We start from the raw sequence: 55,439 nt of genomic DNA, 5'->3' as shown, positions 1-55,439 counted from the left end.
GTTCATCTTCGGCGAGGAACAGCAGGTATTGCGCCTCGCCCTTGTCGTCGAGCTTCATGTGGATGGCGGCGAGCGCCTGACGAATGGCATTGTCGGGCGCCTCACGTCCCCGGGTGAGCAGCATTTCGGACAAGCGCGCCATCACTTTCTTGGTACGCAAGCCCAGATGCTGCGGCGCGATCAAACGGCTTTCCCGGAAAAACCGGCGTACCGGCCGCTTCTGCGCCTGCGAACTCAGGCGCGCGCGCCGGAAGCCGCCGAAGATGGCGTCTTTGGGCGCGCCTGTGTCGTCGCGGTTGAGGTTGCTGGGGGCGATGTTCTGGATGATGTGGATTTCGATGAAAGGGGGCATGGCATTCTCCTGAAAGTCGTCGGGATCAAGGTAGAGGCGTTGCGGCGGGTTCGGACGTGTCGGCTGCGGTGGAGGCGTCGGTCGCGCGGGTTTCGCTGCGGTAAAAGTCCTTGGCCCAGCGGGCACGGATACGGTTTTGCCGCTCGGTGGTGTAAGGCTTCATGAGTTCGCGTAAGTCGGTGAGCAAAGCCGCATGGTCGAACGCCTCCTCCTTCAGCAGCATGACGATCTGGCGCAAATGTTCGGACAGGCCGTCGGCATCGGCTTCGAGGAGCGCGATGAAGCGCTTTTCGAGGCTGGGGCGCTGGTCTTTCTTCCTCCACAGCGCCCCGAAGGCCTTGGCGAGCGAACGGCCTTGCTGGTGCTGGCCGTGCATCGCGTAGAGCATGGCGCACAGGTAAAAAGCACGCCGCTCGCTCTCGGGTGTGTCTTCGGGCAGGAAGGGCTCGACGAAGGGAAAGGCGGGCACATACTCGCCCGGGTCAAACGCCGCCGCGCGGCGCAGGATGGCGCGCGCGCCCCGGTCTTCGCAGACGTTCGCGAGGTGTTCGACGAACGCCTGCACCCGGGGCTGCGTCGACCCTCGCGGGGGGCTGTCTGGCGAGACGCTTTGCTCATGCGGCATCGCGGTTCTCCTTACGGTTGCGGAGGATGGTGTGGAATTCGGCTTCCGTCTGCGCCATGGCCTTCCAGGCGCGCGGCGTGTCGGAGAGCAGGATGCCTAGTTCGTGCCAGAAGGCGTGCGCGGCCTCGGTCATGGCGTTCTGCCAGAGACGATGCGCCGCTTCCCAATCGTTGGCGGCGTAGGCCGCCATCAAGGCCGGCAGGCGTTGTTCGAGGCGGGTGAAATAGACGTCTGCGAGCGGACTTTGCGCGACACGTTCGCGGGCTTTTTTGCGGGTTTCCGTGTGTTCGGGGTCGGACTGGGTGAGCGCGACGACGCGCGCGGCCAAAGCGCGCAGCTTGTCGTGCAAGGCTTCGGCGGCCGCCACGTCTTCCCGCAACTGCGCGGCCGCCTCCTCGATGGCGAGTACGGCGTGCGGCAGGCGCAGAAGCTCCATGCGGGCGCGTTCGAGTTTGGCCTGATCGCTGGCCAATCCGGCCGCAAGCACATGCAGTACTTCCTCTTCGTCCGTGATGTCGGCCGCGTGGCGCAACACGGCATGAGCCTTTTCTTTTGCGTCCGCCGTGAGGCTGGGCAAATCGCGCCACAGCGCACGGCCACCGTCGAAACGCACGCGTAAAATCGTCTTGCCGTCTTTGCTCATGCGCTGTGCCACCATTGGATCGGGCGCATGGGGGTCGTCTTGCAGGGCAAGCCCCGGGGCGAACCAGATTTCACGCACCAGCCCCCCTTCATCCACGTCGAGCAGCACGCCGCGTGAGGGCCGGGTGTAGCGGTCGTTCGGACCAGAGGCCAAGGTGGCGGGTGCGGCGAGGTCCTGGATCGAGGGAGGTGCCTTTTCCCAGGCGGGCATGTCGTCCCGGTTGGGTAGAGCCGAACCCAAGTTGAGCAACAAGGTCTCGCCGAGATTCGCACCCAGCGCCAAAAAAGCGGCGCTGTTGGCAAGCGGCCCGGCGTTGTCGGAAGTCTTGAGGATTTTGATGAGGCCGCCGGGCGTGAAACTGAATAACCCCAGCATGTCGCGCAAGGCGTCTGGCCATGGCAAGGTCGCCGTCTTGCGGTGATCGAAGAGAAAACCGTCGTTACCCAACAAAGCAAGGTGCAAGACGGATTTTTTCTTGTCTTTCGTGTCCGGATGGTGCGCGAGCGCCGCCACCTGCATGAAAGGGTGTTCGGGATGCACGAGCCAGAAACGCTCGCGCCAGTGTTCGAGATAATCGAGTACGGCGTCGGTCGGCAATCCCTCCCGTCGCCAACGTCGGCGCTCCTGCCGGGCCCATGATCCGAAACGCGCACTTGAGGCGCGGTGCAGGATGGCGAGCAGCAGGCGGTAGAGCGCCACGCGGTTGGCGGGGCTGGGTTCGTCGAGGTCTCGGATGATATGAGCATGGCGGAACAACTCGGCCAAGCCCACCGTGCGGCTTTGTCCATCCTGCCCACGTACGGGAATCCAGGCTTCGTCGATTAGGTTGTAGCGCGCCAAATGGTTCACGTCTCCTCCTTCTCATAGACCAACCCCAGACAGGGATCGAGCCGCACTTGCAGGTTTCCTACCATTGTCTTGCTTTCGTCATCGAGAATCAATGGGTAGAGGTCGCGCAGATACGGGGATTCGGCGAACGCCGGCGGCCTTGCTTGCGCTTTGAGGACTTCGATGAGCGCCTTGCGTGAGACACGCAGCTGACGTGCATAGACGGCCCGCGCGCGGTCGCGCTCGAGCGGACGCTGTGGATCGAAAGGCGGCGCATCCGGGCGCTCGCGCCAACCGGCTTCGTTGACCCACAGCGGCACCACGGCAAGGCTTTCTTCGCCCAGACGCGTGACGACTTCGAGCCCCCCTTCGCCGGCTTCGCGCGCTTGCGGGATGTCGATGAGCGCGAAAAGATCGGGCGCGTCGGCATCGAGCGCGACGTTGTGCATCCGCTGGCGCATTTCCTGCATCTCGGCGAGGTATTGGCCATAGGCCGCATCCTGATCCTGCACCGTCGCCACCTCCGCGCCCTCATCCGCTGGTGCAGCGTCATAGACCGCCTGCACCAAGGAGTCGATGTCGTCAGGCAGCCGAACGATTGGGCGCTCGCGCAATTGCCGCCAACTGCGCAGCAAAATGTAGGGCTGATAGACGTACTTCCAGCGCGTCGCGGTGAGATCGGGCGGTGACTCGCCGGCCAGACCGGCCACGTAGAGCACCGGCTCCCGATGCGCTTCGGGGCGCTGACGCGGGTGCCGATGCAGGCGCCCGGCGCGTTGCAGCACGAGGTCGACGGGCGCCAAGTCGGTGATCATGGCGTCGAAATCGACGTCGAGGCTCTGTTCCGCGACCTGTGTAGCGATGAGGATCGCGCGTTCGGGCCGCTCGCATTCTTTGCCGAAATGCGCAAGCACCTTTTGCTCGATCGCCTGCCGTTCGTCGGCGGGAAAGCGCGCGTGGTAGAGGAGCACTTCGGCCGCATCTCCGACCGTATCTTCGAGCATCGAGTACAGGGTTTGCGCGCGGTCGACGGTGTTGACGATGACGGCGATGCAGCCGCCCTCGGCCGTCAGATTCCGCGCCGTCTCGGCGATGGATTCGAGCAACTCGGAAAGCGCACAGAGCGCAATCGGCGCCTGCTCGCGGGCGATGATCGTTCGGGATGCAATCCGCCCGCCTTGGGCCAGCAGGACGCGCGGATAGGCGCTTTCCTCGTTTTCGGCGACACCCCAGGCGGCGAGGAGTTCTTGGCGTTTGGCGCGCGGCAGCGTGGCCGAGAGCAGGATCACGGCGCAGCCCATGCGCTTGAGCCAGCGCAAGAGATGCGCGATCAGGCCGCCGGTGTAGACATCGTACGCGTGCACTTCGTCGAGGATGACGACGCGCCGGGCGAGCCCCCACAGCCGCACGAAATGGTGCTTGACGTGCAGCACGGCGTAGAGCGCCTGATCGACGGTGCCGACCCCGAATGGGGAAAGGAGCGCGCGTTTGGGCTTGGCGAACCAGCTCGCCGCAGCGACGTGCTCGCCCGGTTCGCCGTACACGCCACGCAGCGCCTGATACGACTCGACCAGTTCGGCCCCGGCATGCGCGAGCTGGATGTCGAGCTGGACGTCGTGCCGGTCGGCGAAAGCCTGCAAAAAGCGTACCGCGCGCTCGAACATGGCGTTGCCGGTCGCCTGCGTCGGCAGCCCGACGTAAAACCCGCGCAGGCCGAAGCGCCGCTGCAGGCGCAAGAAGGCGAGGAAGGCCGCCTCGGTCTTGCCCTCACCCATCGGGGCTTCGATGAGCACGAGCGGCGGTTCGGCGACCTCGCACAGCAGTTCCTCGACGGCGCTCTGCAAAGGGCGCGGTGCGAGCGCTTTGCCTGTCATGCGCGTGAGCAGCGCGGCAGTGTCCTCGCGCTCGTCTGAGAGCAGGGTGACTCTCTCGTGCCAGCCCAGTTCCCGCAAGGCCCGTCGGGCGCGCTCCTGAGCATCCCGCCAGTACGCCGGGCCTGCCGGCGGGCGGCCAGCGTAAGGAAAGAAGGCGTCGTTCGAGCCGATCCAGTCGGCCACGCTCACGAGTCCGGCCAGCCACAGCGCCGCGTCGAGTCGGGTTTCCAAAAATTCCCCGTCCGGCACGGCGGATGCATCGAGCCCCTGCGCTGCGAGATAGTCGCCCAGCAAGGCACGTCGCGCCGCGCGCCATTCGGGGGATTCACGGTTCGGCGCGGCATGTTTGCGCTCACCCGATCGGACGATATAGCCGTGATGCCCGCCCAGAATGCAGGCGAGCGCCTCGGCCAACTTCGCTTCCCTCGGCAGCAGGGCGGCGCTGGCCAGATCGTGCCGGTCCTGTTTCAGCACCTGCGGCGGCCGAAAAGAAAACCCTGCCGATTCCAGCCGCGCCCGGCCTTGCGGCCACTTGGCCTGAAAGCCGGGGATCGCCTTGCCGTAATCGTGCAAGCCAACGAGCGTGGCAAGCACCTCGACCCCGAATTCCTGCAATGCAGAAGGGGGAACGAATCGTTCGAGCAGCACCCGCGCCACGGCAGCCACGTCGAGCAGGTGGGAAAGCAGGGAGTGGCCATGCACCGCCCCCGACTCCTCCGGTGCGCTCTTGCCCCAAAAGAACAGGCACTCCGGCTCCTGCAATGGGCTAGTAGTGCCGTTGGCCACTGAAATAACTCCCCCTCCCTCCCCCATCTTCAACCCCCAAGCTCCTCCACCGCCCCATCACGGCTCTGGTGCTAGGGAGAGGGAAAACGGCGGCGACGTCGCACGCCTCTGGCCACATCGGCCTTGCCCCAAGGTACCATGCCCCCGCCCCTCCCATGTCCATGGCAATATCGTCATGGGAAACGACGAGCATGTCAAGATATTTTGACTATCATTGCATGGGAATAAGGGGAAAGCATCGTTCGACGTAAAAGAGCCGGCCCTCAGGCCGGCTCTTTCATCCAACGGCACCGCCTTGCCCGCAGCGCGGAATTCAGTCTTCGTCCGTGCCGCCGACGAGCTGGGCTTCCAGCAGCCCAACGCGCCGTTCGAGCTCGGCGAGTTCTTGCCGCAGCTTGACGACCAGCTCGCGCTGCGCTTCGAATTCTTCGCGGGTGACGAGATCCATGCGCTCGAACATGGAGGCGAGCAGCGCCTTGGCATTCTTCTCGAAATCCTTGAGCGGACTCGTCTCGGCGAGGTGCTTGAGTTTCTGCGCGAGTTCGTCGAACATGGGGGGAGGATTCATGATGTCATCCTTGGAAGTGGCAGGGGATCGCGCCGCAGTGTATCACGCGGTCCCCCGATCGCGCCAACCGCCGCTCTTGCCGCCCAGCAATTTGTGCGCCAGCCGCACGCCCTCGACTACGCCCAACCCCCGCCCCCACCATTTCAACGCCGCCTGCGCCGTGCCGCGCCGCCCCAGGCGCCACAGGAGTGCACCGCCGGCGAGCGCGAGCGGCACTTTCCAGCGCACGAGGGTGTGCCAGGCGTTATCGACGGGGCGCACCGCCTCGCGCCACTCGCGCGCATCCTGCATCATGCGCCGCCGGTGGGCGGCGATGCGCGCTTCCAGCTCGGCCTTGCGGGCGGCGAGTTCGTCGCGGCGCATCAGGCCCCCTCGCCCGGCTCGGCGAGCAGCTGCCGGTCGGTGGCGAGCTGCTCGAGCGTGGCACGCAGCAGGCTGCGTCGGCGCGCCAGGCGGCGCAGGCGCCAGGCGGCGAATGCGGCCCCCAGCAGAAAAACGGCAGCCACCGCCGCGATGGCGGCGAGGCGATGGGTTTCCCAGAAGGCGGCAACCACGAATACGCCGACGAAGGCCAGCCCCAAGGCAGCCAGCGCCAGGCTCAGGCCGGCAAGGAGCAAAAGATCGAAGAGCCGGGCGCGTTCTTCCTCCAGTTCGAGCACCGCCAGCCGCAGGCGCATCTCGCCGCCTTCGAGCAGATGCTCCAGGAGGCGCTTGGAGGCGCCGAAGACGCGCTCCATTGGGCCGGCGGGACGATCCATCAGCGGCGGCCCATCAGCAGGCCGATCAGCATGCCCACGGCAGCCCCCAGGCCGATGCTGGTCCAGGGATGCTCGCGCACGTAACCTTCGGTTTGCTGGGCGGTGCTGCGCAGCGTTTCACTGGCCTGCTGATAGAGCTCAGAGCCGCGATCGGTCAGACGCGACCGCGTCTCTTCCAGGCGGGCACGGGCACGCTCGCGCAGCTCGCGGATCTCGCTGCTCGTCTCACCGGCGGTTGCGGCCACCAACTCTTCGAGCGTCTGCGCCAGATGGCGCAGGTCTTCCTTGAGCTTCTCTGCGCTCGCCTGTGGCGTCATAGTAGACGACCGGCTCTGCACGTTTTGCTCGTTCATCGTAATCTCCCAAAAAAGAAAGTCGAACCGCTTTCATTCTAGACGATGGGGACGACAAAGGCAAAGAACGTGCGGCTGGCGAAATGCGACCTTCAAAGGGGAGTAGGGCCAAGCCCAATGGGCGGAGGCGCCCTCATGACCAATTCGCGAAATGCCTTCTCCCAATCCTCGGTGAAAGTCGCCCCCGCGAGCGGATCGGGGCGGGTACGCCAGCCCTCGTCGATCGCCGCCCAGTCTTCGGCGCTGAACACCCGCCGCGCCAAGGGGAGGATCTCCCGCTCTTCGGTGATCATGTGCTGACGGTAGAAGTCGGCGTAGCGCCGAAACGCTTGCTTGAACGATTCGAATCCCCCTCCTTCACCCGCAGTCCATGCGCGCAGAGCCTCTTGGAGTTCGGCCACGCGCTTCTCGTTGGCGGCATGTTCCTGCTCCAGTCGAGCAATCACCGCATCGGCCTCGTGCGTCTTCTCCTTGAGTCGAGCAAAGAGGTAACGATCTTCCTTGGGATGATGGGAGCGCTCGGGATACTCGGCCACGTAGTGCACCATTGCGCGCAGCAATTCGAAGTCGGGCTGCTGCCTGCCCTCTTCGATCGCCTCGATGAGGTAGCGCAACCCGTGGATGATCGCGGCGTGGGCCTGGTGTTCGTCTTCGATGCGTCGCCATGCGGTCATGGAAAAGGCTCCTTGGCGCTCAAGGCGCGAGTCGTTCTTGGTGTTTGCCCAGGCCGAGATAGGCCTCGATCACGCGCGGGTCGGTGGCGAGCTCATGGGCCGGCCCGTGCATGGTGATCTCGCCCATCTCGAGCACGTAGCCGTAGTCGGCCACCTGCAGCGCGGCACGGGCGTTCTGCTCCACCAGCAGGATGGAGACGCCGCGCTCGCGCAGGGAAGCGATGATGCGAAAAATCTCGCGCACGATGAGTGGGGCCAGCCCGAGCGAGGGTTCGTCGAGCATGAGCAGCCGCGGCTTGCCCATCAGCGCACGCCCCACGGCGAGCATCTGCCGCTCGCCGCCCGAGAGCGTGCCGGCGGCTTGGGCGCGACGCTCCTTGAGACGGGGAAAGAGGGCGTAGACTTCTTCGAGCGTGTCGCGATAGTCCCGCTCACCCCGTCGGTAGCGCTGGAAGGCGCCGAGCACGAGGTTGTCCTCGACGCTCATCTCTCCGAAAAGCTCGCGCTTCTCCGGCACCAGGGCCATGCCCCGCGTCACGAGGTATTCGACGTCGGGCCGTGGTTGCGGCTCGCCGTCGAAGACGATCTCGCCGCGCGAGGGCAGCAGCCCCATGACGGCCGAGAGCAGGGTCGTCTTGCCCGCCCCGTTGGGACCGATGACGGTGACGATCTGCCCGGCGCCCACCTCGATGCCGGCCTGGTGCAGCGCCTCGACCTTGCCGTAGGAAACGCACAGCCCACGCACCTCGAGCAGCGGCCTCGTGTCGGCGTTCATTGCACCCCTCCCAGATAGGCTTCGAGTACGGCCGGATCCTGCTGCACTTCTTCCGGCAGCCCTTCGGCGATTTTCTGCCCGAATTCCATGACGACGACCCGATCGGCCAGCCCCATGACGAAGTCCATGTCGTGCTCCACGAGCAGAATGCCCATGCCCTCGGCGCGCAGCCGGTCGAGCAGCTCGGCGAGCGCCTGCTTCTCTTTGTGGCGCAGGCCGGCGGCGGGCTCGTCGAGCAACAACAGGCAGGGGTCGGCACACAGCGCGCGGGCGATCTCGACGATGCGCTGCTGGCCGAGCGCGAGCGCGCCGGCCTCGGTGAAGCGATGCTCCCACAGCCCCACCCGCTCGATCTGGCGGGCTGCTTCGGCAAGCAGGCGTGCTTCCTCCTTGCGCTCCAGATGCAGCATGGCGGCGAACACGCCGGCATGTCCGCGCAGATGCGCCCCGAGCGCGACGTTCTCGAGCACCGAGCGATTGGACAGCAGGCGAACGTGCTGGAAGGTCCGGCTCATACCCATGCGCGCGATCTCGCGCGAGGTCTTGCCGGTGACGTCCTCGCCGAGGAAGAAGATCTTGCCTTCGGTGGGCGTATCGACCCCGGAGAGCTGGTTGAACAGGGTGCTCTTGCCCGCCCCGTTGGGGCCGATGAGGGCGAGGATTTCGCCGGCCTTGACGGTGAGGCTCATCTTGTCGTTCGCCACCAGCCCGCCGAAACGCTTGGTAATCTCGCGCGCTTCCAGGATCACCGTGCCGCGCTGCGGCTTGGGGCGCTGCGGCAGCGGCTCGAGGGTCGAATCGAGCGAGCGCGGTGAGGGCACCACCGGCGCCCAGCGCAGCACGATGGGCCATAGCCCCTGGCGGGCGCGGTGCAGCACCAGCACCATCAGCAGGCCGAAGACGATCACCTCGAAGTTGCCGCTCTGCCCCAGCAGCTGCGGCAGCCAGTCCTGCAGCCATTGCTTGGCGAGCGTGATGACGAGCGCCCCCACGATCGCGCCCCAGACGTAGCCCGATCCGCCGATCACCGCCATGAAGAGGTACTCGATGCCGATGTTGATGCCAAAAGGGGAAGGGTTGACGAAGCGCTGCAGGTGCGCATACATCCAGCCGGCCACGCAGGCGAGCACCGCGGCCACGACGAAGATCACCATCTTCTGGCGCGAGGTGTCTACCCCCATCGCCTCGGCCATCACCAGGCCGCCGCGCAAGGCGCGGATCGCCCGCCCTTCGCGCGAGTCGAGCAGGTTGCTGATCATCCAGATCGCCGCGAGCAGCACGACCCAGGCGAGGTAATAGAAGTGCGCCGGATCGATCAGTTCGAACCCGAAGAGCGAGATCGGCGGCAAACCGCCCATGCCGGTGTGCCCGCCGAGCCATTCGAGGTTGCCAAAGAGGAAGAAGAGGCTGATGCCCCAGGCGATGGTACCCAGCGGCAAGTAGTGCCCGGACAGGCGCAGAGTGATGGAACCGATCACCAGCGCCGCCACCAGGGTGAGCACGAGTCCGACGATGAGCCCGCCCCAGGGGGAGCCCTGCGCCCAGGCAAGCCATGCCGGCAGATTCTGCGACGTGGTGACCACGGCGGTAGCGTAGGCTCCCAAGCCGACGAAGGCGGCCTGGCCGAAGCTGGTGAGCCCGCCGATGCCGGTGAGCAGCACCAGGCCCAAGGCCACGAGTGCGTAGAGGGCGATGTAGTCGAGCAGGCTCACCTGGAAAGGACGCAGCACGAGCGGCGCGAGGATGACCACGGCGACGAAGGCCGCGAGCACCCCGCGAGAGGGAATGCCTCGCCGGCCGGCGAGCGGTTCGGCGGGGGAAAGCGCTTTCGTCATTCTTCCTCCTCCTCGACGTGGTGGGTGCGCAGCGAGCGCCAGAAGAGCACGGGAATGATGAGCGTGAAGACGATCACCTCCTTGTAGGCGCTCGCCCAGAAGGAGCTGAACGATTCGAGCAGCCCCACCAGGAGCGCTCCGGCCGCGGCGGCCGGATAGGCCGCGAGCCCGCCGATGATGGCGGCAACGAACCCCTTGAGCCCGATGAGGAAACCCGTATCGTAGTAGATGGTGGTGATGGGGCTGACGAGGATGCCGGAGACCGCGCCGATCGCCGCGGAAAGCATGAGCGTGAGCCGGCCGGCGAGGTTGGGCGAGATGCCCATGAGACGCGCCCCGTTGCGGTTGACGGCAGTGGCGCGCAGCGCCTTGCCGTAGATCGTGCGGCTGAAGAACTGTGCCAGCAGCACGATGAGGGCAAGCGAAGCCCCCACCACCCAGATCGCCTGACCGGGGATGCGCAAGGGTCCGACGAGGAAATTCTCGTCCCACAACGGCAGGGTACGGTAGCCCTCGGCGCCGAACATCCACAACCCCAGGCCGACGAGGGCCACGTGCACCGCCACCGCCACGATGAGCAGCACCAGCACCGGCGCGGCGGCGATCGGCTGGAAGAAGACGCGGAACATCATGGGTCCGAGCGGCACGATCAAGGCAAGCGTGAAGGCGATGCGCCCCCATTGGCCGGCCTCGCGCCAGTCGATGGTCGCCGCAAGCGCCCACAGGACCAAGGGATAGGCAAGGTTCCAGCCGAGCACCTGCAGGCGGTAGCGCCAGTCGTGGCGCGCCACGAGCGCGCCCGCCTCCATGACGCACACGGCCAGCCCTGCGGCGAGCACCAGCCACACGGTGCCGGGAAAGCGCCCGTTCTCGAGCATGGCCAGCGTGAGCGCCGCAAACGCGACGAACTCCCCTTGCGGAATGAAAATGATGCGCGTGACGGTAAAGACCAGCACCAGGGCGAGCGCGAGCAGCACGTAGACTGCCCCGTTGACGATGCCGTCCTGCGTCAGGATCAACGCGATCGATGAATCCATGGATACGATCCTCGCTGCCCGCCGCCTCGAGGGCGGCGGGTCGATGGGTGTTCTATCCTCGGATCGGGCGGCGATTCAGCCCGACCGGTTCCTCAGGGGATGTACTTCCATTGCCCGCTTTCGATGCGCAACATCACGCGGGCGCGGTGATCGAGCCCAAGGTGATCGGTCGGGCTCATGGTGTAGACCCCGTTGGCGGCCGGGACCTCTTTGAGGTGCTCGATCGCGTCGCGCAGCGCGGCGCGGAATTCGGGCGTGCCGGGTTTGGCCTTGGCGAGTGCCTCGGGCAGCGCCGCCGCGAGCAGCTTGCCGGCGTCCCAGACGTAGGAGCCGAACTGCGTCACCGAACCCTTGCCGTACTTGGACTCGTAGAGCTGGAAGTACTCCACGCCAGCGGCTTTGGCCGGGTGACTGTCAGGCAGCTGGGGGGCCACGACCACGGGGCTGGACGGCAGGAAAGTTCCTTCGCAGTCGCGCCCGCACACGCGCAGGAAGTCGGGGTTCACCACGCCGTGGGTCTGGTAGATCTTTCCGGCATAACCGCGCTCCTTGAGCGTCTTCTGCGGCAGCGCCGCCGGCGTGCCGGAGCCGGCGATGAGCACCGCGTCCGGCTTGGCGCCGACGATCTTGAGCACCTGCCCCGTCACCGAGGTGTCGGTACGGTTGTAGCGCTCGTTGACCACCAGCTGCAGCCCTTTCGCAGCGATCGCCTCGCTCAGGCTCTGGTACCAGCTCTCGCCGTAGGCGTCGGAATAACCGATGAAACCGACGGTCTTCACGCCACTGGCCACCATGTGCTCGACGATGGCCTCGGTCATCATCTTGTCACTCTGCGGTGTCTTGAAAACCCAATGCCGTTTCTCGTCGACCGGAGAGATGACCTTGTCCCCGGCAGCAAACGAGATCATCGGCACCTTGGCCTCGGCCACCACGTCGATCATCGCCAGGGCGTTGGGCGAGACCGTCGAACCCATCACCACATCGACCTGGTTTTCGGCGATGAGCTTGCGGGTGTTGTTGACGGCATTGGTGGTGTCGGATGCGTCGTCGAGCACGAGGTACTCGATTTTCTGTCCCGCCATTTCTTTCGGCAGCATCTCCACGGTGTTCTTCTCCGGGATGCCAAGCGAGGCGGCCGGCCCCGTGGCCGAGACCGTCACTCCCACCTTCACCTGCGCCTGCGCCAGCGTCCAGCCAAGGGCCAGCGCCAAACCTAGGATGATGCGTTTTTTCGTCTTCATGTTTCCCCCTCCTCCGTTTCACTACAATGAACCCTTCAGCGGACGTACTTCCACGTTCCCTGGTTGATCTGCACCATCACGCGCGCCCGCGCATCGAGCCCGAGATGATCAGTCGGGCTCATGGTGAATACCCCCATGGCCGCATGCACTTCCTTCAAGTGCTCCAGAGCGTCACGCAGCGCGACGCGGAATTCGGGCGTACCGGGCTTGGCCTTGGTGAGCGCCTCGGGCAGCGCCGCCGCGAGCAGTTTGCTCGCATCCCACACGTGCGCTCCGAAGGTAGACACCGAGCCTTTGCCGAATTTTTCTTCATAGGCGCGAACGTATTCCATCGCCGACGGTTTGACCGGATGATCGTCTGGCAGCTGTGCCGCCACCAGCACCGGCCCGGCCGGCAGGAAGGTCCCTTCGCAGTCGCGCCCGCACACGCGCAGGAAATCGTTGTTGGCCACCCCATGGGTCTGGTAGATTTTTCCGGCGTAGCCGCGCTCCTTGAGCGTCTTCTGCGGCAGCGCCGCTGGCGTGCCTGAGCCGGCGATGAGCACCGCGTCCGGTTTGGCACCGACGATCTTGAGCACCTGACCCGTCACCGAGGTGTCGGTGCGGTTGTAGCGCTCGTTGACCACGAGCGAAAGGCCCGCCGCGTCGAGCGCAGCCTTGAAGTTCTCGAACCAGCCTTCGCCGTAGGCATCGGAAAAACCGATGAAACCGACGGTCTTCACACCGTTGGCCGCCATGTGCTCGACGATGGCCTCGGCCATCATGCGGTCGTTCTGCGCCGTCTTGAACACCCAGCGGCGCTTGTCATCGACCGGGGAGACGATCTTCTCGCTGGCGGCAAAGGCGATCATCGGCACCTTGGCCTCGGCCACCACGTCGATCATCGCCAGGGCGTTGGGCGAGACCGTCGAACCCATCACCATATCGACCTGATGTTCGGTGATGAACTTGCGGGTATTACTGACGGCAGTGGTGGTGTCGGATGCGTCGTCGAGCACGAGGTACTCGATTTTCTGCCCGGCGATCTCGCGCGGCAGAAGGTCCACCGTATTCTTCTCCGGCACGCCGAGCGAGGCGGCCGACCCGGTGGCCGATACCGTCACGCCCACTTTCACCTGCGCCAGCGCCAGGGAGCAACCGAGCGCCAGGACGAGGCCCATGACTAGACTTTTCTTCTTCATCTGCGTCTCCCCCTTTTTTAGGATTTCGTATGCTTCTCCCGCCGTGGCGGGATGAGGCGAAGAAGAAATTATCACAAATCTAATCGATTTGACAATGTATAAATTTTATCGCATGCGTTCGATCACCATGGCGATGCCTTGCCCCACGCCGATGCACATCGTCGCCAGGCCGTAGCGGCCATCGCGGCGCTTGAGCTCTCGCGCGAGGGTGAGCACGAGGCGGGCACCGGAAGCCCCCAGTGGATGGCCCAACGCGATGGCGCCGCCATTGGGATTGACGTGTTCCGCGTCGTCGGGCAGCCCCAGCTGGCGCAGTACCGCCAACGCCTGGGCGGCGAAAGCCTCGTTGAGTTCGATGGCGTCGAGGCGCGCGAGGCTCAGCGCCGCGCGTTCGAGCACCTTGCGCGTGGCCGGCGCCGGACCGATGCCCATGATGCGCGGCTCCACCCCCACGGTAGCCATGGAAAGAATGCGCGCCATCGGCCGCAGGCCGTAGCGTGCCACCGCCGCTTCGCCGGCAACGAGCACCGCTACGGCGCCGTCGTTCACGCCCGAGGCATTGCCAGCGGTGACGGTGCCCCCGGGCTTGACCACGCCCTTGAGCTTGGCGAGCGCCTCCAGCGTGGTCTCGGGCCGGGGATGCTCGTCGCGCGCCACCGGCACTTTCTCGCCTTTCCTGCCTGCCGGTACTTCCACCGGCACGATCTCGCCGTCGAAGAATCCGCGCGCGGCCGCCTCGGCGTAGCGGCGCTGGCTGCGCAGGGCAAAGGCGTCCTGGTCGGCGCGCGCGATGCCAAACTGCTCGGCCACGTTCTCGGCGGTTTCGGGCATGGAGTCGATGCCATAGCGCGCCTGCATCTTCGGGTTGACGAAGCGCCAGCCGATGGTGGTATCTTCGATCTTGGCGCTGCGTGAGAAGGCGCTCTCGGCCTTGCCCAAAACGAAGGGCGCGCGCGTCATGCTCTCGACCCCGCCAGCGATCATCAAATCGGCCTCGCCGCAGGCGATCGCCCGGGCGGCGGTGCCGATCGCATCCATGCCCGAGCCGCACAGCCGGTTGATGGTCGAGCCGGGGATCGTCTGCGGCAGGCCCGCGAGCAGCGCCGCCATGCGGGCGACGTTGCGGTTGTCCTCGCCGGCCTGATTGGCGCAGCCGAAGTAGACGTCGTCGACCGCCTCCCAATCGACCTGCGGCTGGCGCGCCATGAGCGTGGCGATCACGTGGGCGGCGAGATCATCGGGGCGGACCTGGGCGAGCATGCCACCATAGCGGCCGATGGGGGTGCGGATGCCGTCACAGAGATAGACCGCGCGATCTTTCATCCTTGTTCTCCTTGTAGGGTCGGCACGGCTGCCTCGTCCGTGCCTCGTGCTCGTTCGGGCGCCATGGCGAAGCGCTGCATCAGGTCTTCGCGTTTGGCGAGCGCATGCACGCCGGCTACGAACATCGTCGTCACGATCGGGGCCATGGCTTCATAACTGAGGGGGCCATCGGGGCGCAGCCAGGTAAAGGTCCAGTTGATCATGCCGAAGAGCACCATGGTCACCGGCTTGAGGAGCGCCGTGGCGGCGAGCTCCGGCTCCAGCGCCGCGATCACGCCCGCAAAGGCCCGTACCACCTGGCGCTGCTTCTCCAGCACCGGTTCGCGCAGCGGTTCGGGCAGATGCTTGACGTCCTGCACCAGCACGATGTGCCGATACTGCGAATGGCGATATTCTTCGAGGAAGCGGGCGATGAGGCGCTCGAGCGCCACACCGGCTTGAGTAGGGGAAGCCGGCAGTTCGCTTCCGAGCGATTCCTCGACGATGGCCACCAGGCGCTCGACGTAGGACAGGGCCACGTCGAAGAGGATGTGCTCCTTGTCCTGGTAATAATGGTAGAGGAGCGCCTTCGACACGCCGCAAGCCTGGGCGAGCGAGGCCATGGATGCGGCGTGAAAGCCCGCTTCGGCAAAAAGCATCGCCGCCTTTTCCAGGATCTCGCTGCGCTGCTGTTCGAAGGATTCACTGCGTTTGCGGGCCATCGCCGCCCCCCCTTGTGCCACCATGGATCGAAGCCGTAGCATAACCGCGACGGCCACGATCCGTGCCGCACTCAGTCTTTCGGACGCCGGTCGATCACACGCCGCGCCTTGCCCACCGTCACGCGCTCGATGGAGTAAGGCTCGCCGACGATGACGTTGGCCGACACGCCGATGAAGGTCTTGATGAGGTGGGAGAGCTCCTTGGCGAGCGCCTGTTTCTGCTCCGGATGACGACCCACGCCTTCCTCGGGATTGAGTTCGACCTTGACGGTGAGTCGGTCGAGATAGCCCTCTTTCTCCACCTCGAGCACATAGTGCGGGGCAAGTTTCGGGATGCGCAGGATCAGCTCTTCGACCTGGGTGGGGAAGACGTTGACGCCGCGGATGATGAGCATGTCGTCGGTGCGGCCGGTGATCTTGGCCATACGGCGCATGGAGCGCGCCGTGGGGGGCAGCAGGCGCGTGAGGTCGCGCGTGCGATAGCGGATGACCGGCAGCCCTTCCTTGGTGAGCGTCGTGAACACGAGCTCGCCCTCGGCGCCGTCGGGCTGCACCTCGCCGGTGACCGGGTCGATGATCTCGGGATAGAAATGGTCTTCCCAGATGGTCGGTCCATCCTTGGTCTCGACGCATTCGCAGGCCACCCCCGGCCCCATCACCTCCGAGAGCCCATAGATGTCCACCGCATCCAGCCCGCCGCGCTCTTCCATCGCCCGTCGCATCGCATCGGTCCAGGGTTCGGCGCCGAAGATGCCCACTTTGAGCGAGCAGGTGCGGGGATCGATGCCCAGGCGCTCCATTTCGTCGAACACCGTCATCATGTACGAGGGCGTGACCATGATGATGTCGGGTTTGAGATCCATGATCATCTGGATCTGCTTCTCGGTCTGGCCGCCGGACATGGGGATCACGGTGCAGCCGAGACGCTCGGCACCGTAGTGCGCTCCCAGCCCGCCGGTGAAGAGTCCGTAACCGTAGGCCACGTGGACGATGTCGCCGGGGCGTCCTCCGGCGGCACGGATCGAACGGGCCACGACGTCGGCCCAGGTGTCGATGTCCTTCTTGGTGTAGCCCACCACGGTGGGCTTGCCCGTGGTGCCGCTGGATGCGTGGATGCGGACGATCTTCTCGCGCGGCACGGCAAACATGCCATAAGGATAGTTGTCGCGCAGGTCGTATTTCGTCGTGAAGGGGAACTTCGCCAGATCTTCCAGCGATTTCAGATCGTCGGGATGCACCCCGTGCTCGTCGAAGCGCTTGCGGTAGTGCGGCACGTTCTCATAAGCGTGGCGAACGCTCCATTTGAGCCGTTCGAGCTGGAGCGCACGCAGCTCGTCGAGGCTGGCGGTTTCGATCGGCTCCAGATCGCCGGGAGCGGGTTTCTTCACAGGCATGGTCATCTCCTCCTTTCCCTTTTTCGTTCGTCTGGGAGCAGCCGCGTCAGTCGAGTTCGACCACCGCCCGCCCCTTCAAGCGGTAAGACTTGCCGCGCATCACGGCCACCAGCTCGCCACGCTGGTTAGTGATGCCGACGTCGTAGACGCCGGTACGTCCGGCCAGCGCGACTTCGCGCCCCTCGGCGGTGAGCACGTCGCCTTCGCGCACCGGCGCGAGAAACTCGGTGGCCAGGCCGGAAGCGACCGTCATCTCGTTGTAACTGTTGCAGGAATACGCAAAGGCGGTATCGGCCAGCGTGGTGACGATACCGCCATGGCAGATGGCGAAGCCATTGAGCATGTCACGGCGCACGGTCATCTCCATCTTGGCGTAACCCGGCGCGATCTCCAGCAGCCGGATGCCGAGATGCTGCGCACAGTGGTCGTGCTCGTACATGCCGGCGCCGACGGCTTCGGCCACTTGCTGCGGGTCGAGCCCAGCGGTGAGATCCCGATACGAAGCTTCCGTCACTTCCCTTCTCCTTCATCGCCGCCAACGAGCGGCCGTCCGTTCCAGAGGTGCCGCCGCAAGAGCGGCGAGACCCGGTAGCGATCTTCGCCGTAGTGCTCGGCGAGCCGATCGAGCAGACCGACGATGCGCGCCACGCCCGTTGCCTCTCCCCAGGCGAGCGGCCCAAGCGGATAGTTCGTGCCGTAGCGCATGGCGGTATCGATGTCGCGCGGCGTGCCGATGCCGGCGAGCACGGCGTCGGCCGCCTCGTTGGCGAGCATGGCCACGGTGCGCGCGAGAATCAGCCCGGCGACGTCGTCGAGCGGGGTTACGGCGATTCCCGCCCGCTGCAGCAGCCCGAGCGCGCATGCCCAGGAATCCTGCGCACAACCATCGGCCCGCGCCAGCGCCGCGCGCGGCGTCTGTGCCCAATCGCGCGCCCAGTCGAGCACGACGACGTCGGCATGGCCGTACTCGTGCGCGAGGCGCGTGGCCGTGCGTCCGTCGGTGGGCACGATCCAGGTGTTTGCAGCCTCGATCCGCACGGGTCCGGCATCGGCGGGCCGTCGGTGCACCACCACGCCGGCGGCAGCGAGCCGCTCGAGCAGCGCAGAGAAGGGGCCGAACTCGCCCACGGCGGCGACGGCAGAAGGCGCCCGATCGAGACATGACGGGGCTTCGGCCGCGGCGGGACGCTGCGCTCCTGCAGCGTAGTCGTAGAACCCCCGTCCGCTCTTGCGCCCGAGCCGTCCGGCCCAGACCAGCTCCTGCTGGATGAGGCTGGGCTGGAAGCGCTTGTCGTAGAAATAGGCCGACCACACGGATGAGGTGACGGCGAAATTGACATCGTGTCCGATGAGATCCATCAGCTCGAAGGGCCCCATGGGAAAGCCCCCCGCCTCGCGTACGATCGCATCCAGCGTGGCACAGTCGGCCGCTCCCTCGGCGAGCACGCGCAAGGCCTCGGCATAGAAGGGGCGGGCCACGCGATTGACGATGAACCCCGGCGTGGAGCGCGCCATCACGGCGATCTTGCCCCAGCGCACGGCGGTGTCCCTAATGGCTTGCGCCACTTCCGGTGCCGTGGCCAGACCGCTCACCACCTCCACCAGCTTCATGCGCGTAGGCGGATTGAAGAAATGCATGCCAACCACCCGCTCGGGGCGCGCGAGCGGAGCGGCGATGGCGGTGATCGACAGCGAAGACGTGTTGGTGGCAAGGATCGCCTGAGGCGGTACCAGGGGTTCGAGCGCGGCGAAGAGCGCCCGCTTCACCTCCAGATCCTCGACGATCGCCTCGATCACCAGATGCACCTGCGAGGCGACGCTCTGCGGTTCGGCCACCGCCCGGATACGATCGCGGATCGCGCTCGCCTCTTCGGCGCTCATCCGCCCCTTGCGCACCCCGCCATCGAGCTCTTCGGCGATCGCCGTGAGCGCGCGCCGGCGGGCCTCCTCGCTCACGTCGGAAAGAAACACCAGATGGCCGGCACTCGCCGCCACCAGGGCGATCCCGCGCCCCATCGCCCCGGCGCCGACCACCAGCACGGCGTGGCCGGGCGCGAGGGCCGCGCCCCCTTCGCGTTCTTGCATCGTCTCCTCCCCCTCAGCGTCCGCGGAAGCGCGGTTGGCGTTTCTCGAGGAACGCCTGCACCCCTTCCTGATAATCCTCGCTGCGCCCACAGGCCGACATCAGGTCGCGCTCGAGATCGAGCTGCGTGGCCAGATCGTTCGTGCCACTGACGAGCAGGGCTTTCTTCGTCATGGCGTAGCCGAACGTGGGGCCTTGTGCGAGGCGTTCGGCCACTTCGCGCACCGTGGGCAAGAGTGCCTCGTCTTCCACGCATTTCCAGATGAGCCCCCAGCGCTCGGCCTCTTCGGCGGAGAGTTTCTCGCCGAGCAGCGACAGCCCCATGGCACGCGCCAGCCCCACCAGACGCGGCAGCACCCAGGTGCCGCCGGTATCGGGGATGAGCCCCAGCTTGGCGAAGGATTCGATGAAAGAAGCCGAGCGCGCGGCGAAGACGAGGTCGCAGGCCAGCGCCAGGTTGGCTCCGGCACCAGCGGCCACGCCATTGACCGCGGCGATCACCGGCAGCTCGAGCCGGCGCAGGCGCAGCACGAGCGGCTTGTAGTTCTTTTCGATCGACTCGCCCAGATCCGGCGCCTGCGCGCCCGGGGCCACTGCCCGGTCGGACAGGTCCTGCCCGGCGCAAAAGCCTCGTCCGGCACCGGTGATCACCAGCACCCGGATCGTGCCTTCGGCGCGACCCGCCTCGACGCGATCGAGCGCGGCGCGCAGCTCCTCGTGCATGCGCGTGGTAAAGCTGTTGAGGCGCTCGGGCCGGTTGAGCGTGAGCCAGGCCACCGCCTCGCGCACTTCCAGCAGGATCGTCGGCCCTTCGGCCGCCGTGGTCTCCGCCATGTCGTCTCCTCCCCCTCATCAATTTTTTTGACCGACCGTTCGATCAATAATATACTTGATCCAGGTCAAGGGATCAAGACGTTTTTCAAAAATAGCGAATCGTTTTACCTTAACATAACCCGAATCACCGAAGGAGACGCTCCATGACCCATCCGCTCTTCGAAAAACACCAGGCTCTGCTCGAACATGCGCTCGAAGCGATCGCCCGCCGTGGCTACTGGACCCCTTTCCCCGAAATGCCCAGCCCCAAAATTTACGGGGAGACGGCGCTCGAAGAGGGCAAAGCCGCCGTGCTCGGCCTCCACGGCCAGCGGTTTTCCCTTGAAGGTCAGCCGGGCACCGGCGAGTGGATCGCCCCGGAGCGCTCGCCTTATGGAGTGGAGCTGAACGTCTCCTATCCGGTGAGCGAGCCCGAGTCGCTGGTGGCCGCTGCACGCAAGGCGCAGGACGACTGGCAAAAACTTGGCCCCAAAGGACGGGTGGGCTTGCTGCTCGAAGCCCTCGTGCGTTTGAACCGGCGCAGCTTCGAACTGGCGCACGCCGTGATGTACACCACCGGCCAGGGCTGGATGATGGCTTTCCAGGCGGGCGGCCCGCATGCGCAGGATCGCGGGCTGGAAGCAGTGACTTACGCTTGGGACGAAATGCGCCGTATCCCCGAAACCGCCCTGTGGGAAAAGCCCCAAGGCAAGAATCCGCCGATCCGCATGGAAAAACGCTATGAGATCGTCGGACGCGGCCCGGCGGTGGTGATAGGCTGTGGCACTTTCCCCACCTGGAACACCTATCCGGGCCTGTTCGCGGCGCTCGCCACCGGCAACCCCGTCATCGTCAAACCGCACAGCAATGCGATCCTGCCCGCCGCGCTCACCGTACGCGTGCTGCGCGAGCTGCTCACCGAACAGGGACTCGACCCGAACGTGGTGCAGTTGGCCGTTTTCGCCCAGCGGGAGCATACGCAACGGCTCGTCACCCACCCGGAAGTGAAATCCATCGATTTCACCGGCGGCTGCGCTTTCGGCAACTGGCTGCTCGAGCACTGCCGCCAGGCCCAGGTGTATGCGGAACTGGCCGGCGTCAACACGGTGGTGATCGAATCGACCGACGACTACCAAGGCATGCTGCGCAACCTCGCCTTCACCCTGTCGCTCTACTCGGGGCAGATGTGCACCACGACGCAGGCGATCCTGGTGCCGGCAGGCGGCATCGACACCAACGAAGGGCACAAATCCCATGAGGACGTCGGCCGCGATCTCGCCCGGGCGATCGAGGCACTGCTCACCGACGTCAAGGTGGCCACGGCCGTGCTCGGCGCCATCCAGTCCGAAGAGACGCTGCGACGCATCGAAGAGGCCGCCTCCGGCGCCTTCGGTCGCGTTCTGCTGGCCCCGCGGCGCATCGAGCACCCGGAATTCCCGCGGGCGCAGGTGCGCACGCCGGTGCTCGTCGCCTGTGAGGCCAAGGACGAAGCCGCCTACATGGAAGAGCGCTTCGGCCCCATCGCCTTCGTGGTAGCGGTGCCCGACGCGGCCCAGGCGGCCTCGCTCGCCGAGCGCATCGTGCGCGAGCACGGCGCCCTCACCCTCGGTGTGTATTCGACCAAGCCCGAATACCAGCAGACGATGGTCGAAGTGAGCTGGCGCGCCGGCGTGGCCCTGTCGCTGAATCTCACCGACGGGGTCTACGTCAACCAGTCGGCCGCCTTCTCCGACTACCACGGCACCGGCATGAACCCGGCAGCCAATGCGAGCTATGCCGACTCCGCCTTCGTCGCCAACCGCTTCCGCGTGATCCAGCGTCGCTGGCACGTGTCCTGATTTTTTTCATGCCGCGGCGCCGGGTCGAAGAAGCTTCGGCGCCGCACGGAGAAAAGCCATGCCCTGCTACGAAATCGACGGCCTCAAGCCCGTCGTCCATCCCGACGCCTACGTCCATCCCGACGCCGTGCTGATCGGCGACGTGCACATCGGCCCCGGCGTCTATGTGGCGCCGCTCGCGAGCCTGCGCGGCGACTTCGGCCGGCTCATCGTGCATGCCGGCGCCAACATCCAGGACTGCTGCGTCATGCACGGCTTCCCCGGCATCGACACCGTGGTCGAGGAAAACGGCCACATCGGGCACGGGGCGATCCTGCACGGCTGCCGTATCCGGCGCAACGCGCTCGTGGGCATGAATGCGGTGATCATGGACGAGGCAGAGGTGGGGGAGTCGGCCATCGTCGCCGCGGCCGCCTTCGTCAAAGCCGGCATGACGATCCCGCCGCGCAGCCTCGCCGTGGGCGCTCCGGCCAAGGTGGTACGCGAGCTGAGCGAAGAGGAGCTAAACTGGAAAATTAGCGGCACGCAGACTTACCAGGAACTCACGCGCCGCAGCCGCGCCACCCTGCGCCCGTGCACGCCGCTGCCCGAAGCCGAGCCCGGCCGCAAACGGTTCGAGAAGGAAGGAGTGGTACCCTTGGTGGCGCTGCGCAACAAATGAACCCGGGAGCCGCATGACGCAACGCATCGATCCTCACCTCTGGCAGCGCCACGCCTGGATGAACCGCCTGCAGACGGCGGTGCTGGTGGTCGTGCTCGCCGCGCTGCTCTCCACCGTCGGCTGGCTGCTGTGGGGTGAGGACGGCATCCTCTACATGCTCGTCTTCTGCGCCGTGTCGCTCCTGCTGCAGCCGCTCGCCGGCCCCGAGCTGGTGCTGCGCCTCTACCGCGCCCAACCCATCGCCCCGGGCGAAGCTCCGGAGCTCCACGCCATCGTCGAACGGCTCGCCGCGCGTGCCGGACTGCCCCGCCGCCCCCGGCTGTACTTCGTCGACACGCCCATCGTCAATGCCTTCAGCGTGGGCAGCCGCAATGATGCCGCCATCGCCCTCACCTCGGGGCTGCTCGCCCGGCTCGATCTGCACCAGATCACCGGCGTGCTCGCGCACGAGGTGGCGCACATCGCCCACGGCGACGTGCGGGTCATGAGCCTGGCCGATTCCCTCACGCGCATGACGAGCGTGCTCTCGCTCACCGGCCAGATCCTGCTGCTGGTCAACCTGCCGCTGCTGCTCGTCGGTGCGGCGGTGGTGAATTGGCTGGCGGTGGCGCTGCTCATCTTCGCACCGCAGATCGCCATGCTCGTGCAGCTGGGCCTGTCGCGGGTGCGCGAATACGACGCGGATCTGGCGGCAGTCGCTCTCACCGACGATCCCGAAGGGCTCGCCTCCGCGCTCATGGCCATCGAGCGGGCGCAGCGCGGCTGGCTCGCCTGGCTCTTTCCCGGCTGGGGCTCGCCCGAACCCTCGTGGCTGCGCACCCATCCGGCCACGGAAGAGCGCGTGCGCCGGCTGCTCGAACTCGCACGCCGCACCCCGCCCGCGGGGCGAGACGAAGGCACTCCCCCCGCCTTTCCTCCACCCTCTTCGTCCGCGCCGCGCTACCGCCCCGGCAGCGGGCTGTGGTATTGAGCGCGCGAAACCTTACGATACGAATCGCCCGCCGAGCGAGATACGGTACCGATGATCCCCGGTGATAATGGCGGGATGTCCTCGTACTGGAGTCCGACGATGCCGTGCACCGCGCTTGCGCCGGCACCTCTTCGCCCGATGAGGCGACGCCCATGATCCCGGCGGGCTGGCGCCGCTTCCTTCTTGCGGCATTGATCCTGCTGCTCGCCGCGGGCGGCTACTTCGCCTGGCGGCATCGCCAAGGCGCAACCGAAGACTACCCCACCGCCAAGGCTGCCCGCGGCAGCATCCGCGAAACGGTCTCGGCCCTGGGCGTGCTCGCCCCCTCGGAATACGTCGACGTCGGCGCCCAGGTCTCGGGGCAGCTCATCGAGCTCAAGGTCGGGCTGGGGGACGAGGTCAAGGAAGGCCAGCTCATCGCCCAAATCGACCCAACGCAGTACGCGGCCCAGGTCGCCGTCGACCGGGCCACCATCGCCGATCTCACGGCCCAGCTCGCCAGCTGGGAAGCAAAATTCGCGCTGGCCAAGTGGACCTGGCAGCGCAACGTCCAGCTTGCCCCGCAGGGCGGCGCCACCGAGCAGGCGCTCGAGCAGAGCCGCGCCGACCTCAAAGTGGCCGAAGCCACCATCGCCTCCCTCAAGGCGCAGATCGACAAGGCCAAGGCGACGCTCAAGGTGGACGAGGCCAACCTCGACTACACCCGCATCACCGCCCCGATTTCCGGCATCGTCATGACGCCCACCAGCGCCGTCTACGGCAATACCTGGAGCAAACTGGACATCGCCCACGTCGGCCAGGTGCTCAACAACCGGCAGAACGCCCCGGTGCTGTTGCGCATCGGCAAGCTCGAACGCATGATCGTGCGCGCCCAGGTCTCGGAAGCCGACGTGCCGCGCCTCTCGCTCGGCATGCCGGCCTATTTCACCACCCTGGGGCGGCAGGAGCGGCGCATCGAGGCCACCCTGCAGAGCCTGGAGATGACGCCCGAGCTCATCAACGGCGCCATCTTCTACGACGCCGTGCTCGAAGTTCCCAATCCCGATCGCGCCCTGCTGCCGCAGATGTCGGCCCAGGTCTTCTTCATCGTGGCGCAGGCCGACGACGCGCTCACCGTGCCCCTTGCCGCGCTCTCCTCGGTCCAGCGCAGCAGCGGCATCCGGCTGCCCGGCTGCCCGCCGCGCGCGCCGGCCGGCACCGACTGCGTGTTCGTGATGGCCCAGGGCAAGATGCAACCGCGTACCGTGAAAATCGGCATCAAGGACGAGGTCAGCGCCCAGATCCTGGACGGCCTGAACGAGGGCGAAGACGTCGTCATCGGCACGCCCTCGCTCGCCCCTCGTGGAGCCGGCACCCGCAGCGGAGGCGGAAATGCCGGACGTTGAAGCCCGACCCGTCGCCCCCCTCATCGAGCTGCACGACATCGTCAAACGCTTCACTCAGGGCGAGATCACCGTGGAGGTGCTGCACGGCATCTCCCTCTCCATCTGGGCCGGCGAGTTCGTGGCCATCATGGGCGCCTCCGGCTCGGGCAAAACGACGCTCATGAACATCATCGGCTGCATGGACCGTCCCAGCGTCGGGCGTTACCTGCTCTCCGGCCGCGACGTGGCCGAACTCGACAGCGACGCGCTCGCCCAGCTGCGCCGGTCCACCTTCGGTTTCATCTTCCAGCGCTACAATCTGCTCAGCAACGCCACCGCCCTGGAAAACGTCGAAGTCCCGGCGATCTATGCCGGGCTGCCTGCTGCCGCACGCCGGGAGCGTGCCAAGGCGCTGCTCACCCGGCTCGGCCTGGGCGAGCGGCTCGACTACCCCCCTTCCCGCCTCTCGGGCGGACAGCAGCAACGCGTCTCGATTGCCCGGGCGCTCATGAACGGCGGGCGGGTCATCCTCGCCGACGAACCCACCGGGGCGCTCGATACCGCCAGCGGCAAGGAAGTGATGGCGCTCTTGCATGAACTGCACCGCGAGGGGCACACCGTGGTCGTCATCACGCACGACCCCAACGTGGCCCGCGAGGCCCAGCGCATCATCCGCATCCAGGATGGACGCATCGTGGAGGACAGTGGCCCCGCGCCCGAAGCCGTCGAGGGGCGCGTCCCGACGCTTCCCCTCACGGAACCGCCGCGCGAGGGCCACGCCGTGCTGATGCTCGACGTGGCCGCCTCGGTGCGCACGGCGCTGCGGGCGCTGCAGGCAAACCCCCTTCGCACCCTGCTCACTTTGCTGGGCGTGATGATCGGCGTAGGCTCGGTCGTGGCGATGCTCGCCTTCGGCAACGGCGCCCGGCAGAAAGTGCTCGACCAGATCCAGGCCATGGGCACGAACCTGCTCGTCGTGCGTCCCGGCGCACCGGGCGTGCGCTACATCGGCAGCACCATCACCACCCTGGTGGTGGCCGACGCCGAAGCGATCGCCCGCCTGCCCAACGTCGAACACGTCGTGCCTCAATCGACGAGCGCCGTCACGGTGCGTGCCGGCAACGTCACCTACACTACCTCCTTGACGGCGACCAGCCCCGAATACACGCTCGCGAACGCCTGGCCGGTCGCCGTAGGGACTTTCTTCACGCAGGCGCACGTCCAAGGCTATGCGCCGGTGGCCGTGCTCGGTCAGACCACCGCCCAGGCACTCTTCGGCACCGCCAGCCCCATCGGGCGCTACGTGCTCATCAACAACACACCGCTGCGCATCATCGGCGTGCTCGCGCCCAAGGGCGCCGACATGATGGGCAACGACCGCGACGACATGGTTTTCGTGCCGCTCACCACGGGACAGGCCCGCATCACCGGCCAGACCTGGCTGCGCTTCATCACGGTGGAAGTGCGCGACACGGCCCTGATGGCGGCCACGCAGGCGGCGATCGAACAGCTGCTATTGAAACGCCACCGCACGCTGGACTTCCAGGTGCGCAACATGACGGCACTGCTCGAGCAGCAAGCCGAGACGCAGCAGACGCTCACCCTCATGCTGGGGGCAGTGGCGCTCATCTCCCTGGTAGTGGGCGGAATCGGCGTGATGAACATCATGCTGGTGAGCGTCACCGAGCGCACGCGGGAGATCGGCGTGCGCATGGCCGTGGGCGCGCGGGCCTTCCACATCCTGCTGCAATTCGTCACCGAAGCGCTGGTGGTCTGTACGGTGGGCGGGCTCATCGGCGTGGCCGGCGGGCTCATCGTCACCGCCGTGGCCGCCTGGCTCGGCACCGCGGTGCTGATCACCGTGCCACCCATCCTGCTCGCCTTCACCAGTGCGCTCGCCACCGGCCTCGTCTTCGGCTACCTGCCGGCCAAGCGCGCCGCCTCGCTCGACCCGGTCGTGGCCCTGAGCACGGAGTGAGCCGCATGCGCCTGCGCCCTCTCCTGCTGCCCCTGGTCACCGCCCTCGCCGCCTGCACCGTCGGCCCCGCCTACGAACGCCCCCCCGTCGAGCTTCCTTCGGGCTGGCAGGCCGGCGCGGCCGAAGACCGCTGGCCCGCGCCACGGTGGTGGCGCGATTTCGGCGACCCGACGCTGGATGCGCTCGAAGAAACGGCGCTTTCCCAGAACCACGACCTGCGCGCCGCCATCGAACGCGTGGCCGAAGCACGCGCCTTGCTGCAAGTGGCCGCCGCCGGCCTTTATCCCTCCCTGGATGCGAGCGCCGAGTCCTCGCGCCAGAAGAGCGGCGGCAGCAACGGCAAATCATCCGCCATCGCCAACCGCCACCAGGCCCTGCTCAGCGCGAGCTACGAGCTCGACCTCTTCGGCTACAACCGCGCCCAAGCCGAAGCGGCCGCGGCACGCCTGCAGGGTAGCGAATTCGACCGGCGAACCGTCGAGCTGGGCGTCACCGCCCTCACCGCTAGCACCTGGTTCACCCTCTCCGCGCTCGAAGCACGGCTCGCGGCGGCGCACGAGTCGCTCGACACCGCCCGCGCCATGCTCGGCGTCGTGCAGGCGCAGCGCCGCGCCGGCATGGCCACCGACCTGCAAGTCGCGCAGCAGGAGCTGGAAATCGCCACGATCGAGGCTTCCATCCCGCCACTGCAGACCCAACGAGCCCAAGCAGCGAACGCCCTGGCGCTGCTGCTCGGCCGTCCGCCGGAAGACTTCGCCCCGCAGGTCACCTCCATCGCGCAACTGCGCCTGCCCAGCCCGCCCGCCGGCCTGCCTTCGGGCCTGCTCGAGCGCCGACCGGACGTGCGCAGCGCCGAAGCGGCGCTTCAGGCCGCCACCGCCGACGCACGCGCCGCCACCGCCGCCCTCTACCCCCGTCTCGATCTCACCGCCCAGGGCGGTGGTGCAAGCAGCGCCCTGCACCAGATCCTCGACCCCGGAAGCCGCCTCTTCACGCTCGCCGCCACCCTCTCGGTCACCCTCTTCGACGGCGGACGGCTGCGCGGTGAGCTCGCCTACAGCGAAGCGCGCGTGCGCGAACTCGCCCAGACTTACCAGCAGACGCTGCTCTCCGCGTTCGGCGACGTGGAAAACGCCCTCAGCGCCCAGCGCAACGGCGACGAAGCGCTCGCCGCACAGCAGCGCGCCGTGGAGCAGGCGCAAAGGGCTCTGCGCATCGCCACCTTGCAATACCAGCAAGGGATGGCGCTCTATCTCGACGTGCTCACCGCCCAGCGCAGTCTGCTCGGCGCGCGCGACGCCGAGGTACAGGCACGCCTCACCCGCCTCAACGCCGCGCTCAGCCTCTACCAGGCGCTGGGCGGCGGATGGGAAGAGGTTCCGTGATGCAAGCCCTCGGATGCCGGTAAAGCGCGCATCTATGTCCGGAATTGCTGCAACATCCTGACGATCTCTTGTACCGTCCTCTCCAGCAACCGCGCCGCATCCTCGCTTTGATGGGCCAATCGTTCGAGCTGTTCGGCCATCCGGGCGATGTGGGTGATTTCGGCAACCGCTTGCTGCGTGACCTGTGCTTGGGCTTCGACGCTTCGGGGAATCTGCGCGGCTTCGGTCCCGATCGCTTCGAGTGCATGTTCGATGCCGGCGATCTCCTCGGCCGAGGCGAGCGCCTTGTGCACCGTCGTCTCGACCGTTTCCCGCCCTGCCTGTGTCTGGGCGACGGCGTGATCCACCTGGCTTTGAACCTTGCCGATCATGGCGCCGATCTCGGTCGTGGCCTGGGCGGTGCGCTCGGCGAGTTTGCGCACCTCGTCGGCGACCACGGCGAAGCCCCGACCGGATTCGCCGGCGCGCGCGGCTTCGATGGAAGCGTTGAGTGCGAGCAGGTTCGTCTGTGCGGCGATCTCGCCGATCACGTCGATGACGCTGCGCATCGAATCCATCGACCCCTTGAACGCCTCGACTTCGTGGGCGATCGCCGTCAACTCGTCAGACAATTTGCTCGTCTGTTCGGCACTGTCGCGCACCCGCGCCGTCGCCTGGCGATTGGTCGCAATCAGCGCGTCGATCCGTTCGACCGATTGGGCCGCCGTGGCAGCGATCTCTGCCATCGCGTGGGCGAGCTGCTCGCTGGAGGCGGCAAGCGTCTGCGCCGCGGCCGTCTGTTCCTGGGCAGACGAGCGCGTCTGCCCGGCGCGCTGGAGTTCCTCGTCCACTTCGGTACGCAGCCGCTTTTGCGATTGACGCAGTGTGATCACCGTCTCATAAAACCTCGCCCGGATCACTTTCAGGACATCGAGCAAGGTGCGAATCTCGTCGTGGTGATCGTCATCGATGTCCGGGCGCAAGTCGAGGGCAGCCACCGCCTGCGCCATGGTCTTGAGTTCACCGATGCCTACACGCAAACGGCGTCGCATCCATGTGCCCAATCCGATGAAAGAGAGCAAACCGGCGGCGGAGACCCACGCCAGAGCCGTGGTCCGTCCCTCCAGAGCGAGCAGGACGGCCACGCCATAGAAGCCGGCACCGACGAAGAGCGTGATCCAGTAGCGACTCTCGAGACCGAGGCGGTTGAGCATGCGCCGCAACGGCCCGGGCCGCAGCCGACCACGCTCGAGCCGGAGAGATTCCCCCGCGCGCATGCGGGCATAGAGCGACTCGGCGGCGGCTTTTTCTTCCGCCGGGGGCTTGAGCCGGATGCTCATGTAGCCCGAGCCGTCGGGCAGCGGCGCCACCGTGGCCTTGACCCAGTAGTGATCGCCGTTTTTGCGCCGGTTCTTGACGATCCCTTGCCAGACATCCCCCGCCTTGATCGTCGCCCACAAGTCGCGGAATGCTTCCGGCGGCATGTCGGGGTGGCGGATGACGTTGTGCGGCTGCCCGAGAAGCTCTTCGCGCGTCATGCCGGCGTATTCGCAGAAGTCGTCGTTGACGAACGTGATGCGGCCCTTGCGATCAGTGTGCGAGACGATCACCACGTCGTCGCGCACAGGGTATTCGTTCTGTGTGACAGGGAGGTTGAGTCGCATGTTCGTCTCGCTCGACACCAATATTGTCAATCATAAAGTATGCAGGAAAAAATTAACAATTCCTTAAATCGTTCGATTTTTAAGAAAAATCATTCTCAATCTATTTCTGTAACCGATCATGTAATCGCGCGTTTTAACCCCCGGTTAAGGACGGCATGATTCAATGACACCGTCTGCATCACGACGACGAGGTCATCATGAAATCCCCCATCTTCCGCAAGCTGCTTGGCTGGCTCTTTCCCGCCCTGCTCTCCGGCTTTTCCCTCGCTGTCACCGCCGAAACGCCAGCGGCGATGGCCGAGCGCTACGCGCAGCGCGCCGCCCAGGAGCAGCCCGGCTTCACCCCCGACCCTGCGCGCGGCGAGGCGTTCTATCGCAAGAATCACGGCGTGTCGGCCGACATGCCCGGCTGCCATGCCTGCCATGGCGCCGATCCCCGGCAGAGCGGCAAACACGTGGTCACCGGCAAGAAGATTGCACCCATGGCCGTGAGCGTCAATCCCGAGCGCTTCACCGACGAAGCCAAGATCGAGAAGTGGTTCCGCCGCAACTGCAAGGAAGTGGTGGGACGCGAATGCACGGCGGCGGAGAAAGCCGACTTTCTCGCCTGGCTCGTGCGCCAATGACTGAAGGAGACCTGACATGAATGCGATCGGACGACTTTATCGCCGCTACGGACATCTTTTCACCGCCGCCCTGTGCGCCGCCTTCATCGCTGCGCCGATCGTGGTCTCGGCCGAGGAGCGGCACGAACGCGCCGAACAGGAGAAACACGAGACCCGCTATAAAGACAAGAGCAAAGGGGCGCCGCTCTCGCCGCTCTACCGCCAGGAGTGCGGCAGCTGCCACGTTCCCTTCCCGCCGTCCTTGCTCTCGGCCGAGGATTGGCGCAAGGTGATGGGTGATCTCGCCCATCACTACGGCGACGACGCCTCGCTGTCGCCACAGACGGCGCAGGAGCTCACCGACTTTCTCGTGCAGCACGCGGGCGATGCCCGCCGCACGCAAGGGGCGGGCGATCCGCCGCGCATCACGCAGACCCGCTGGTTCCAGAAAGAGCACGACGAGGTTCCCGCCGCGGCCTGGCGCGATCCACGGGTGAAGTCCCCGGCCAACTGCGGTGCCTGCCACAAGCGCGCCGAAGAAGGCTCGTACCGCGAGCGCGAGATCGACATCCCCGGCTATGGCCCGTACAAGGACTGAAGGAGCCCCGTCATGGAGCCGAACGAAAACAAGGTGTTGATCTGGGACGCCGTCGTGCGGCTCGGACACTGGCTGATGGCCCTCGGCTTCCTCGTCGCCTGGCTCACGGGGGAGTCCGAGCGCCTGCGTCTGGTGCACGTCGCCGCCGGCGGCACGGTGGCCGCAGTGGTGCTCTTTCGCGTGGTCTGGGGCTTCGTCGGCCCGTGGCCGGCGCGGTTTTCTTCTTTCGTGCGTCCTTGGCGCGAAGCCTGGGACTACCTCGTCGGGCTGGCACGCTTGCAGCCGCGCCATTACACCGGGCACAATCCGGCCGGTGGCATCGCGATCCTCGCCCTACTCGCGCTCGGGATCCTCACTCCGCTCTTCGGATGGTTCGCCTACGAGGAGATCGGCGGCAAGTTCGCCGAAAAGGCGCACGAAGCGCTGGCGAACTTCATGCTCGCCGTGGTGCTGGTGCACTTGGCAGGGGTGTTCGTCGGCAGCCTCGCCCATCGCGAGAATCTGGTACGCGCGATGGTGCTCGGAGTGAAGCGCGCCGCGCCGCAGGAAGCGATCGAGCAGCCCTACACCCCCATGGCCGTCGTGCTGTTCGTCTGGGTGGCGATCGTGGTCTACTGGTTGCTGCGCCAATGAAGGAGCAAAGATGCGGGTATTGCTCGTCGAGGACGATGCGCTCCTAGGCGCGGGCCTCGAACGGGGGCTGGAGGCCCTGGGGATGAACGTGGCATGGGCACGGGAGGCGGCTTCGGCCTTCCGCCTGCTGCAGTCCGAGCCGTTCGACGCCGTGGTGCTCGATCTGGGCTTGCCGCAGGAAGACGGGATGCACGCGCTCAGGCGTTGGCGCGCCGAGGGGCTCGTCCTCCCGGTGCTGATCCTGACGGCGCGCGACGCGCTCTCCGAGCGCATCGCCGGCCTCGACGAGGGAGCGGACGACTACGTGGTGAAGCCGGCCCCGCTCGAGGAGATCGCCGCCCGCCTGCGGGCGCTGGTGCGCCGCGGCGAGGGGCGGGCGCGTTCGTTCATCGACCTGGGGCGTCTGCGCCTGGACACGGCCGGACACGCCGTGTGGTTCGACGGTGCGCCGGTGGAGCTCTCGGCGATGGAATACCGCCTGCTCGAGCGTCTCGCGCGCAACCCGGGACGCGTCTTCACCAAGATCCAGCTCGAACAGGCGCTCTACGAGGCGGAGGAAGCCCCCGACAGCAACGTGCTGCAGGTGCTCATCCATCATCTTCGCCGCAAGATCGACCCGGCCATCATCGACACGATCCGCGGCCTGGGCTACCGCCTAGGCCCGGCGGCGCAAGGGGCCGCACCGTGATCCCGTGGCGCCGGCTCGGCCGCTCGCTGCGCCTGCGCCTCACGCTCTGGCTGCTCGCCGGGGTGGCCCTTTTCTGGCTCGTCTCGCTCGCCTACGTCGTGGCGGAGAGCGGCAAGGAGGCGGAGGAACTGCTGGATGCGCGGCTCGTGGCAAGCGTCGAAGCCCTCTCTGCAGCCCCTTTGGGCAGGGGTGACGCCCCGCCCTCCTCGGGCCCTCCGGGCAAAAGGCAGCGGAAAGCCGGAAAGCACGCCGGAGTGCTGGTGCTCGACCCCGAGGGCGGGGAGATCGTGCGCTTCGGTGCCCTGCCGTCGAATGCCGACCTGTCCCGCCTCGCAGACGGTTTTCACCGCATCCCCGGCAAACCGGGCTGGCGCATCTATGCCGCCACCCGCTCCGACGGGGCGCGTGTGTTCGCCGCGCATCCGCTGGAGGCGCACGACGAGCTCACCGAGGATCTGGTGGAACACTCGGTCGAGACGCTCACCCTGGGTGCGCTCGCGCTCGCGCTTTTTTCCTGGTGGGCGATCGGCCGGGGGCTGCGTCCGCTCGCAGTGCTGTCGCACGCGCTGCGGCAGCGCCGCCCCGACGCGCTCGAACCGGTGGCCTTGCCCGATGCGCCGCAGGAACTCGAACCCGTGGTAGGGGCGGTCAATGACCTGCTCGCCCGCCTGTCGCAGGCCTTCGAGCGCGAGCGGCGTTTCACCGCCGACGTCGCCCACGAACTGCGCACACCGATCGCTGCCATCGCGGCGCATCTGGATGCCGCCCTCGTCGAAGGCAACGAGACGCGCCGCCGGGAAGCGCTGCGCGCCGCCCGCGAAGGGACGACCCGCGCCGCCCAGCTCATCGAGCAACTGCTCACCCTCGCGCGCATAGGGCACGACGCGCGCCGGCCGCGCCGCACCATCGACGCCGCCGAGGTCGTTCGCCAGGAAGTGGCCCTGCTCTGGCCGCAGGCCCAGGCGCGCGGCCACGCCTTGGAAGTGGATCTGCCCGAGACGCTGCCCCTTCTGCTCCCGCCGGAACCGCTCGCGCTCATCGTGCGCAACCTCGTCGACAATGCACTGCGCCACACGCCGCCGGGCAGCACCGTACGGGTGTCGCTGCGCCGCGAAGGGAACCTCGTGCGGCTCGAAATCGAGGATGACGGCCCCGGCATCCCTCCCGAACGGCGGGAGACGCTGTTCGCACCCTTTGCGCGCGACTCCACCGCGCCGGGCACGGGCCTGGGCCTGACGTTGGTGCGCGAAGCGGCGGAACTCCTCGGTGCCCGTATCGAGCCCGGTGAGAGCCGCCTGGGCGGGGCACGCTTCACCCTCGTTTTGCCCGTACTGCACGAAGCACCGACGCGATGAGCCAGACATCCGAAGAGACGAGAAGCCTTCGAGGGCGAAAAGCCCCTGTTGTCGCAGATGCGGCGTTTAAGCTTTCCTTAAGTTCACCGCCGTATCGTATCTCCCACCCCTACGAGACGAGGAGGACGCAATGGCGACGACGGTCTGTTCCGCCCGACCGAAAAAGGAAACCTCCGCCAGGCTCACGGAAGCGACCTGGGTGGCCGAAAACGACGCGATGGGCGAGGACATCGCCCGCTTCGTACAAACTCTCTACCTGACCCGCTACGGCGCGCACATCGCCCCGCCGCGCGGCCCCTTCCTCGCGCTGCGCGATGCTTCCGGCCAGGTGCGGGCGGCGCTCGCGCTGCGCCGGGGCGAGGCGCCCTTCTTCCTCGAGCACTATCTCGACGCGCCGGTGCACACCTTCCTTCCCGGCGGCGTGCGCGACGGCATCGTCGAAGTCGGCAGCCTCGCGGCCGACGTACCGGGCGGCGCGCGGGCGCTGGTGGTGACGCTCACGGCTTTTCTCGCCGCCTGCCGCGTGCAGTGGGTGGTGTTTACCGCGCGCCGCGAGCTGCGCAACACCTTCGCGCGGCTCGGCATCGTCCTGCACCCGCTCGCGCCGGCGCACCCCGGGCGCCTGCCCGACGGCGGCGCGGGCTGGGGATCGTATTACGAGGGCGACCCGCAGGTGGTCGCCGGCGAAGTGGCCCAAGGTGCCGGCGCAGTGCGGGAAATGCTCGCCGCGAGCGGCGACGGCCTGCTCGCCCTGTGGCTGCGCGGGCTTGCCTTGGGCTGCGGTGCCGGGATGCGTTGGAAGGGGGAAAGGGCATGTACCCGACACTGAGCGAAGCGCTGCGCGGCTGGGCAGCAACGCGCCCCCAGGCACCGGCGTGGATCGGGCGCGAGCGCACGCTCGACTTTACCACCGCCGCCGTTGCGGTGGAGGTGCTCGCCGCGCTGCTCGAACCCTGGCGCGAGCGCGGCGTGGCGCTCGCCCTCGACAACGGCCCCGCCTGGGCGGTGTGCGATCTGGCCGCCTGGACGGCCGCCGTCCCGCTCGTACCGCTGCCCCCCTTCTTCTCCGCGGCGCAGACGGCGCACGTGCTCGACGACTCGGGCGTCGGGGCGGTGCTCACCGACCAGCCGCAGGCATTCTCCAACAAGGGGGAAGCTCGCCCCCTGGGCGAAGTGGCCGGCGTGCGACTGTGGCAAGTGATGCTGGAACCGAGCGCGCCGCCCCTGCCAGCGGGCATCGCCAAGGTAACCTACACCTCCGGCACCACCGGCGCGCCCAAAGGGGTCCTGCTGCGCCGCGAGGCGATGGAAGCGGTGGCCCGCTCGCTCGTATGGGCGGCGGGGGTGGAGGCAGGCGAACGGCATCTCGCGGTGCTACCGCTCTCCGTCCTGCTGGAGAACATCGCCGGACTGTACGCCCCGCTGCTCGCCGGCATGGGCACGGTGCTCTGGCCCGTGGCGGAACTCGGGTTGCGCGGCGCGGCCGGGGTCGATGCCGCTCTCCTGTGGTCGGCGCTGCAGCGCGCCGAACCGGACACGGCGGTGCTCACCCCCCAGCTCTTGCGCGCGCTGGTGACAGAAACCGAACGGCGCGGACCGCCCACGGCGCGGTTGCACTTTCTCGCCGTAGGTGGCGGCAAGGTCCCGCTGCACCTCCTACAGCGGGCGCGGGCCGCGGGACTGCCCGTCTATGAAGGTTATGGCCTGTCGGAATGCGCCTCGGTGGTGGCAGTCAATCGCCCCGGGGCAGAACGCCCCGGCAGCGTCGGTCGGCCGCTGCCTCACACCGAAGTCCGGCTCGCAGCCGACGGTGAAGTGCTGGTGCGCGGCGCGGTGTGCGCGGGCTATCTGCGACAGGAAGCGCCCCCGTCTCTCGACGGATTCTGGCCGACGGGGGACGTCGGCGCCTTCGACGAGGACGGATTCCTCTTCCTCACCGGACGCAAGAAAGACATTTACGTCACCGCTTTCGGGCGCAACGTCTCGCCGGAATGGGTCGAAGGGGAATTGACCCAGGAAGAAGGCATCGTGCAGGCAGCGGTGTTCGGCGAAGGGCGGGCGCACAACCTGGCCGTGCTCCACACGACGCTGCCCGAACCGGCGCTCGCACGGGCGGTGGCGGCAGCCAACGCGCGCCTGCCCGACTACGCCCGCATCGCCGCCTGGGTGCGGGCCGATGCGCCCTTCACCCCCGAAAACGGCCTGCTCACGCCCAACGGGCGGCTGCGCCGGGCGCACATCTTCGCGGCCTACGCCCAGGCCCTCGAACGACTGTGGTCGAAACTGGAAAACTGAACGGAGAAACACGATGGGGTTCTACCACACCTTGATGCAGGAAACGGAGCGCGAACGCGCGCAATTCCTGGCGATCCCCCTCTTCGCCGCCGCGGTGGAAGGAAAAGTGAGCCTGCAGACCTATTGCGCCTTTCTCACCCAGGCCTATCATCACGTCAGCCAGACGGTGCCTCTGCTGATGGCGGTGGGGGCTCGGCTGCCCGAGCGGCTCGAATGGCTGCGCGGCGCCGTGGCCGAATACATCCGCGAGGAATACGGCCATCACGAATGGGTGCTCGACGACTTGCGCGCCTGCGGCGTCGATGCCGAGGCGGTACGCCACGGCGAACCGGCCCCCGAGACCGACCGCATGATCGCCTACGCCTGGGACACGGTGCTGCGGCGCAACCCCGTGGGTTTCTTCGGCATGGTGCTGGTGCTCGAAGGCACAAGCGTCAACCTCGCCACGCGCGCGGCCAAGGCGATCCAGGCGGCGCTCGGCCTGCCGGATGCGGCGTTCTCCTACCTTACCAGTCACGGGGATCTCGACCAGAGCCACATCGCCTACTTCGAACGCCTGATGGACCGGCTCGAGGACGAAGACGACCAGCGCGCGGTGATCCGCTGTGCCCGCCAGATGTACCGGCTCTACGGCGACATGTTCCGCGCCCTGCCGCAATGAGGAGAGGCTCATGGACATACGAGGAAAACGCGTCCTGCTGACGGGAGCAAGCGGCGGCATCGGCACCCCGCTCGCCCAGCGGCTCGCAGCGGCTGGCGCACGGCTCGCGCTGGTAGGGCGGCGCCGTGAAGCCCTGGAAGCGCTGGCCGGGGACATCCCTTCGGCGGCACTCGTCGTCGCCGATCTCGGCAGCGCGCCGGGGTGCCGCGCTGCCGTGGACGAAGCACGCGGCGCGCTGGGCGGCATCGACCTCCTGGTGCATCTGGCCGGCGAAGGAAGCTTCCGCTGGTTCACCGAGGAAGACGACGAGACGATCGAACGGTTGTTGCGCACCAACTGCGCCTCGGCCATGTGGCTTGCCAAAGCGCTGCTGCCGGAGATGACGGCGCGCGGCAGCGGGCAACTCGTCTTTTGCGGCTCGGTGCTCGGGGCGCTCGCGCTGCCCGGCTACACCGCCTACGCAGCGAGCAAGTTCGCCCTGCGCGGCTTCACCGAAGGGCTGCGGCGCGAACTCGCCGGCAGCGGCGTGGGCGTGACGCTCGTCGCCCCGCGTGCCGTGCGCACCGCGCTCAATCCGCCTCAGGTCTACGAAATGGCCCAGGCGACGAAGATGGCGGTCGATCCGCCCGAGGTCGTGGCCGAGGCGATTTTCGAGGCGATCCGGCGCGACGCCCGCGAGGTGGTGCTCGGCGGAATGGAGCCTTGGGTCGTGCGCCTCAACGCCCTCTGGCCCGGCTTGCTCGATCGATTGCTGCGCAAGCAGACCGAAGTGGTGCGCCGCTTTGCGCGGCGCGTTCCGTGAAAACGAGGCAGCGAGGATGATCCGCAAACGGACGATGTCCGCCGTCTTGCTGGCGGCGCCCGCGGAACTCGCCCAGAAGGAAGGCGCTCGATAGACCGATGCGACTCCTTTTGATCGAAGACGACGAAATGCTGGGTGCGGCCGTGCGCACCGGCTTGGAACAGGAAGGCTATGCCGTCGATTGGGTGCGCGAAGGAAAAGCGGCGCTGACGGCCTTGTGTAGCGAACCGTTCGAGCTCGCCGTGCTAGACCTCGGCCTGCCCGGCCTCTCGGGTCTCGAGGTGCTCAAGCGCGCCCGTGCGGCGGGTGTGAAGACCCCGGTGCTGATCCTCACCGCCTGGGACGCGGTCTCCGACCGGGTCGCCGGGCTCGACGCCGGCGCCGACGACTATCTGGGCAAGCCTTTCGACCTCGAAGAACTCGCCGCCCGCCTGCGGGCGCTGTACCGGCGCGCCCACGGCCGTTCCGACAGCGCCATGCGCCACGGTCCGCTCGTGCTCGATCCAGCGGCGCGCACGGTGACGCTCAACGGCGCACCGGTCGAGCTCTCCGCCAAGGAATTCGCCCTCCTGCACCTTTTGCTGGAGCATGCCGGTAAGGTGCTGTCACGCGAGCGGCTGGAAGAAGGGATTTATGGCTGGGGCAGCGAAGTGGAGAGCAACGCGATCGAGGTCCACATCCATCACCTGCGCCGCAAGCTCGGTCGGGAATGGATCGTGACGGTGCGCGGCGTCGGCTATCTGCTGCCCAAGGAGACCGGATGATCTCGCTGCGGCGACGCCTGATCGTCCTGATGCTGGGCGTGTTCGCCCTCGCCTGGGGCGTGCTCACCGCCATCGTCTTCTGGGACGCACGGCGCGAGATCCACGCCTTCTACGACGACCGGCTGGAGAAGATCGCCGAAGTGCTGCTCGACCTCTCCTGGCACGAACTCAACGACGAGCACGAGACGACGGAAGAAGTGCTCAACGGCGTCTTCAGCGAACGCCTCATCCGCGCCTACGACGACGAGGCGGCCTTCCAGATCTGGTACCGCGGCCATTTGCTCGTGCGCACGGCAGACGCCCCCGCCGCGGAACGCTTCATTCCCGACAACGGCTTCGCCGATCGGCCATACCAGCAACAGATGTGGCGCGTCCTGCACAAGACCCACCCCGACGGCCCCCTCGAAGTCTACGTCGGCGAACCCTTCTCCGGTCGCGCCGAACTGGTCTACCACGTCATCGGCCAGCTCGTCGGGCCGCTGCTGGTGGCGCTGCCGCTGCTCGTCGTCCTCGTGCTTGCCGGCGTGCGCCGCGGCCTACAGCCGCTCGCCCGCACCGAGTGCGAGATCGCCCACCGCTCACCGGCCCAGCTCACACCCATCGCCCTTGAAGAAGTGCCGCTGGAGATCCGGGGCATCGTCGGCGAACTCAACCACCTGCTCGAGGCGCTCGCCGACGCGATGGCGCGCGAACGGCGCTTCACCTCGCACGCGGCGCACGAACTACGCACCCCGCTCGCCGTCCTCAAAACCCAGGCCCAGCTCGCCCTGCGCGCCCCCGAGGGTTCCCAGCGGGAAGAATCACTGCATCATCTGATCGCCGGGGTCGACCGGGCGAGCCGCCTCGTCTCGCAACTCCTCACCCTCACCCGGCTCGAACCCGACGTGACCCGTACCCTGCGCGGCGAACTCGATCTGCGCGAGATCGCCCGCGAAGCGGTGGCCGAACTAGCGCCGCTCGCGCTCGAGCGCGGCGTGGAACTCGGGTTGGATGCACCGGAACCCGCCCGCGTGCACGGCATCGCCCTCGCCCTGGGCATCCTCGTGCGCAACTTGATCGACAACGCCATCCGCCATTCCCCGGCTGGCGGACGCGTCGACGTCCGCCTCACCGTCGACGCCGCGACCGTGACGCTCACCGTAAGCGATCAGGGGCCGGGCATCCCCCCCGAAGAACGGGCCCGCGTGTTCGAGCCCTTCTACCGCGTCCCCGGCAGCCCCAGCGGCGGCGCCGGACTGGGACTCGCCATCGTACAGCGCATCGTAGCCTTCCATGGTGGCCGCGTCGGCGCCGAAGCAGGGCCGGATGGCCGCGGCACGACGATGCGGGTGGTCTTTCCGCGCTCGGAAGATTCCCCCCTCCACCCCCTCCCTGCCATGACCGAAACCTCATGAACGAACTCCACGACTTCGACGAGCTCGACGAAGAGTCCGATGCTCCCGAACGGGAGCGTGCAGCAAAGCGCACCACCTGGGTGAGCGTTGCCGTCAACCTCGGCCTCACCCTCACCCAGGTAATCGCTGGCCTGTGGTCCGGTTCGCAAGGTCTGGTGGCCGACGGCATTCACTCTCTCTCCGACCTCGTAGCCGATTTCGTCGTCCTGCTCGCCTTGCGCCACAGCCGCAAGGCCCCCGACGCAAACCATCCCTACGGCCACCAGCGTTTCGAAAATGCCGCCTCGTTCATCCTGGGCGCACTGCTCCTTGCCGTCAGCCTCGGCATGATCAATACCGCCGTGCACAAGCTGGAGAATCCCGCAACCATCCCGACCGTGCACGGGCTTGCGCTGGCGGTGGCGCTCGGCGCGCTCGCCGCCAAGGAACTCCTCTTCCGCTACATGCTCGCCGTCGCCGAGCGCGTGCGCTCCAGCCTGCTGGTGGCCAACGCCTGGCACGCCCGCTCGGACGCCGCCTCCTCGCTCGTCGTTGCCATCGGCATCGGTGGCAACCTTCTGGGCGTGACCCTGCTCGACCCCATCGCCGCCCTGATCGTGGGCCTGATGATCGTCAAAATGGGCTGGGGCTTTACCCGCGACGCCTTCCACGACCTCACCGACCGTGCGGTGAACGAGGAACAGGCCGCAGCAATCGCCGCCGAGATCCTCGCCATCCCCGGCGTGCGCGGCATCCACGACCTGCGCACCCGCAAGACCGGCGACATGATCGTGGCCGACGTCCACCTCGAAATCGACGGGCACCTCACGGTGGCCGAGGGGCACGAAATCGCCAAGCGCGTCGTCGCCACCGTCAAGGCACGCCACCCCGTGCTGCACCTGACCACGCACGTCGATCCGGTGTAGGGCCATCCTGCCTCTCCGCCGCCACCCAAATCCATGCTCTGAACGGACGGATGAAGACGGCCTGCCGGACCCGCAGGACCGACAGGCCATCATCGACTACCTCACGACGCTACGCTGATGCGCTCCTCACTTGAACGGATCGGGGCGCGGCGTGTTCGGACCGGAGGGCGGCAGCAGCGGCAAAGGCATCTGCGGCCGCTCGCCGGTGAGCGTGTGCAGGAAGGCGACGACTTTCTTCACTTCGTCGTCGGTGAAGGTGCGGCCAAGCTGCAAGCGTCCCATCAGGGTGACGGCCTCCTCCAGCGTCTTCGCCTGACCGTCGTGGAAGTAGGGGTAGGTGAGTTCCACGTTACGCAGCGTCGGCACCTTGAAGTACCAGCGATCCTCGTCTTTCTTGGTCACCGCCGCGCGACCTTCGGCAGGCGAAGTGGACTTGTAGGGTTCGACCACGCCTATCTTCTGGAAGGAATTGCCGCCGAGGTTGGGGCCGTTGTGGCAAGCGATACAGCCGCTGTCGTAGAAAATCCTGAAGCCTTCGCGTTCCTCGGCGGTGATCGCCTTGTCGTCGCCCTTGAGCCACTTGTCGAAACGCGAATTCGGCGTAACCAAGGTTTTCTCGAACTCGGCGATCGCATCGGTGACCTGCTCGATGGCGATCTGGTCCGTACCGTAGATTTTCTTGAACTCGTCGACGTAGCCGGGGATGGACTGCAGCACGGCCACGGCGAGCGTGTGCGGCATCCCCATTTCGATCGGATTCTGGATCGGACCGGCGGCCTGTTCCTGCAAATTGGCGGCACGCCCATCCCAGAACTGGACAAAGTTGAGCGAGGCGTTGAACACGGTCGGCGCATTCACCGGCCCCGGCTGCCATTTGTGCCCGATGGACGTCGGCAAATTGTCAACGCCACCCAATGAAAGGTTATGACAAGTGTTGCAAGAAATGATGCCGGACATCGACAGGCGCGGCTCGAAGAAGAGCTGACGGCCGAGATCGACCTTGGCCGGATGATCGATTTTCGCCGGCTGGATCGGCTGGATGATCACCTTGGCCTTTTCGCGCAGTTCGTCGGGCGCAGCCAGCACGCCGAAACACACCCCCCAAAGCGGCAAGGGCAGCCGCCAGTGGTTTGATCTTCATGAGCCTTCTCCTTGCGGTGCGAGACATCGTTGGTGCGTTCCCTGCGGGACCAGCCCACAGGGAACGCACCAACCAAGGGAACAGCCTCGCTTCCCTGCACCACTTTTGTGCAGTACGAACGTCAAGTCCGTGAACCCCGCGACACCTCCTCACAAGCACACCAAAAACGACACGTCCAACGGCTAGTCTAGCCATTTCCACGAACGATTCAAGAGCGCAACATCCGATCTTTTCTTTCATGGCATGCATCTTGCTAACATTGATGATGTCGCTTCTCGGTACGAGATCGCCATGCCGTTTTATGATGAGATGTACGACGATGCGGGGGCCGTGCGACCCGGCTACCGACGCTATGTCGAGTGGTTGCAGTCCATCGATCCGGAGCGGCTGTCCCGCAAGCGAGCCGAGGCCGACGTTGCTTTTCGGCGTGTCGGTATCACCTTCGCGGTCTATGGCGAGGAGGCGGGGAAGGAGCGGCTGATCCCCTTCGACGTCATCCCCCGTATCCTGCCAGCGAACGAGTGGCGTCTGATCGAGCGCGGTCTGCGCCAGCGTGTAGCCGCGCTCAACCGCTTCCTCCACGACATCTATCACGAGCAGGAGATCCTGCGTTTAGGGATCATTCCGTCGCATGTCGTCACGGAAAATCGCCAATATCGACCGCAGATGCAAGGTTTGGCGGTACCGGGCGGAGTCTATGCCCACATCGCCGGCATCGATCTGGTGCGCGCCGACGACGGGCTATTTTACGTGCTCGAGGACAATCTGCGCGTGCCCTCTGGCGTTTCCTACATGATCGAAGACCGTAAGATGATGATGCGGCTCTTCCCCGAGCTCTTCGTGCGCCACAGGGTGGCACCGGTGCAGCATTATCCGGACCTCCTCCTTGCCCAGTTGCGCGCGGCTGCTCCGGCGGGCGTGGATGATCCGACTTGCGTCCTTCTGACGCCGGGAGCGTTCAATAGCGCCTATTTCGAGCACACCTTCCTTGCACAACAGATGGGCATCGACCTGGTCGAAGGACGTGACCTCTTCGTCCAGGACGAAACCGTCTACATGCGCACGACCCAAGGGCCCAAGCGCGTCGACGTCATCTATCGCCGCGTGGACGACGATTTCCTCGATCCGGAAGTGTTTCGCCCGGATTCTCTGCTGGGCGTGCCAGGCTTGTTGCGCGCCTATCGGGCGGGGCGAGTGACCTTGGCCAATGCCATCGGCACCGGTGTGACCGACGACAAATCGATCTACCCCTACGTGCCGTCGATGATCCGCTTCTATCTCGGCGAAGAACCCATTCTTCACAACGTGCAAACTTGGCTGGGAAGGGATCCCCAGGATTTGCGCTACATCCTGGCCCACTTGCCCGAGCTGGTGGTCAAAGAAGTGCATGGCTCAGGCGGCAAAGGAATGTTGATTGGGCCGATGGCGAGTACGGCCGAGATCGAAGAATTCCGCGCCAAATTGCGCACCCAGCCGGAAAACTACGTGGCTCAACCGACTTTGGCCCTGTCCACCTGTCCGACCTTCGTCGAAGAAGGGATCGCGCCGCGGCACATCGACCTGCGTCCCTTCGTTCTCTCGGGCAAGGCGGTCGAGATGGTGCCGGGCGGGCTCACGCGTGTGGCCTTGAAAGCAGGGTCGCTGGTGGTCAATTCCTCGCAGGGCGGTGGGACCAAAGATACCTGGGTACTCGAATGCTGAGGGTCACATCATGCTGAGCCGAACGGCAGATCATTTGTTTTGGATGTCACGCTATCTGGAGCGGGCGGAGAACCTCGCGCGGCTCTTGGACCTGACACAAAGGATTCCGCTTTTGCACCAAATTGTCGCACCGGCCTTTCGCTCTTCACCAAAATGGTGCTCAACGGTGCTAATTGCAGTGCGGCGACGCTGTCCGTTCCTCAGCTTCCAGTTCTTTGTGTAATTGTTTGTTTTTATGAAATTTTTTGTCTAATAAGGTAAGTTGGCAATATTCCTGGTACGCCCCTTGCTGAGTCACTCGTGGAGTAATCCATTCATCATTTACCTATCACGGAGGAACTTCTCATGAAAAGAAGGGATTTTCTCAAGGCGGTGACTGCTGCCGTTGCTCTTCCGGAGGCATTCGTCTCCCTGCCCAGCTTCGCTGCTGACACGATCAAAGTCGGAATCCTACACTCCCTGTCCGGCACTATGGCCATTTCCGAAACGGCGCTAAAGGAAACCGCGCTGATGACCATCGCCGAGATCAATGCCAACGGCGGCGTGATGGGCAAGATGCTTGAGCCGGTGGTGGTGGACCCGGCCTCCAACTGGCCGCTGTTCGCGGAGAAGGCACGCCAGCTGCTGACCCAAGACAAAGTGGCCGTGGTGTTCGGCTGCTGGACTTCTGTCTCGCGCAAGTCCGTGTTGCCGGTGTTCAAGGAACTCAACGGTCTGCTGTTCTACCCAGTGCAGTATGAAGGCGAAGAACTCGAGAGAAACGTGTTCTACACCGGTGCCGCGCCAAACCAGCAGGCCATCCCCGCCGTCGAGTACCTGATGAGCAAGGACGGAGGTTCCGTCGAGCGCTTTGTGCTGCTGGGCACGGACTATGTCTACCCGCGTACTACCAACAAGATCCTACGTGCGTTCCTGAAGAGCAGGGGCGTTACGGATGCAGACATCATGGAGGAGTATACCCCCTTCGGTCATAGCGACTACCAGACCATCATCGCCAAGATCAAAAAGTTCGCCTCTGAGGGCAAGAAGACCGCCGTGATCTCCACCATCAACGGCGACTCCAACGTGCCCTTCTACAAGGAACTAGGCAACGCCGGTCTGAAGGCGACCGACGTGCCGGTGATGGCCTTCTCCGTTGGCGAGGAGGAACTGCGAGGCGTCGACACCAAGCCGCTGGTTGGCCACCTGGCAGCGTGGAACTACTTCATGTCCCTCAAGAACCCAGAAAACGACAAATTTATCAATATGTACCGTGACTGGGCCAAGAAGCGTAATCTGCCCAACGCCGACAAAGTAGTAACCAACGACCCGATGGAAGCTACTTATATCGGCATCAATATGTGGAAGCAGGCTGTGGAAAAGGCCAAGACCACCGACGTGGATAAGGTGATCGAAGCCATGGCGGGGCAGACTTTCAAGGCGCCATCCGGTTTTGTGGTGAAAATGGACGAGAAGAACCACCACCTGCACAAGCCGGTGTTCATCGGCGAAATCCGTCCTGACGGCCAGTTCAACGTCGTTTGGAAAAGCAAGGGCCTGATCAAAGCTCAGCCCTGGAGCCCCTATATCCCAGGAAACGAGAAGAAGAAGGACGAGCCGGATAGCAATTGAACTGAGAGAAAAATGAAGGGGCTAGAAGCCCCCCGATCAAGACAACAACCGGTCACTAGCCTGAATTAGGTAGCGAGCCATTGGCAAACGTGACCGAATAGGTGAGTAATCAAAGATGCACAAAGCATTTGTCCAATCACCTATTAGGGAGAGCGGTACTTTGAATTTCATAATTTCTCATTTGCTATCCCTACTTCTGCTGCTTGTGACGACCAGCGCTGCCGCGGCCCTTGACCCCGCCGTGCTCAGGGATCTTGCCTCCGACGATTCGGACAAGAAGATCGCTGCCATCGGCGAGCTGCTGGCCAGCGGCGACAAGCAGGCCGAAGCCGTGCTGCGTGCCATGAACGACAATGCATTGTTTGTGGCAAACGACAGACTCTTTTACCGAGTGGACGGCAAGGCGCTGGATGCCGCCACCGGTGCAGCCTTTCCTGACGCACCGGATTATGCTGACAGCGTCGTGGTGAACAACCGTGTGCGCGGCAAGCTGCAGAATGCGTTGGCCGCGTTCCAGCTGTTCAACCCGGACCGTGATGCGCGTCTGGCAGCGGCAAAGGAATTGCAGAGCAATATCGACTCGTCGCTGATCCCGGTGCTGAAGAAAGCGCTGACTCTGGAAATCGATCCCCAGATTAAGAAGCTTCTGGTGTTGGCTCATGCCCAGGCTAAGCTGCACAGCCCAGATCCGAAGGAGCGTCTGGTGGCAGTGCGCACCCTGAGCGAGAGCAACAGTGCGGAAGTGAAGTCGCTGCTACTGAGTCTGCTGCAAAAGAACGGCGACACCTACGCCGAGCCGGACCCGACCGTGCGGGAGGCAGCTCTGGCAGCGATAAAGAGCATTGAGTCGCACCTTGCCTGGGGCGAGGCGCTGAGCAACGTGTTCTCGGGGTTATCGCTGGGCAGCATCCTTCTGCTAGCCGCGCTGGGTCTGGCTATCACCTATGGCGTGATGGGCGTGATCAACATGGCCCACGGCGAGTTGCTGATGGTCGGCGCCTATACCACCTATGTGGTGCAGAATATTTTTCGCACACATTTTCCTGATCTGGCCGACTATTACGTGATCGCCGCGATCCCAGTGGCGTTCGTGGTTGCCGCGCTGGTGGGCATGGTCCTAGAGCGCCTCGTGATCCGCCATCTGTATGGCCGGCCGCTCGATACCCTGCTTGCCACGTGGGGCATCAGTTTGATCCTGATCCAGGCGGCACGAGTGCTCTTCGGTCCGCAGAACGTGGAAGTGAGAAACCCGGACTGGATGTCCGGCAGCATCGAGGTGCTGGCGAACGTGGTGCTGCCCTGGAACCGCGTGATCATAATCGGCTTTGCCGTAGGCGTGCTGGCGCTGGTCTGGCTGCTGCTGAGCAAGACGCGCCTCGGCTTGTACGTGCGCGCAGTGACCCAGAACCGGTCTATGGCAAGTTGCGTTGGTGTGCACACGGGACGCATCGACATGCTCGCCTTTGGTCTCGGCTCCGGCATTGCCGGTCTGGGCGGCGTGGCGCTGTCGCAGATTTCCAACGTTGGCCCCGACATGGGCCAAGGCTACATCGTCGATTCCTTCATGGTGGTGGTACTGGGCGGCGTGGGCCAGCTTGCCGGTGCGGTGTGGGCAGCGCTCGGCATGGGTATCCTGACCAAGCTCATAGAAGGCTGGACCGGGGCGGTGATCGCTAAGATTCTCATACTGGTGTTCATCATCCTGTTCATCCAGAAGCGTCCACAGGGACTGTTTGCCCTCAAAGGGAGGGCGGTTTATGGAGGTGTGTGACGTGAAGACCACGACGTTTTCCCGCACCCCGTTCGTGTTCCGCATAGCGCAGTCCCTGGACCGGCGTGCCTGGATCGCACTGGTCGTTGCTGCGCTGGTTGCCTTCGTGTTGATTCCGCTGCTGCATCTTGCCATCCCGGCGGACAGCATATTTCACTTGTCGGACTACTTCATTACGCTTGGCGGCAAAATCTTGTGCTACGCCATCGTGGCGGTAGCACTCGACCTGATCTGGGGCTTTGCCGGCATTCTGTCCCTCGGCCACGGCCTCTTCTTCGCACTGGGCGGCTACGCCTTCGGTATGTACCTGATGCGGCAGATTGGAAGGGATGGCAGCTATCAAAGCGACCTTCCTGACTTCATGGTGTTCCTCGGCTGGAAGGAGCTACCCTGGTACTGGTATGGCAGCGACTCCTTTCTGTGGTCGGTATTGCTGGTACTGGTGGTGCCGACACTGGTGGCCTTCGTGTTCGGCTTCTTCGCTTTCCGCTCGCGCATCAATGGCGTGTATTTCACCATCATTACCCAGGCTCTGACTTTCGCCGCAATGCTGCTTTTCTTCCGCAACGAGACGGGATTCGGCGGGAACAACGGCTTTACCGACTTCAAGCGCATTCTCGGCTTCTCCATCACTTCGCCAGAAACACGAGTGGTGCTGTTTGCGCTGTCGGCATTGGCGCTGATGCTCACGCTCGTTTTTGTCAACTATCTGATGAAATCAAAGTTCGGTCGCGTGTTGGTGGCGATCCGCGATGCCGAGTCGCGGGTGATGTTTCTGGGTTACAACCCGCTCTGGTACAAGCTGTCAGTATGGACGCTGTCGGCGATGTTGTGCGCCATCGCTGGCGCACTCTATGTGCCTCAGGTCGGCATCATCAACCCATCCGAGATGAGCGCAGCCAATTCCATCGAGATGGCGGTCTGGGTCGCTGTGGGCGGACGCGGCACGATTATCGGCCCAGTGATCGGCGCAGGCATCGTCAATCTTGCCAAGAGCTGGTTTACCATGAGCTTCCCGCAATACTGGCTCTTTTTCCTCGGTACGCTGTTCATCGTGATCACGCTCTTCCTGCCAGATGGTCTAGTGGGTCTCTGGAACCGGCTGCGCAGGATGCGTGGAGGGGAAAGCGCATGAGTGACACGCAACTGACATTGGATCCGGAGGTCGGTGATGGTTACGGGGGTCCAGGTGAAGTTTTCGGCCACACGCTGCGCCCCGGAGAGCTCGACTTATCGCACAAGGTCATCCTGTATCTGGAGGATATTACCGTTAGTTTCGACGGTTTCAAGGCGCTAAACAAACTGTCGCTCACTATCGACGCTGGCGAACTGCGCTGCATCATCGGGCCCAATGGTGCCGGAAAGACCACCATGATGGATGTCATTACCGGCAAGACCCGCCCCGACTCCGGTAGGGTCTTCTTCGGTCAGACGCTGGACCTGACGCAGATGACGGAACCGGAGATCGCCAACGCTGGTATCGGCCGCAAGTTCCAGACGCCAACTATCTTCGACCGGCTTTCCGTGTTCGAGAATCTGGAGCTGGCAATGAAGGCGGACAAACGCGTCAGGAGTACTCTTCGGGCCCGGATCGACAGCGAGCAGCAGGATCGCATCGCTGAGACATTGGACCTAATCCGCCTCGGAGACCAGGCGCACCGGCTGGCTGGCCTGCTGTCTCACGGGCAGAAGCAGTGGCTGGAAATCGGCATGTTGCTGATGCAGGAACCGAAGCTGCTCTTACTCGACGAGCCGGTTGCGGGCATGACCGACGATGAGACCGAACGCACTGCGGAGCTTTTTCTGTCGTTGGCAGGCAGACATTCCCTGGTGGTGGTGGAACACGACATGGCCTTCATCCGCCAGCTGGGTGGCAAGGTTACGGTGCTGCACGAAGGTAGTGTGCTGGCGGAGGGCTCGTTGGACATGCTGCAGAACGACCCGCGCGTCATCGAAGTGTACTTGGGAAGATAACCGTGCTCTCGATCGAAAACCTCAACCAGTACTATGGCGGCAGCCACATCCTGCGTAATGTCAGCTTCAGAGCCGAGGCTGGCAAAGTCACCGTTTTGCTCGGCCGTAACGGCGTGGGCAAGACTACTCTGCTCAAGTGCCTGATGGGCCTGGTGCCAGCGAAGTCCGGGCATATCCAATTCGATGGCCGCGAGCTGACGCGCCTGCCGCCCTACGAGCGCGTGCGTGCCGGCATCGGCTATGTGCCCCAAGGACGCGAGATCTTCCCACGCCTTACGGTGGCGGAGAACTTGCAGATGGGCTTGGCCAGCCGTCCGCGTGGGAGTAAGTTGCCGGACCTCGTCTTTGAGCTGTTCCCGGTCCTAAAGAGCATGCTGCACCGTCGCGGTGGCGACTTGTCCGGCGGACAGCAGCAACAACTAGCGATCGGGCGTGCTTTGGCGGGGAACCCGAGGCTACTGATCCTGGACGAGCCGACCGAAGGCATCCAACCCTCTATCATCAAGGACATTGAGCGAGCGATCCGTACCGTGGCCGAGACCGGAGAGATGGCGATCCTTCTAGTGGAACAGTATTACGACTTCGCCCACTCGCTGGCAGACCAGTATTTGGTGATGGAGCGCGGGGAAATCATCGCCCGCGGCGCTGGTGTCGACATGGAGCGAGACGGCGTGCGGCAGCTGCTGTCGGTGTGATGATGTGGGTGAGCAGCCGACACATGAATAACGTTGTCGCCATTGCCGACTGCATGCGTAGCGGATGGAAGGCGCGCTTGGAGCTGGAGTTCGCGCGTCGGGAGCAGGCGACGATCCTGGTGCGACGCAAGCATTCGGGGCCACTGTGCATCCAGCGGCCGCTGTATCCAGAGGGCAAAGCGGTGTGCCATGGCATCGTGCTGCACCCGCCCGGCGGCATTGCCGGCGGCGATGAGCTGGAGGTGGAGATTAAGATAGGTTCGGGCGCCCATGCGCTGCTCACCATGCCGAGTGCGACCAAGTGGTACCGCAGCGATGCCTATCCGGCGCGGCAGAAGCTGGTTCTGCGCGTAGACCACGGCGCGGTAATGGAATGGCTGCCGCAGGAGTCCATTGTGTTCGATGGTGCACATGCGGAGATGAGCAATCGCATTGAGCTGGCGCGCGACGCGGTGTTCGTGGGTTGGGATGTGCTGTGCCTCGGCCGCACTGCGCGGGGCGAGACATTTACGCGAGGCATGCTGCGCATGCATACCGAATTGAGGCGGGAAGGTAAGCTAGTCTGGTTGGAGCGGGCAGTGATCCCAGGCGCCTCGCCGCTTCTGCATACGGCTGCGGGGCTGGCTGGACATGGTGTTGTCGGCATATTGCTCGCGGCGAGCGACAGGCTCGATGCAGACCTGCTTGTCGCATGCCGCGAGGTTGGGTTGGCGGGCGGACGCAGTGGCGTCACCCTGCTGCCAGGACTGCTAGTGGCCCGCTACCTAGGCGACTCGGCGGAACAGGCGCGGGACTACTTCACCAAAATCTGGCATGCATTGCGTATGCCTTTGACGCAAACGGCGCCGATGGTGCCGCGGATCTGGAACACATAGGGAGGAAACGACGCCATGGAACTGACCCCCCGGGAAAAAGACAAGCTGCTCTTGTTCGTCGCCAGCCTGTTGGCTGAGCGGCGCAAGGAAAAGGGCCTCAAGCTCAACTATCCGGAAGCCGTAGCCTATATCTCGGCGGCGATTATTGAAGGCGCGCGCGAGGGTCGGACAGTGGCCGAACTGATGAGCTATGGCGCGACCTTGCTGACCCGTGCCGATGTGATGGATGGCGTGGCGGAAATGATTACGGAAGTGCAGGTGGAAGCCACTTTTCCTGATGGCACGAAGCTGGTCACTGTCCACAATCCAATTGTGTGAGGAGATGACATGATTCCTGGCGAAATTGATACCCAGCCTGGCGATATTGCCATCAACGTCGGCCGCACTACGGTGAAGCTGAAAGTGGCCAACACTGGCGACCGCCCGATTCAGATAGGCTCGCACTACCATTTTTTCGAAACCAACGCGGCACTGGTTTTCGACCGACAGGCCGCATATGGCTTTCGCCTCAACATTCCAGCTGGCACCGCGGTGCGCTTCGAGCCGGGCCAGACGCGCACGGTGGAACTGGTGGCGCTGGCTGGTGCGCGCAAAGTGTACGGCTTCGCCGGTAAGGTGATGGGGGCGCTCGAATGACGACACTCTCGCGCCGCGCTTATGCGGAAATGTTCGGTCCGACCACTGGCGATCGCGTCCGCTTGGCGGACACAGAGCTTTGGATCGAGGTGGAAAAGGACTTCACCCTGTACGGCGAGGAAGTCAAGTTCGGCGGCGGAAAGGTCATCCGCGACGGCATGGGTCAGTGTCAGCTTACGTCTGACAAGGTTGCGGACACGGTTATCACCAACGCGCTGATCGTAGACCACTGGGGCATCGTCAAGGCCGACGTGGCGATCAAGGACGGTCGCATCTGGGGCATCGGCAAGGCTGGTAATCCGGACATCCAGCCCGGCGTGACCATTCCGATCGGCGCCGGTACTGAAGTGATCGCGGGCGAGGGCTTGATCCTTACCGCCGGCGGCATCGACAGCCACATCCATTTCATCTGTCCACAGCAGATCGAGGAGGCGTTGATGTCGGGCGTGACCACCATGATCGGTGGCGGCACCGGCCCGGCCACAGGCACCTGCGCTACCACCTGCACGCCGGGTCCTTGGCATATAAAGCAAATGCTGCGGGCGGCCGATGCCTTCCCCATGAACTTGGGCTTTCTTGGCAAGGGCAACGTTAGCCTGCCCGAGCCAGCACGGGAGCAGATTCGCGCAGGGGCCATCGGTCTCAAGCTGCACGAAGACTGGGGCACTACACCTGCCGCCATCGACAATTGCCTAGCGGTGGCTGAGGAGATGGACGTTCAGGTGGCGATCCACACCGACACCCTGAACGAATCCGGGTTCGTCGAAACCACTATCGCCGCATTCAAAGGCCGCACCATCCACACCTACCATACCGAAGGCGCTGGCGGCGGCCACGCACCAGACATCATCAAGGTCTGCGGCGAGGCCAACGTGCTGCCGTCCTCCACCAACCCGACGCGGCCCTACACAGTAAACACCATCGACGAGCATCTGGATATGCTCATGGTGTGCCACCACCTGGATCCGGCTATCGAAGAGGATATCGCCTTCGCTGAGTCGCGCATACGACGTGAAACCATCGCGGCGGAGGACATCCTGCATGATCTCGGTGCTATCAGCATGATTTCCAGCGATTCTCAGGCCATGGGCCGCGTGGGCGAGGTGGTAATTCGCACCTGGCAAACAGCGCACAAGATGAAGGTGCAGCGCGGCACGCTGCCACAGGACACGGCGCGTCATGACAACTTCCGCGTGAAACGCTACGTGGCCAAGTACACCATCAATCCGGCCATCGCCCATGGTATCAGTCATTTGGTCGGCTCGGTTGAAGTGGGCAAGTTGGCTGACCTGGTGTTGTGGAAGCCGGCATTCTTCGGTGTGAAGCCCGCGCTTATCATCAAGGGAGGCATGATTGCCGCGGCGCCCATGGGCGATGCCAACGCCTCCATTCCTACGCCACAGCCGGTGCACTACCGGCCCATGTTCGGAGCCTACGGCGGGGCCTTGAACACTTCCGTGACCTTTGTCTCTCAGTTTGCGCTGGCAGCGGGCATTGGCGAAGAATTGGGTTTGAGCAAACCGCTGGTAGCAGTGAAGAACACTAGACAGATCTCGAAGCGCGACATGGTGCACAACGATGCCCTGCCGCATGTGGAGGTCGATCCTGAAACCTATGCCGTGCGGGTGGACGGCGAGCTGTTGGTGTGCGAACCAGCGCAAGTCCTGCCCATGGCGCAACGTTACTTTTTATTCTGATCATGATTGTCATCGAACAACGCTACACCGGCAACGAGCCATCCCAGGAGTATTTGATCCTGCCCTTCGAGCTGCGCTGCAAAAGCCGCTTGCGAACCAAGCTGGCGAGCGGCGAGGAGGTGGGGCTGTTCCTGGAGCGCGGCGTCATTCTGCGTGGTGGTGACCGGCTGCGCGGCAACGACGGGCGCATTGTCGAGGTGGTGGCTGCTCTAGAGCAGCTGATCGAGGTGCGCACCGACGATGCGACGTTGCTGGCTCGAGCCGCTTACCATCTCGGCAATCGCCACATACCAGTGCAAGTGGGAGCAGGTTGGCTGCGTCTCGCCGCCGATTCGGTTCTTCAGACTATGCTCGAAGGGCTGGGCTTGAGACCGACTCAATTGCAGGCCCCATTCGAGCCAGAGGCTGGCGCCTATGCTCTTGGTCATCAGCATGGGCATTCGTCGGCGCTCTCCAAGATTCATCAGTACGGGGCGCACCCATGACTGCCTTTGTTCTATCGCGTTTGCTGCAGCTGGCCAGCCCTGCCCTGCCTGTGGGCGCCTACAGTTATTCCCAGGGCCTGGAGTTGGCAGCGGAATGCGGTGTGGTACGCGACGAAGCAACGGCCGGCGAGTGGATCGGCGGGGTATTGCGAGCCAGTGTCGGCAGCTTTGAGGCGCCGCTTCTGGTTCGCGTGATGGCAGCAGCGGAAGCAGACGACTGGGGACTTCTGTCCGCGTTGAACGAGCGCTTCGTCGCCAGCCGTGAGAGCAGCGAACTGCGCAATGAGACCCTTCAGATGGGCCATTCCCTGCACCTGCTGTTGGAAGCACTGCAGGACGTGCCGGCGAAGAAACGCGCTGGGCTACGCGAGATCGACGAATTGAGCTTCCCGGTAGTGTGGGGCTGTATTGCTGCAGCCTGGTGCATTCCGCCGTGCCAGGCGCTGACCGCCTATCTTTGGGCCTGGGCCGAGAATCAGGTGATGGCGGCCGTGAAGATCGTGCCGCTAGGGCAGAGCGCAGGCCAGCGCTTGCTGCTGCATCTGGGCGCCGCGGTGGAGCAGATCGCTGCTGAGGCGGTGAATCTCGACGAAGCGGAGTGGAGCAATTTTGCGCCGGGCTTAGCTATTGCCAGTTGCCAACACGAAACTCAATACACCCGACTGTTTCGCTCATAGGAGACGATATGAAGCAGACACAACTCCTGCGTGCTGGCCCATTGCGCGTTGGCATCGGCGGCCCGGTTGGATCCGGCAAGACCGCGCTGATCCTGGCTCTGTGCCGTGCCTTGCGTGAACGATATCAGCTTGGTGTTGTGACCAACGATATTTACACGGCGGAGGATGCGCAGTTTTTGGTGCGTAATGAAGCATTGGCGCCGGAGCGAATTCTTGGCGTGGAGACTGGCGGCTGCCCGCACACGGCGATACGCGAGGATGCCTCCATCAATCTTGAAGCCGTGGCGCGGCTCAATACAGCCTTCCCCGATCTGGACCTCGTGTTCGTGGAGAGCGGTGGTGACAATCTGGCGGCTACCTTCAGCCCGGAACTATCTGACCTGACGATCTATGTGATCGACGTGGCGGCCGGCGACAAAATTCCGCGCAAGGGCGGACCGGGCATCACTAAGTCAGATCTGTTGGTGATCAATAAGATCGATTTGGCACCAATGGTGGGCGCGTCTCTGGAGGTGATGGAGCGCGACGCGAAGAAAATGCGCGGCGAACGGCCTTTCATCTTCAGCAATCTCAAGACCGGTAAAGGCCTCGACGAGATCATCGCCTTCATCGAAACCCAGGGTCTGCTCACGGGCACCGATGCCGACGTTGCGCTGCAGCGCTGATCTGATACAGGAGACTTCATCATGAACGCACGCCATTTCATATTTTCTTCCCTCGTTGCCTTCTTGTCTCTGCCGGGCGTGGCGCTCGCTCACCCTGGCCATATTGAGGCGCCGGCTTTGCTGGCGGGTCTGCTGCACCCTTTCAGCGGTGCCGATCACCTACTGTTGATGATCGGTGTCGGCATTTGGGCCTCTATGCTGTCGCGGCGTTGGATCGGGTCCGTGGCGGCTCTGACTGCTATGGTGTTGGGCGTGTTGTGGGCTGCTACAGGAGGCGCTTTGCCCGGTCTGGAACTGCTGCTAGCGGGGTCGCTGTTGGTGATGGGCGGGGTACTTGTGGGTGTCCTGCGCGCGGTGCCGGGATTGACCGGGATGCTGGTCATGGTGCTGGCGGGCCTGCATGGCTACGCCCACGGTGTTGAGATGCCGCTGGGCACGCCGCTGTCGAACTATGTACTCGGGTTGGTGCTAGCGAGCCTCGTGCTGCAGCTTTCCGGGATGACGCTTGGTTGTGTCGCGAAAAAGCGTCTGGGCGAACGGCGCGGCCTACTCGGCCTGCCGCTGCTGGCGACGGGTGTATGGTTGTTGCTGGGTAGCGCCTGAGGCGCACGGTGTAGCGACTGTATGCTGAAACCGGTGGCCCAGGTACGCATGGATCAGTTCGCCCACCATGAGTCCATGCCGGAACGCGATCAGGATCAATGCTGTGTCGCGCTCCTTGTGACGACCAAACCTGCGTGCCGCCGTGCCAGCCACCATGGCATGGCTGCGGCCTAAGAAGCTGGGAGTCTCGTCCGATAGGGCGGTGAGAGGTCACTTTGTGATGCGCAACAATCGGCTGAGTAGCGGCGAACGCGACGCGACGAACGGGTTGACCACGGTGACGCCGCGCCAGGTAAAGCCATCGTGAAAATCTTCCGAGAACAGCAATCGGCAGCGGTTCTCTGCAGCGACGGCCAGGATCAGGGCATCCCATATTGGCAGCTGATGGTCGACGATCAGATCTAGGTGTCAGGTCCCGGACGATTGCGTGGCACTTTTATGAAAAGTTCCGGTTTTTCTTTGTACCATCTTTTCATGGCCTCGATGGGCGGGACATGTCCCAGGGCTTTCTGGGGGATGTGGTGA

The 55,439-nt window shown here is 65.0% G+C and carries 54 protein-coding genes and 3 pseudogenes (1 of these 57 running past the window's edge); 33 read left to right on the top strand and 24 right to left on the bottom strand.

Annotated features, from left to right (window positions below):
• The 20 genes from cas7e to paaG all read right to left on the bottom strand — a co-directional run.
• Positions 1–352: the beginning of a type I-E CRISPR-associated protein Cas7/Cse4/CasC gene (cas7e, locus tag EPD82_RS03870; RefSeq protein ID WP_141055535.1), read on the bottom strand. 785 nt of this gene lie to the left of the window's left edge; only the first 352 of its 1,137 coding nucleotides appear in the window; it begins with the start codon at positions 350–352; its stop codon lies off the left edge, out of view.
• Between the two features lie 25 nt (positions 353–377).
• On the bottom strand, positions 378–977 hold the full coding sequence (casB, locus tag EPD82_RS03865) for a type I-E CRISPR-associated protein Cse2/CasB (protein WP_141055532.1): 600 nt from the start codon (positions 975–977) through the stop codon (positions 378–380).
• Complete coding sequence (casA, locus tag EPD82_RS03860; protein WP_141055528.1) at positions 967–2,469, bottom strand: type I-E CRISPR-associated protein Cse1/CasA; 1,503 nt, start codon at positions 2,467–2,469, stop codon at positions 967–969. Before casA ends, casB begins: the two co-directional genes overlap by 11 nt.
• Positions 2,466–5,108, bottom strand: a complete 2,643-nt coding sequence (gene cas3, locus EPD82_RS03855; RefSeq protein ID WP_206202171.1) for a CRISPR-associated helicase Cas3' — start codon at positions 5,106–5,108, stop codon at positions 2,466–2,468. Before cas3 ends, casA begins: the two co-directional genes overlap by 4 nt.
• A 313-nt stretch (positions 5,109–5,421) precedes the next feature.
• Complete coding sequence (locus EPD82_RS03850) at positions 5,422–5,676, bottom strand: accessory factor UbiK family protein (protein WP_055423115.1); 255 nt, start codon at positions 5,674–5,676, stop codon at positions 5,422–5,424.
• Between the two features lie 42 nt (positions 5,677–5,718).
• Positions 5,719–6,039, bottom strand: coding sequence for a YqjK family protein (locus EPD82_RS03845; RefSeq protein WP_141055525.1), 321 nt, complete (start codon positions 6,037–6,039; stop codon positions 5,719–5,721).
• Positions 6,039–6,434, bottom strand: a complete 396-nt coding sequence (locus tag EPD82_RS03840; RefSeq protein ID WP_141055522.1) for a phage holin family protein — start codon at positions 6,432–6,434, stop codon at positions 6,039–6,041. The genes EPD82_RS03845 and EPD82_RS03840 overlap by 1 nt, the downstream gene beginning before the upstream one ends.
• Positions 6,434–6,787: an ElaB/YgaM/YqjD family protein gene (locus tag EPD82_RS03835; protein ID WP_206202170.1), complete on the bottom strand. Its 354-nt coding sequence runs from the start codon at positions 6,785–6,787 to the stop codon at positions 6,434–6,436. The genes EPD82_RS03840 and EPD82_RS03835 overlap by 1 nt, the downstream gene beginning before the upstream one ends.
• Before the next feature lie 92 nt (positions 6,788–6,879).
• On the bottom strand, positions 6,880–7,461 hold the full coding sequence (locus EPD82_RS03830) for a hemerythrin domain-containing protein (protein WP_141055519.1): 582 nt from the start codon (positions 7,459–7,461) through the stop codon (positions 6,880–6,882).
• A 19-nt stretch (positions 7,462–7,480) separates the two neighbouring features.
• Positions 7,481–8,236 (bottom strand): ABC transporter ATP-binding protein, encoded by a 756-nt coding sequence (locus tag EPD82_RS03825; RefSeq protein ID WP_055423110.1) that lies wholly within the window; start codon positions 8,234–8,236, stop codon positions 7,481–7,483.
• Positions 8,233–10,071: a branched-chain amino acid ABC transporter ATP-binding protein/permease gene (locus tag EPD82_RS03820; RefSeq protein ID WP_055423109.1), complete on the bottom strand. Its 1,839-nt coding sequence runs from the start codon at positions 10,069–10,071 to the stop codon at positions 8,233–8,235. The genes EPD82_RS03825 and EPD82_RS03820 overlap by 4 nt, the downstream gene beginning before the upstream one ends.
• The gene (locus EPD82_RS03815; RefSeq protein WP_141055515.1) at positions 10,068–11,108 is read right to left on the bottom strand and encodes a branched-chain amino acid ABC transporter permease; all 1,041 of its coding nucleotides are present in this window, start codon (positions 11,106–11,108) and stop codon (positions 10,068–10,070) included. The genes EPD82_RS03820 and EPD82_RS03815 overlap by 4 nt, the downstream gene beginning before the upstream one ends.
• Positions 11,109–11,200: 92 nt before the next feature.
• Positions 11,201–12,349 carry an ABC transporter substrate-binding protein gene (locus tag EPD82_RS03810; protein WP_141055513.1) on the bottom strand — a complete coding sequence of 383 codons (1,149 nt, stop codon included), beginning with the start codon at positions 12,347–12,349 and terminating at the stop codon, positions 11,201–11,203.
• Positions 12,350–12,384: 35 nt separating this feature from the next.
• Positions 12,385–13,530, bottom strand: a complete 1,146-nt coding sequence (locus tag EPD82_RS03805; RefSeq protein ID WP_141055510.1) for an ABC transporter substrate-binding protein — start codon at positions 13,528–13,530, stop codon at positions 12,385–12,387.
• 105 nt (positions 13,531–13,635) lie between these two features.
• Positions 13,636–14,853 carry a 3-oxoadipyl-CoA thiolase gene (pcaF, locus tag EPD82_RS03800; protein ID WP_141055507.1) on the bottom strand — a complete coding sequence of 406 codons (1,218 nt, stop codon included), beginning with the start codon at positions 14,851–14,853 and terminating at the stop codon, positions 13,636–13,638.
• A complete protein-coding gene (locus tag EPD82_RS03795) occupies positions 14,850–15,554 on the bottom strand; it encodes a TetR/AcrR family transcriptional regulator (RefSeq protein WP_141055504.1) in 705 nt (234 codons plus the stop codon). Before EPD82_RS03795 ends, pcaF begins: the two co-directional genes overlap by 4 nt.
• A gap of 71 nt (positions 15,555–15,625) precedes the next feature.
• The gene (gene paaK / locus EPD82_RS03790) at positions 15,626–16,948 is read right to left on the bottom strand and encodes a phenylacetate--CoA ligase PaaK (RefSeq protein ID WP_141055501.1); all 1,323 of its coding nucleotides are present in this window, start codon (positions 16,946–16,948) and stop codon (positions 15,626–15,628) included.
• Positions 16,949–16,994: 46 nt separating this feature from the next.
• Entirely contained in the window at positions 16,995–17,462 is a 468-nt protein-coding gene (paaI, locus tag EPD82_RS03785; protein ID WP_141055498.1) for a hydroxyphenylacetyl-CoA thioesterase PaaI, read from the bottom strand.
• Positions 17,459–19,033 carry a 3-hydroxyacyl-CoA dehydrogenase gene (locus EPD82_RS03780; protein ID WP_141055495.1) on the bottom strand — a complete coding sequence of 525 codons (1,575 nt, stop codon included), beginning with the start codon at positions 19,031–19,033 and terminating at the stop codon, positions 17,459–17,461. The genes paaI and EPD82_RS03780 overlap by 4 nt, the downstream gene beginning before the upstream one ends.
• Before the next feature lie 13 nt (positions 19,034–19,046).
• Complete coding sequence (gene paaG / locus EPD82_RS03775; RefSeq protein WP_141055492.1) at positions 19,047–19,865, bottom strand: 2-(1,2-epoxy-1,2-dihydrophenyl)acetyl-CoA isomerase PaaG; 819 nt, start codon at positions 19,863–19,865, stop codon at positions 19,047–19,049.
• Positions 19,866–20,008: 143 nt separating this feature from the next.
• Between paaG and paaN the strand changes: the two genes are divergently transcribed.
• The 6 genes from paaN (at position 20,009) to EPD82_RS03745 (ending at position 28,040) form a co-directional block, all read left to right on the top strand.
• Complete coding sequence (gene paaN / locus EPD82_RS03770; RefSeq protein WP_141055489.1) at positions 20,009–21,682, top strand: phenylacetic acid degradation protein PaaN; 1,674 nt, start codon at positions 20,009–20,011, stop codon at positions 21,680–21,682.
• A gap of 58 nt (positions 21,683–21,740) precedes the next feature.
• On the top strand, positions 21,741–22,343 hold the full coding sequence (paaY, locus tag EPD82_RS03765; protein WP_141055486.1) for a phenylacetic acid degradation protein PaaY: 603 nt from the start codon (positions 21,741–21,743) through the stop codon (positions 22,341–22,343).
• Between the two features lie 13 nt (positions 22,344–22,356).
• Positions 22,357–23,313 carry a zinc metalloprotease HtpX gene (locus EPD82_RS03760; RefSeq protein ID WP_141055482.1) on the top strand — a complete coding sequence of 319 codons (957 nt, stop codon included), beginning with the start codon at positions 22,357–22,359 and terminating at the stop codon, positions 23,311–23,313.
• A 152-nt stretch (positions 23,314–23,465) separates the two neighbouring features.
• Positions 23,466–24,698: an efflux RND transporter periplasmic adaptor subunit gene (locus EPD82_RS03755; RefSeq protein ID WP_141055479.1), complete on the top strand. Its 1,233-nt coding sequence runs from the start codon at positions 23,466–23,468 to the stop codon at positions 24,696–24,698.
• On the top strand, positions 24,685–26,655 hold the full coding sequence (locus EPD82_RS03750; protein ID WP_141055476.1) for a MacB family efflux pump subunit: 1,971 nt from the start codon (positions 24,685–24,687) through the stop codon (positions 26,653–26,655). Before EPD82_RS03755 ends, EPD82_RS03750 begins: the two co-directional genes overlap by 14 nt.
• A 5-nt stretch (positions 26,656–26,660) precedes the next feature.
• Positions 26,661–28,040 carry an efflux transporter outer membrane subunit gene (locus tag EPD82_RS03745; RefSeq protein WP_141055473.1) on the top strand — a complete coding sequence of 460 codons (1,380 nt, stop codon included), beginning with the start codon at positions 26,661–26,663 and terminating at the stop codon, positions 28,038–28,040.
• 32 nt (positions 28,041–28,072) lie between these two features.
• Here EPD82_RS03745 and EPD82_RS03740 read toward each other — a convergent pair whose 3' ends face one another.
• Complete coding sequence (locus tag EPD82_RS03740; RefSeq protein ID WP_082438362.1) at positions 28,073–29,683, bottom strand: methyl-accepting chemotaxis protein; 1,611 nt, start codon at positions 29,681–29,683, stop codon at positions 28,073–28,075.
• A 197-nt stretch (positions 29,684–29,880) separates the two neighbouring features.
• On the opposite strand from EPD82_RS03740, the gene EPD82_RS03735 reads away from it, so the two are divergent.
• The 12 genes from EPD82_RS03735 to EPD82_RS03680 all read left to right on the top strand — a co-directional run bounded on the left by EPD82_RS03735 (position 29,881) and on the right by EPD82_RS03680 (position 40,383).
• Positions 29,881–30,309, top strand: coding sequence for a DUF1924 domain-containing protein (locus tag EPD82_RS03735; RefSeq protein WP_141055469.1), 429 nt, complete (start codon positions 29,881–29,883; stop codon positions 30,307–30,309).
• Positions 30,310–30,325: 16 nt separating this feature from the next.
• Complete coding sequence (locus tag EPD82_RS03730; protein ID WP_055423088.1) at positions 30,326–30,886, top strand: diheme cytochrome c; 561 nt, start codon at positions 30,326–30,328, stop codon at positions 30,884–30,886.
• A gap of 12 nt (positions 30,887–30,898) precedes the next feature.
• The gene (locus EPD82_RS03725) at positions 30,899–31,519 is read left to right on the top strand and encodes a cytochrome b/b6 domain-containing protein (RefSeq protein WP_055423087.1); all 621 of its coding nucleotides are present in this window, start codon (positions 30,899–30,901) and stop codon (positions 31,517–31,519) included.
• A gap of 10 nt (positions 31,520–31,529) precedes the next feature.
• Positions 31,530–32,207 carry a response regulator gene (locus EPD82_RS03720; protein WP_055423086.1) on the top strand — a complete coding sequence of 226 codons (678 nt, stop codon included), beginning with the start codon at positions 31,530–31,532 and terminating at the stop codon, positions 32,205–32,207.
• The gene (locus EPD82_RS03715) at positions 32,204–33,562 is read left to right on the top strand and encodes a sensor histidine kinase (RefSeq protein WP_141055466.1); all 1,359 of its coding nucleotides are present in this window, start codon (positions 32,204–32,206) and stop codon (positions 33,560–33,562) included. Before EPD82_RS03720 ends, EPD82_RS03715 begins: the two co-directional genes overlap by 4 nt.
• Positions 33,563–33,692: 130 nt before the next feature.
• Positions 33,693–34,391 (top strand): thermostable hemolysin, encoded by a 699-nt coding sequence (locus tag EPD82_RS03710; protein WP_055423084.1) that lies wholly within the window; start codon positions 33,693–33,695, stop codon positions 34,389–34,391.
• Entirely contained in the window at positions 34,376–35,857 is a 1,482-nt protein-coding gene (locus EPD82_RS03705; protein WP_141055463.1) for an AMP-binding protein, read from the top strand. The genes EPD82_RS03710 and EPD82_RS03705 overlap by 16 nt, the downstream gene beginning before the upstream one ends.
• A gap of 13 nt (positions 35,858–35,870) precedes the next feature.
• Positions 35,871–36,518 (top strand): iron-containing redox enzyme family protein, encoded by a 648-nt coding sequence (locus tag EPD82_RS03700; protein ID WP_141055460.1) that lies wholly within the window; start codon positions 35,871–35,873, stop codon positions 36,516–36,518.
• Between the two features lie 10 nt (positions 36,519–36,528).
• Complete coding sequence (locus tag EPD82_RS03695) at positions 36,529–37,320, top strand: SDR family oxidoreductase (protein ID WP_141055458.1); 792 nt, start codon at positions 36,529–36,531, stop codon at positions 37,318–37,320.
• A 98-nt stretch (positions 37,321–37,418) separates the two neighbouring features.
• Complete coding sequence (locus EPD82_RS03690; protein WP_141055455.1) at positions 37,419–38,084, top strand: response regulator; 666 nt, start codon at positions 37,419–37,421, stop codon at positions 38,082–38,084.
• The gene (locus EPD82_RS03685) at positions 38,081–39,478 is read left to right on the top strand and encodes an ATP-binding protein (protein WP_170210778.1); all 1,398 of its coding nucleotides are present in this window, start codon (positions 38,081–38,083) and stop codon (positions 39,476–39,478) included. The genes EPD82_RS03690 and EPD82_RS03685 overlap by 4 nt, the downstream gene beginning before the upstream one ends.
• The gene (locus tag EPD82_RS03680) at positions 39,475–40,383 is read left to right on the top strand and encodes a cation diffusion facilitator family transporter (RefSeq protein ID WP_141055449.1); all 909 of its coding nucleotides are present in this window, start codon (positions 39,475–39,477) and stop codon (positions 40,381–40,383) included. Before EPD82_RS03685 ends, EPD82_RS03680 begins: the two co-directional genes overlap by 4 nt.
• A gap of 126 nt (positions 40,384–40,509) precedes the next feature.
• Here EPD82_RS03680 and EPD82_RS03675 read toward each other — a convergent pair whose 3' ends face one another.
• Entirely contained in the window at positions 40,510–41,481 is a 972-nt protein-coding gene (locus tag EPD82_RS03675; RefSeq protein ID WP_240803301.1) for a cytochrome-c peroxidase, read from the bottom strand.
• Positions 41,482–41,815: 334 nt separating this feature from the next.
• On the opposite strand from EPD82_RS03675, the gene EPD82_RS03670 reads away from it, so the two are divergent.
• The 15 genes and pseudogenes from EPD82_RS03670 to EPD82_RS03600 all read left to right on the top strand — a co-directional run bounded on the left by EPD82_RS03670 (position 41,816) and on the right by EPD82_RS03600 (position 54,914).
• Positions 41,816–43,225, top strand: a complete 1,410-nt coding sequence (locus EPD82_RS03670; protein WP_141055443.1) for a circularly permuted type 2 ATP-grasp protein — start codon at positions 41,816–41,818, stop codon at positions 43,223–43,225.
• Positions 43,226–43,235: 10 nt separating this feature from the next.
• Positions 43,236–43,346 (top strand): annotated as a pseudogene (locus tag EPD82_RS12345) (alpha-E domain-containing protein); the annotation flags it as partial.
• 224 nt (positions 43,347–43,570) lie between these two features.
• Positions 43,571–44,836 (top strand): urea ABC transporter substrate-binding protein, encoded by a 1,266-nt coding sequence (gene urtA / locus EPD82_RS03660; RefSeq protein ID WP_141055440.1) that lies wholly within the window; start codon positions 43,571–43,573, stop codon positions 44,834–44,836.
• A gap of 115 nt (positions 44,837–44,951) precedes the next feature.
• Positions 44,952–46,607 (top strand): urea ABC transporter permease subunit UrtB, encoded by a 1,656-nt coding sequence (urtB, locus tag EPD82_RS03655; protein WP_141055437.1) that lies wholly within the window; start codon positions 44,952–44,954, stop codon positions 46,605–46,607.
• A gap of 1 nt (position 46,608) precedes the next feature.
• The gene (gene urtC / locus EPD82_RS03650; protein ID WP_240803300.1) at positions 46,609–47,742 is read left to right on the top strand and encodes an urea ABC transporter permease subunit UrtC; all 1,134 of its coding nucleotides are present in this window, start codon (positions 46,609–46,611) and stop codon (positions 47,740–47,742) included.
• On the top strand, positions 47,739–48,581 hold the full coding sequence (gene urtD / locus EPD82_RS03645; protein WP_119336234.1) for an urea ABC transporter ATP-binding protein UrtD: 843 nt from the start codon (positions 47,739–47,741) through the stop codon (positions 48,579–48,581). The genes urtC and urtD overlap by 4 nt, the downstream gene beginning before the upstream one ends.
• 2 nt (positions 48,582–48,583) lie before the next feature.
• Entirely contained in the window at positions 48,584–49,276 is a 693-nt protein-coding gene (urtE, locus tag EPD82_RS03640; RefSeq protein WP_119336233.1) for an urea ABC transporter ATP-binding subunit UrtE, read from the top strand.
• Between the two features lie 23 nt (positions 49,277–49,299).
• Positions 49,300–50,151, top strand: coding sequence for an urease accessory protein UreD (locus EPD82_RS03635; RefSeq protein WP_206202166.1), 852 nt, complete (start codon positions 49,300–49,302; stop codon positions 50,149–50,151).
• 15 nt (positions 50,152–50,166) lie between these two features.
• Entirely contained in the window at positions 50,167–50,469 is a 303-nt protein-coding gene (gene ureA / locus EPD82_RS03630) for an urease subunit gamma (protein ID WP_119336232.1), read from the top strand.
• Between the two features lie 9 nt (positions 50,470–50,478).
• Complete coding sequence (locus EPD82_RS03625) at positions 50,479–50,787, top strand: urease subunit beta (RefSeq protein ID WP_119336231.1); 309 nt, start codon at positions 50,479–50,481, stop codon at positions 50,785–50,787.
• Positions 50,784–52,484 carry an urease subunit alpha gene (gene ureC / locus EPD82_RS03620; protein ID WP_119336230.1) on the top strand — a complete coding sequence of 567 codons (1,701 nt, stop codon included), beginning with the start codon at positions 50,784–50,786 and terminating at the stop codon, positions 52,482–52,484. Before EPD82_RS03625 ends, ureC begins: the two co-directional genes overlap by 4 nt.
• A 2-nt stretch (positions 52,485–52,486) precedes the next feature.
• Positions 52,487–52,969 (top strand): urease accessory protein UreE, encoded by a 483-nt coding sequence (gene ureE, locus EPD82_RS03615; RefSeq protein WP_119336229.1) that lies wholly within the window; start codon positions 52,487–52,489, stop codon positions 52,967–52,969.
• Entirely contained in the window at positions 52,966–53,646 is a 681-nt protein-coding gene (locus EPD82_RS03610; RefSeq protein WP_119336228.1) for an urease accessory protein UreF, read from the top strand. The genes ureE and EPD82_RS03610 overlap by 4 nt, the downstream gene beginning before the upstream one ends.
• 26 nt (positions 53,647–53,672) lie before the next feature.
• Positions 53,673–54,311, top strand: a complete 639-nt coding sequence (ureG, locus tag EPD82_RS03605; protein ID WP_119336253.1) for an urease accessory protein UreG — start codon at positions 53,673–53,675, stop codon at positions 54,309–54,311.
• A gap of 21 nt (positions 54,312–54,332) precedes the next feature.
• Entirely contained in the window at positions 54,333–54,914 is a 582-nt protein-coding gene (locus EPD82_RS03600) for a HupE/UreJ family protein (protein ID WP_141055430.1), read from the top strand.
• Positions 54,915–55,124: 210 nt separating this feature from the next.
• On the opposite strand, the pseudogene EPD82_RS12340 reads toward EPD82_RS03600, so the two are convergent.
• Together EPD82_RS12340 and EPD82_RS12150 are read right to left on the bottom strand one after the other, a co-directional pair.
• Positions 55,125–55,319 (bottom strand): annotated as a pseudogene (locus tag EPD82_RS12340) (PIN domain-containing protein); the annotation flags it as partial.
• Positions 55,316–55,439: pseudogene (locus tag EPD82_RS12150) on the bottom strand (IS481 family transposase); the annotation flags it as partial. The pseudogenes EPD82_RS12150 and EPD82_RS12340, both read right to left, overlap by 4 nt.

Source organism: Tepidiphilus succinatimandens (assembly GCF_006503695.1).
Lineage (GTDB): Bacteria > Pseudomonadota > Gammaproteobacteria > Burkholderiales > Rhodocyclaceae > Tepidiphilus > Tepidiphilus succinatimandens.
The sequence above is the reverse complement of the archived record's forward strand: the minus strand, read 5'-3'. Positions and strand labels throughout refer to the sequence as shown.

What these genes read in the sequence shown, in the direction of transcription:
- EPD82_RS03685 (WP_170210778.1), top strand. Translation starts at nt 38,081, where the DNA reads ATGATCTCGCTGCGGCGACGCCTGATCGTCCTGATGCTGGGCGTGTTC.
- casB (WP_141055532.1), bottom strand. Translation starts at nt 977, where the DNA reads ATGCCGCATGAGCAAAGCGTCTCGCCAGACAGCCCCCCGCGAGGGTCG.
- EPD82_RS03710 (WP_055423084.1), top strand. Translation starts at nt 33,693, where the DNA reads ATGGCGACGACGGTCTGTTCCGCCCGACCGAAAAAGGAAACCTCCGCC.
- EPD82_RS03730 (WP_055423088.1), top strand. Translation starts at nt 30,326, where the DNA reads ATGAATGCGATCGGACGACTTTATCGCCGCTACGGACATCTTTTCACC.
- EPD82_RS03625 (WP_119336231.1), top strand. Translation starts at nt 50,479, where the DNA reads ATGATTCCTGGCGAAATTGATACCCAGCCTGGCGATATTGCCATCAAC.
- urtD (WP_119336234.1), top strand. Translation starts at nt 47,739, where the DNA reads ATGAGTGACACGCAACTGACATTGGATCCGGAGGTCGGTGATGGTTAC.
- EPD82_RS03760 (WP_141055482.1), top strand. Translation starts at nt 22,357, where the DNA reads ATGACGCAACGCATCGATCCTCACCTCTGGCAGCGCCACGCCTGGATG.
- EPD82_RS03635 (WP_206202166.1), top strand. Translation starts at nt 49,300, where the DNA reads ATGAATAACGTTGTCGCCATTGCCGACTGCATGCGTAGCGGATGGAAG.
- urtA (WP_141055440.1), top strand. Translation starts at nt 43,571, where the DNA reads ATGAAAAGAAGGGATTTTCTCAAGGCGGTGACTGCTGCCGTTGCTCTT.
- ureC (WP_119336230.1), top strand. Translation starts at nt 50,784, where the DNA reads ATGACGACACTCTCGCGCCGCGCTTATGCGGAAATGTTCGGTCCGACC.
- EPD82_RS03845 (WP_141055525.1), bottom strand. Translation starts at nt 6,039, where the DNA reads ATGCGCCGCGACGAACTCGCCGCCCGCAAGGCCGAGCTGGAAGCGCGC.
- pcaF (WP_141055507.1), bottom strand. Translation starts at nt 14,853, where the DNA reads ATGAAAGATCGCGCGGTCTATCTCTGTGACGGCATCCGCACCCCCATC.
- EPD82_RS03695 (WP_141055458.1), top strand. Translation starts at nt 36,529, where the DNA reads ATGGACATACGAGGAAAACGCGTCCTGCTGACGGGAGCAAGCGGCGGC.
- EPD82_RS03740 (WP_082438362.1), bottom strand. Translation starts at nt 29,683, where the DNA reads ATGCGACTCAACCTCCCTGTCACACAGAACGAATACCCTGTGCGCGAC.
- EPD82_RS03750 (WP_141055476.1), top strand. Translation starts at nt 24,685, where the DNA reads ATGCCGGACGTTGAAGCCCGACCCGTCGCCCCCCTCATCGAGCTGCAC.
- EPD82_RS03610 (WP_119336228.1), top strand. Translation starts at nt 52,966, where the DNA reads ATGACTGCCTTTGTTCTATCGCGTTTGCTGCAGCTGGCCAGCCCTGCC.
- paaN (WP_141055489.1), top strand. Translation starts at nt 20,009, where the DNA reads ATGACCCATCCGCTCTTCGAAAAACACCAGGCTCTGCTCGAACATGCG.
- EPD82_RS03805 (WP_141055510.1), bottom strand. Translation starts at nt 13,530, where the DNA reads ATGAAGAAGAAAAGTCTAGTCATGGGCCTCGTCCTGGCGCTCGGTTGC.
- EPD82_RS03680 (WP_141055449.1), top strand. Translation starts at nt 39,475, where the DNA reads ATGAACGAACTCCACGACTTCGACGAGCTCGACGAAGAGTCCGATGCT.
- EPD82_RS03720 (WP_055423086.1), top strand. Translation starts at nt 31,530, where the DNA reads ATGCGGGTATTGCTCGTCGAGGACGATGCGCTCCTAGGCGCGGGCCTC.
- EPD82_RS03830 (WP_141055519.1), bottom strand. Translation starts at nt 7,461, where the DNA reads ATGACCGCATGGCGACGCATCGAAGACGAACACCAGGCCCACGCCGCG.
- EPD82_RS03850 (WP_055423115.1), bottom strand. Translation starts at nt 5,676, where the DNA reads ATGAATCCTCCCCCCATGTTCGACGAACTCGCGCAGAAACTCAAGCAC.
- EPD82_RS03700 (WP_141055460.1), top strand. Translation starts at nt 35,871, where the DNA reads ATGGGGTTCTACCACACCTTGATGCAGGAAACGGAGCGCGAACGCGCG.
- EPD82_RS03795 (WP_141055504.1), bottom strand. Translation starts at nt 15,554, where the DNA reads ATGGCCCGCAAACGCAGTGAATCCTTCGAACAGCAGCGCAGCGAGATC.
- EPD82_RS03690 (WP_141055455.1), top strand. Translation starts at nt 37,419, where the DNA reads ATGCGACTCCTTTTGATCGAAGACGACGAAATGCTGGGTGCGGCCGTG.
- EPD82_RS03745 (WP_141055473.1), top strand. Translation starts at nt 26,661, where the DNA reads ATGCGCCTGCGCCCTCTCCTGCTGCCCCTGGTCACCGCCCTCGCCGCC.
- EPD82_RS03825 (WP_055423110.1), bottom strand. Translation starts at nt 8,236, where the DNA reads ATGAACGCCGACACGAGGCCGCTGCTCGAGGTGCGTGGGCTGTGCGTT.
- EPD82_RS03725 (WP_055423087.1), top strand. Translation starts at nt 30,899, where the DNA reads ATGGAGCCGAACGAAAACAAGGTGTTGATCTGGGACGCCGTCGTGCGG.
- EPD82_RS03755 (WP_141055479.1), top strand. Translation starts at nt 23,466, where the DNA reads ATGATCCCGGCGGGCTGGCGCCGCTTCCTTCTTGCGGCATTGATCCTG.
- ureE (WP_119336229.1), top strand. Translation starts at nt 52,487, where the DNA reads ATGATTGTCATCGAACAACGCTACACCGGCAACGAGCCATCCCAGGAG.
- ureA (WP_119336232.1), top strand. Translation starts at nt 50,167, where the DNA reads ATGGAACTGACCCCCCGGGAAAAAGACAAGCTGCTCTTGTTCGTCGCC.
- EPD82_RS03670 (WP_141055443.1), top strand. Translation starts at nt 41,816, where the DNA reads ATGCCGTTTTATGATGAGATGTACGACGATGCGGGGGCCGTGCGACCC.
- EPD82_RS03835 (WP_206202170.1), bottom strand. Translation starts at nt 6,787, where the DNA reads ATGAACGAGCAAAACGTGCAGAGCCGGTCGTCTACTATGACGCCACAG.
- paaG (WP_141055492.1), bottom strand. Translation starts at nt 19,865, where the DNA reads ATGGCGGAGACCACGGCGGCCGAAGGGCCGACGATCCTGCTGGAAGTG.
- EPD82_RS03780 (WP_141055495.1), bottom strand. Translation starts at nt 19,033, where the DNA reads ATGCAAGAACGCGAAGGGGGCGCGGCCCTCGCGCCCGGCCACGCCGTG.
- EPD82_RS03705 (WP_141055463.1), top strand. Translation starts at nt 34,376, where the DNA reads ATGTACCCGACACTGAGCGAAGCGCTGCGCGGCTGGGCAGCAACGCGC.
- paaY (WP_141055486.1), top strand. Translation starts at nt 21,741, where the DNA reads ATGCCCTGCTACGAAATCGACGGCCTCAAGCCCGTCGTCCATCCCGAC.
- urtB (WP_141055437.1), top strand. Translation starts at nt 44,952, where the DNA reads ATGCACAAAGCATTTGTCCAATCACCTATTAGGGAGAGCGGTACTTTG.
- EPD82_RS03840 (WP_141055522.1), bottom strand. Translation starts at nt 6,434, where the DNA reads ATGGATCGTCCCGCCGGCCCAATGGAGCGCGTCTTCGGCGCCTCCAAG.
- EPD82_RS03815 (WP_141055515.1), bottom strand. Translation starts at nt 11,108, where the DNA reads ATGGATTCATCGATCGCGTTGATCCTGACGCAGGACGGCATCGTCAAC.
- EPD82_RS03735 (WP_141055469.1), top strand. Translation starts at nt 29,881, where the DNA reads ATGAAATCCCCCATCTTCCGCAAGCTGCTTGGCTGGCTCTTTCCCGCC.
- paaK (WP_141055501.1), bottom strand. Translation starts at nt 16,948, where the DNA reads ATGCCTGTGAAGAAACCCGCTCCCGGCGATCTGGAGCCGATCGAAACC.
- EPD82_RS03820 (WP_055423109.1), bottom strand. Translation starts at nt 10,071, where the DNA reads ATGACGAAAGCGCTTTCCCCCGCCGAACCGCTCGCCGGCCGGCGAGGC.
- EPD82_RS03600 (WP_141055430.1), top strand. Translation starts at nt 54,333, where the DNA reads ATGAACGCACGCCATTTCATATTTTCTTCCCTCGTTGCCTTCTTGTCT.
- EPD82_RS03810 (WP_141055513.1), bottom strand. Translation starts at nt 12,349, where the DNA reads ATGAAGACGAAAAAACGCATCATCCTAGGTTTGGCGCTGGCCCTTGGC.